The sequence below is a fragment of the Ruegeria sp. ABV3_008 genome (genome assembly GCF_056161185.1).
Window position 1 is genome coordinate 1 of sequence record NZ_JBSWYP010000015.1, and the last position, 57,671, is coordinate 57,671.

General features: G+C 55.2%; 53 protein-coding genes and 1 pseudogene (1 of these 54 running past the window's edge). 40 read left to right on the forward strand and 14 right to left on the reverse strand.

Going from position 1 to position 57,671, the window contains the following annotated elements; genetic code table 11:
* Positions 1–435 precede the first annotated feature (435 nt).
* On the reverse strand, positions 436–687 hold the full coding sequence (locus ACXAH8_RS20375) for a WGR domain-containing protein (RefSeq protein WP_475220397.1): 252 nt from the start codon (positions 685–687) through the stop codon (positions 436–438).
* A 1,124-nt stretch (positions 688–1,811) separates the two neighbouring features.
* Between ACXAH8_RS20375 and ACXAH8_RS20380 the strand changes: the two genes are divergently transcribed.
* Positions 1,812–5,294: a phospholipase D family protein gene (locus ACXAH8_RS20380; protein WP_475220398.1), complete on the forward strand. Its 3,483-nt coding sequence runs from the start codon at positions 1,812–1,814 to the stop codon at positions 5,292–5,294.
* 153 nt (positions 5,295–5,447) lie between these two features.
* Positions 5,448–6,248 (forward strand): DUF3800 domain-containing protein, encoded by an 801-nt coding sequence (locus ACXAH8_RS20385; protein WP_475220399.1) that lies wholly within the window; start codon positions 5,448–5,450, stop codon positions 6,246–6,248.
* A 253-nt stretch (positions 6,249–6,501) separates the two neighbouring features.
* Here the strand turns inward: ACXAH8_RS20385 and ACXAH8_RS20390 are convergent, their stop codons facing one another.
* From ACXAH8_RS20390 to ACXAH8_RS20405, 4 genes are all read right to left on the reverse strand, one after another.
* Positions 6,502–7,860 carry a hypothetical protein gene (locus ACXAH8_RS20390; protein WP_475220400.1) on the reverse strand — a complete coding sequence of 453 codons (1,359 nt, stop codon included), beginning with the start codon at positions 7,858–7,860 and terminating at the stop codon, positions 6,502–6,504.
* A gap of 161 nt (positions 7,861–8,021) precedes the next feature.
* Entirely contained in the window at positions 8,022–8,720 is a 699-nt protein-coding gene (locus tag ACXAH8_RS20395) for a hypothetical protein (RefSeq protein WP_475220401.1), read from the reverse strand.
* 56 nt (positions 8,721–8,776) lie between these two features.
* Positions 8,777–9,373: a hypothetical protein gene (locus ACXAH8_RS20400; RefSeq protein WP_475220402.1), complete on the reverse strand. Its 597-nt coding sequence runs from the start codon at positions 9,371–9,373 to the stop codon at positions 8,777–8,779.
* Positions 9,374–9,563: 190 nt separating this feature from the next.
* Complete coding sequence (locus ACXAH8_RS20405; RefSeq protein WP_475220403.1) at positions 9,564–10,592, reverse strand: RepB family plasmid replication initiator protein; 1,029 nt, start codon at positions 10,590–10,592, stop codon at positions 9,564–9,566.
* A gap of 610 nt (positions 10,593–11,202) precedes the next feature.
* Between ACXAH8_RS20405 and ACXAH8_RS20410 the strand changes: the two genes are divergently transcribed.
* Positions 11,203–12,405 carry an AAA family ATPase gene (locus ACXAH8_RS20410; protein WP_475220404.1) on the forward strand — a complete coding sequence of 401 codons (1,203 nt, stop codon included), beginning with the start codon at positions 11,203–11,205 and terminating at the stop codon, positions 12,403–12,405.
* Entirely contained in the window at positions 12,402–13,376 is a 975-nt protein-coding gene (locus ACXAH8_RS20415) for a ParB/RepB/Spo0J family partition protein (protein WP_475220405.1), read from the forward strand. The genes ACXAH8_RS20410 and ACXAH8_RS20415 overlap by 4 nt, the downstream gene beginning before the upstream one ends.
* Before the next feature lie 377 nt (positions 13,377–13,753).
* Here the strand turns inward: ACXAH8_RS20415 and ACXAH8_RS20420 are convergent, their stop codons facing one another.
* Positions 13,754–14,809 carry a tyrosine-type recombinase/integrase gene (locus ACXAH8_RS20420; protein ID WP_475220406.1) on the reverse strand — a complete coding sequence of 352 codons (1,056 nt, stop codon included), beginning with the start codon at positions 14,807–14,809 and terminating at the stop codon, positions 13,754–13,756.
* 234 nt (positions 14,810–15,043) lie between these two features.
* Positions 15,044–16,075 carry a LacI family DNA-binding transcriptional regulator gene (locus ACXAH8_RS20425; RefSeq protein WP_475220407.1) on the reverse strand — a complete coding sequence of 344 codons (1,032 nt, stop codon included), beginning with the start codon at positions 16,073–16,075 and terminating at the stop codon, positions 15,044–15,046.
* Positions 16,076–16,188: 113 nt separating this feature from the next.
* Here ACXAH8_RS20425 and ACXAH8_RS20430 point away from each other — a divergent pair, with 113 nt between their 5' ends.
* From ACXAH8_RS20430 to ACXAH8_RS20460, 7 genes are all read left to right on the forward strand, one after another.
* Positions 16,189–17,700, forward strand: coding sequence for a tripartite tricarboxylate transporter permease (locus tag ACXAH8_RS20430; RefSeq protein WP_152459976.1), 1,512 nt, complete (start codon positions 16,189–16,191; stop codon positions 17,698–17,700).
* Entirely contained in the window at positions 17,697–18,152 is a 456-nt protein-coding gene (locus ACXAH8_RS20435) for a tripartite tricarboxylate transporter TctB family protein (protein ID WP_152459977.1), read from the forward strand. Before ACXAH8_RS20430 ends, ACXAH8_RS20435 begins: the two co-directional genes overlap by 4 nt.
* Positions 18,153–18,195: 43 nt before the next feature.
* Positions 18,196–19,155 (forward strand): Bug family tripartite tricarboxylate transporter substrate binding protein, encoded by a 960-nt coding sequence (locus tag ACXAH8_RS20440; protein ID WP_152459978.1) that lies wholly within the window; start codon positions 18,196–18,198, stop codon positions 19,153–19,155.
* Positions 19,156–19,215: 60 nt separating this feature from the next.
* On the forward strand, positions 19,216–20,637 hold the full coding sequence (gene sauS / locus ACXAH8_RS20445) for an acylating sulfoacetaldehyde dehydrogenase (protein ID WP_475220408.1): 1,422 nt from the start codon (positions 19,216–19,218) through the stop codon (positions 20,635–20,637).
* A complete protein-coding gene (locus ACXAH8_RS20450; protein WP_152459980.1) occupies positions 20,634–22,145 on the forward strand; it encodes an AMP-binding protein in 1,512 nt (503 codons plus the stop codon). Before sauS ends, ACXAH8_RS20450 begins: the two co-directional genes overlap by 4 nt.
* Before the next feature lie 299 nt (positions 22,146–22,444).
* On the forward strand, positions 22,445–23,368 hold the full coding sequence (locus ACXAH8_RS20455) for an IS5 family transposase (protein ID WP_475220409.1): 924 nt from the start codon (positions 22,445–22,447) through the stop codon (positions 23,366–23,368).
* Complete coding sequence (locus ACXAH8_RS20460) at positions 23,313–24,245, forward strand: IS5 family transposase (RefSeq protein ID WP_475220410.1); 933 nt, start codon at positions 23,313–23,315, stop codon at positions 24,243–24,245. Before ACXAH8_RS20455 ends, ACXAH8_RS20460 begins: the two co-directional genes overlap by 56 nt.
* Positions 24,246–24,496: 251 nt before the next feature.
* Here the strand turns inward: ACXAH8_RS20460 and ACXAH8_RS20465 are convergent, their stop codons facing one another.
* Positions 24,497–25,405: a LysR family transcriptional regulator gene (locus ACXAH8_RS20465; protein WP_475190527.1), complete on the reverse strand. Its 909-nt coding sequence runs from the start codon at positions 25,403–25,405 to the stop codon at positions 24,497–24,499.
* A gap of 129 nt (positions 25,406–25,534) precedes the next feature.
* Here ACXAH8_RS20465 and ACXAH8_RS20470 point away from each other — a divergent pair, with 129 nt between their 5' ends.
* A complete protein-coding gene (locus tag ACXAH8_RS20470) occupies positions 25,535–25,759 on the forward strand; it encodes a YjiS-like domain-containing protein (protein ID WP_475190524.1) in 225 nt (74 codons plus the stop codon).
* Positions 25,749–25,973 carry a DUF1127 domain-containing protein gene (locus tag ACXAH8_RS20475; protein ID WP_475190522.1) on the forward strand — a complete coding sequence of 75 codons (225 nt, stop codon included), beginning with the start codon at positions 25,749–25,751 and terminating at the stop codon, positions 25,971–25,973. Before ACXAH8_RS20470 ends, ACXAH8_RS20475 begins: the two co-directional genes overlap by 11 nt.
* 341 nt (positions 25,974–26,314) lie before the next feature.
* Here ACXAH8_RS20475 and ACXAH8_RS20480 read toward each other — a convergent pair.
* Positions 26,315–26,597, reverse strand: a pseudogene (locus ACXAH8_RS20480) (DDE-type integrase/transposase/recombinase); the annotation flags it as partial.
* A 75-nt stretch (positions 26,598–26,672) separates the two neighbouring features.
* On the opposite strand from ACXAH8_RS20480, the gene ACXAH8_RS20485 reads away from it, so the two are divergent.
* Entirely contained in the window at positions 26,673–26,831 is a 159-nt protein-coding gene (locus ACXAH8_RS20485) for a hypothetical protein (protein ID WP_475220411.1), read from the forward strand.
* A 102-nt stretch (positions 26,832–26,933) separates the two neighbouring features.
* Here ACXAH8_RS20485 and ACXAH8_RS20490 read toward each other — a convergent pair whose 3' ends face one another.
* Positions 26,934–27,941, reverse strand: coding sequence for a LacI family DNA-binding transcriptional regulator (locus ACXAH8_RS20490; protein WP_475220412.1), 1,008 nt, complete (start codon positions 27,939–27,941; stop codon positions 26,934–26,936).
* A 167-nt stretch (positions 27,942–28,108) separates the two neighbouring features.
* Between ACXAH8_RS20490 and iolG the strand changes: the two genes are divergently transcribed.
* The 13 genes from iolG (at position 28,109) to ACXAH8_RS20555 (ending at position 41,388) form a co-directional block, all read left to right on the forward strand.
* Positions 28,109–29,131: an inositol 2-dehydrogenase gene (gene iolG, locus ACXAH8_RS20495; RefSeq protein ID WP_475220413.1), complete on the forward strand. Its 1,023-nt coding sequence runs from the start codon at positions 28,109–28,111 to the stop codon at positions 29,129–29,131.
* A gap of 104 nt (positions 29,132–29,235) precedes the next feature.
* Positions 29,236–30,156, forward strand: a complete 921-nt coding sequence (locus ACXAH8_RS20500) for a substrate-binding domain-containing protein (RefSeq protein ID WP_475220414.1) — start codon at positions 29,236–29,238, stop codon at positions 30,154–30,156.
* 71 nt (positions 30,157–30,227) lie between these two features.
* Entirely contained in the window at positions 30,228–31,337 is a 1,110-nt protein-coding gene (locus tag ACXAH8_RS20505) for an ABC transporter permease (protein ID WP_475220415.1), read from the forward strand.
* Position 31,338: 1 nt separating this feature from the next.
* Positions 31,339–32,160, forward strand: coding sequence for an ATP-binding cassette domain-containing protein (locus ACXAH8_RS20510; RefSeq protein ID WP_475190510.1), 822 nt, complete (start codon positions 31,339–31,341; stop codon positions 32,158–32,160).
* A 115-nt stretch (positions 32,161–32,275) separates the two neighbouring features.
* A complete protein-coding gene (locus tag ACXAH8_RS20515) occupies positions 32,276–34,186 on the forward strand; it encodes a bifunctional 5-dehydro-2-deoxygluconokinase/5-dehydro-2-deoxyphosphogluconate aldolase (RefSeq protein WP_475220416.1) in 1,911 nt (636 codons plus the stop codon).
* The gene (gene iolD, locus ACXAH8_RS20520; protein WP_475220417.1) at positions 34,183–36,012 is read left to right on the forward strand and encodes a 3D-(3,5/4)-trihydroxycyclohexane-1,2-dione acylhydrolase (decyclizing); all 1,830 of its coding nucleotides are present in this window, start codon (positions 34,183–34,185) and stop codon (positions 36,010–36,012) included. The genes ACXAH8_RS20515 and iolD overlap by 4 nt, the downstream gene beginning before the upstream one ends.
* Positions 36,012–36,917, forward strand: coding sequence for a myo-inosose-2 dehydratase (gene iolE, locus ACXAH8_RS20525; RefSeq protein ID WP_475220418.1), 906 nt, complete (start codon positions 36,012–36,014; stop codon positions 36,915–36,917). Before iolD ends, iolE begins: the two co-directional genes overlap by 1 nt.
* Before the next feature lie 5 nt (positions 36,918–36,922).
* Positions 36,923–37,729 carry a 5-deoxy-glucuronate isomerase gene (iolB, locus tag ACXAH8_RS20530; RefSeq protein WP_475220419.1) on the forward strand — a complete coding sequence of 269 codons (807 nt, stop codon included), beginning with the start codon at positions 36,923–36,925 and terminating at the stop codon, positions 37,727–37,729.
* A 1-nt stretch (position 37,730) separates the two neighbouring features.
* On the forward strand, positions 37,731–38,510 hold the full coding sequence (locus tag ACXAH8_RS20535; protein WP_475220420.1) for a TIM barrel protein: 780 nt from the start codon (positions 37,731–37,733) through the stop codon (positions 38,508–38,510).
* 98 nt (positions 38,511–38,608) lie between these two features.
* The gene (locus ACXAH8_RS20540) at positions 38,609–38,830 is read left to right on the forward strand and encodes an alpha amylase C-terminal domain-containing protein (RefSeq protein WP_475220421.1); all 222 of its coding nucleotides are present in this window, start codon (positions 38,609–38,611) and stop codon (positions 38,828–38,830) included.
* A 296-nt stretch (positions 38,831–39,126) separates the two neighbouring features.
* Entirely contained in the window at positions 39,127–39,723 is a 597-nt protein-coding gene (locus tag ACXAH8_RS20545; RefSeq protein ID WP_475220422.1) for a HupE/UreJ family protein, read from the forward strand.
* Positions 39,639–40,334, forward strand: coding sequence for a HupE/UreJ family protein (locus ACXAH8_RS20550; protein WP_475220423.1), 696 nt, complete (start codon positions 39,639–39,641; stop codon positions 40,332–40,334). The genes ACXAH8_RS20545 and ACXAH8_RS20550 overlap by 85 nt, the downstream gene beginning before the upstream one ends.
* A 142-nt stretch (positions 40,335–40,476) precedes the next feature.
* The gene (locus ACXAH8_RS20555) at positions 40,477–41,388 is read left to right on the forward strand and encodes a hypothetical protein (RefSeq protein ID WP_475220424.1); all 912 of its coding nucleotides are present in this window, start codon (positions 40,477–40,479) and stop codon (positions 41,386–41,388) included.
* 69 nt (positions 41,389–41,457) lie between these two features.
* On the opposite strand, the gene ACXAH8_RS20560 is transcribed toward ACXAH8_RS20555, so the two are convergent.
* A complete protein-coding gene (locus tag ACXAH8_RS20560) occupies positions 41,458–42,963 on the reverse strand; it encodes a hypothetical protein (protein ID WP_475220425.1) in 1,506 nt (501 codons plus the stop codon).
* A 132-nt stretch (positions 42,964–43,095) separates the two neighbouring features.
* Here ACXAH8_RS20560 and ACXAH8_RS20565 point away from each other — a divergent pair, with 132 nt between their 5' ends.
* The 4 genes from ACXAH8_RS20565 to ACXAH8_RS20580 all read left to right on the forward strand — a co-directional run bounded on the left by ACXAH8_RS20565 (position 43,096) and on the right by ACXAH8_RS20580 (position 47,524).
* Entirely contained in the window at positions 43,096–44,331 is a 1,236-nt protein-coding gene (locus ACXAH8_RS20565; RefSeq protein WP_475220426.1) for a carbohydrate porin, read from the forward strand.
* 67 nt (positions 44,332–44,398) lie between these two features.
* Entirely contained in the window at positions 44,399–45,664 is a 1,266-nt protein-coding gene (locus tag ACXAH8_RS20570; RefSeq protein ID WP_475220427.1) for an agmatinase family protein, read from the forward strand.
* 58 nt (positions 45,665–45,722) lie between these two features.
* Complete coding sequence (locus tag ACXAH8_RS20575) at positions 45,723–46,529, forward strand: peptidyl-prolyl cis-trans isomerase (RefSeq protein ID WP_475220428.1); 807 nt, start codon at positions 45,723–45,725, stop codon at positions 46,527–46,529.
* Between the two features lie 2 nt (positions 46,530–46,531).
* Positions 46,532–47,524, forward strand: coding sequence for a HupE/UreJ family protein (locus ACXAH8_RS20580; RefSeq protein ID WP_475220429.1), 993 nt, complete (start codon positions 46,532–46,534; stop codon positions 47,522–47,524).
* A 279-nt stretch (positions 47,525–47,803) separates the two neighbouring features.
* On the opposite strand, the gene ACXAH8_RS20585 is transcribed toward ACXAH8_RS20580, so the two are convergent.
* From ACXAH8_RS20585 to ACXAH8_RS20595, 3 genes are all read right to left on the reverse strand, one after another.
* Positions 47,804–48,757, reverse strand: a complete 954-nt coding sequence (locus ACXAH8_RS20585) for an autoinducer binding domain-containing protein (protein WP_475220430.1) — start codon at positions 48,755–48,757, stop codon at positions 47,804–47,806.
* A 207-nt stretch (positions 48,758–48,964) separates the two neighbouring features.
* Positions 48,965–50,233 carry a helix-turn-helix domain-containing protein gene (locus tag ACXAH8_RS20590; RefSeq protein ID WP_475220431.1) on the reverse strand — a complete coding sequence of 423 codons (1,269 nt, stop codon included), beginning with the start codon at positions 50,231–50,233 and terminating at the stop codon, positions 48,965–48,967.
* 368 nt (positions 50,234–50,601) lie between these two features.
* Positions 50,602–51,324, reverse strand: coding sequence for a hypothetical protein (locus ACXAH8_RS20595; protein WP_475220432.1), 723 nt, complete (start codon positions 51,322–51,324; stop codon positions 50,602–50,604).
* A 155-nt stretch (positions 51,325–51,479) separates the two neighbouring features.
* Between ACXAH8_RS20595 and ACXAH8_RS20600 the strand changes: the two genes are divergently transcribed.
* The 9 genes from ACXAH8_RS20600 to ACXAH8_RS20640 all read left to right on the forward strand — a co-directional run.
* Positions 51,480–51,836 carry a hypothetical protein gene (locus tag ACXAH8_RS20600; RefSeq protein ID WP_142638830.1) on the forward strand — a complete coding sequence of 119 codons (357 nt, stop codon included), beginning with the start codon at positions 51,480–51,482 and terminating at the stop codon, positions 51,834–51,836.
* Positions 51,837–51,884: 48 nt separating this feature from the next.
* Positions 51,885–52,298: a thermonuclease family protein gene (locus tag ACXAH8_RS20605; RefSeq protein ID WP_475220433.1), complete on the forward strand. Its 414-nt coding sequence runs from the start codon at positions 51,885–51,887 to the stop codon at positions 52,296–52,298.
* 464 nt (positions 52,299–52,762) lie between these two features.
* Positions 52,763–53,434: a lytic transglycosylase domain-containing protein gene (locus ACXAH8_RS20610; RefSeq protein WP_475220434.1), complete on the forward strand. Its 672-nt coding sequence runs from the start codon at positions 52,763–52,765 to the stop codon at positions 53,432–53,434.
* Positions 53,431–53,712, forward strand: coding sequence for a hypothetical protein (locus ACXAH8_RS20615; protein WP_475163741.1), 282 nt, complete (start codon positions 53,431–53,433; stop codon positions 53,710–53,712). Before ACXAH8_RS20610 ends, ACXAH8_RS20615 begins: the two co-directional genes overlap by 4 nt.
* 3 nt (positions 53,713–53,715) lie before the next feature.
* A complete protein-coding gene (locus ACXAH8_RS20620; protein ID WP_475220435.1) occupies positions 53,716–53,994 on the forward strand; it encodes a VirB3 family type IV secretion system protein in 279 nt (92 codons plus the stop codon).
* The gene (locus ACXAH8_RS20625) at positions 53,987–56,353 is read left to right on the forward strand and encodes a VirB4 family type IV secretion/conjugal transfer ATPase (protein ID WP_475220436.1); all 2,367 of its coding nucleotides are present in this window, start codon (positions 53,987–53,989) and stop codon (positions 56,351–56,353) included. The genes ACXAH8_RS20620 and ACXAH8_RS20625 overlap by 8 nt, the downstream gene beginning before the upstream one ends.
* Complete coding sequence (locus tag ACXAH8_RS20630) at positions 56,350–56,487, forward strand: hypothetical protein (RefSeq protein WP_170642037.1); 138 nt, start codon at positions 56,350–56,352, stop codon at positions 56,485–56,487. Before ACXAH8_RS20625 ends, ACXAH8_RS20630 begins: the two co-directional genes overlap by 4 nt.
* Entirely contained in the window at positions 56,487–57,233 is a 747-nt protein-coding gene (locus ACXAH8_RS20635; protein ID WP_475220437.1) for a type IV secretion system protein, read from the forward strand. The genes ACXAH8_RS20630 and ACXAH8_RS20635 overlap by 1 nt, the downstream gene beginning before the upstream one ends.
* Positions 57,230–57,671: the 5' portion of a hypothetical protein gene (locus ACXAH8_RS20640; protein ID WP_475220438.1), read on the forward strand. Its footprint extends 59 nt past the window's final position; the window shows 442 of its 501 coding nt (coding positions 1–442); it begins with the start codon at positions 57,230–57,232; the stop codon falls past the right edge of the window. Before ACXAH8_RS20635 ends, ACXAH8_RS20640 begins: the two co-directional genes overlap by 4 nt.

Below are 57,671 nucleotides of genomic sequence, written 5' to 3' on the forward strand. Positions count from 1 at the left end.
CCTGCCACGTGGCGAACGCGGAGAGGGGCGAGACAGGACAAATCGACAAGAGTGGTGCGGCCCGCAGCGCAGGCGCGCGAGGACACGGTCTTGTCTATTTGTCTTGTCCGAGGGGGGAGGCCGCGCCTTCCCCCTGACGTCGGGTGGCGTTTGGCTTGTCCAAATCCCGCCTGACCCACAAAAGAAGCCAAGGGATCTTTGATCCTGCGGAAGCGCAAAAGAGATCGTCACCCGAATGGGCAGATCACAACGGCATGAACCGACCATGACCCAAAGCCCCTGCCCCGGCTCGCAAGAAACGGTTCAGGGGCTACTGCGTCAGGGAGATCATGCTGGGGTGTTCTGGGTGGAAGCCGGCGTGCCGGCTGGAACCTAGAGCCCGGTCACGAGCCGACAGGCTTGGGATTTGCCAAAGAAACAGACTGTAACCCGAAGTCACTCACCGACCGGAACATACCCTCGACGGAGCTTTTGCTTTTCGAGATTATAGAGCGCTTCACTAGCCTGGGCTTCGTCATCATACGTCACCATCATGGCTTGCCCGTTTGTGCCAATACGTCCCCAGGTACGAAGGACAGACATCTCCCCAAACAGCGTCGGCTGCAGTTCAATTCCATAGAACCGCGCCATGTTAACATTCGGGTCAACATGGATGAGGTGGACAGGTGTGGTGTCTGTCAGTTCCATGATGTGATTGTCGGCGAATTCAGCGCGACTGTCCAATGACATTGCGAAATCAATTCCTAGGAAAGGATTCTGATCCTCGGTGGCAACCAGGCCCAATCTTCATATGGGATGTTCGACAAGACTTCAGGATGACACTCATGCTCCGTTTCTCTACCAGGACCAATTGATCCGCGCGGGGAACTAAGCCGGTAAAGCATTTTACTGAGGCATAAGCCTAGTCTGGATACTCATATGCACTTAAGGTTGTTCTGATTTTTGACCAAAGGGAATTGTTGTGCGTAAGTCTTTTTCTTTAATAATCTTGGTCTTGGCTGCTTGCACAGCCGACATTCAATCGCCTGAACGACTGTCATCGCGAGTTGCACAGGCATCAACCTATGAGTTGTGTTCAGCCTACTTGTTACCTCAAACCACTTCGAGAGGTAAGCTCATGATTGAAGCTGAGTTGGCAGTCCGAGGGGTAAGCCAATGCAACTTGGGGAGTTACGGTCAAGTGAGCCTTTCGACGTTCGGAACCAAGGCCTACCAACGCTCTAGCTCCCCTTCAAACTCTGTGGCTGGAACTGACTATGATTGTGGCGATTTCTCCAGTGGGGCGGCGGCACAGAAATTCTTCTTGGCTTCCGGCGGTCCCATATCTGATCCATACAACCTGGATGGAGATGGTGACGGACTTGCTTGCGAGTGGGGCACTCAAATCAGGCGGATTTCACAATACCGCCGACCTTCTGCGGCAGTCAGAACGTCAGCATCACGTTGTTACACCGGTCCAAGAGGCGGCACCTATACGATTACAGCAAGCGGAAACAAGAATTACGCTGGCTGTTAGGATCAACAATTGAGGCATCTCGCACAGGTTTCACATAACATCCAGTTCCCAGACTTATCCTGGCTTTCAAAATGCCGCCGTTTGGTCTGCATAGGAAACTGTGGGTTTCGAACTTCTAGTGCTGCTCAATTGTCGCGGCTCAAAGAAGCACACACGAATATCCTCGAAGTACAAGTTCCGCATTGCTTTGGGCCGTAAATACGAGATGGCTCAAAGCGCCAGTTTTGTCACACTATGGAAATCAAGTACTTGGCCAATTTTCTACCGGCGATAGACTGAACTTGAGGTGACTGGAATGGCGCGCGAGCAAGCAGACAGTTTCATATCGAGATTTTTGTTCCGTAGTTCCAAGGAACGCGACCAGGAAACTGTTAGAACCGGTGCTGAAACAGCGCCAGCCATCGATGACGTTGAGGAAAACGAGCTAGTCTGGGCGACAAATGGGGAACGGCCGGTCCGAAAGCTCGTTGAGCGCATTCTGAATGGCTCAGATGCTCTCGTCGTCACCGGATACCAGGACTTCCTGTCTGCGATGTCCATCATTCTCAGTGTTCGGCCGCGAATAGCAACAGAACCTCCCAAAACGATCCGGATCATATTTGGGACAAACACCGACAACCAAAGTCGGTTGAATGGAAGTGAACGTGGGTTGTCTGAACAAGCCCGCGATTACTTTCTTGAAACACGTGGGCTTTCGCTGCGTTCACTCGACGAATTACGGGCTGTTCTAGCCTACGATGCGATCAAATCCGGCGCTATTTCTCTTCGTATTTTCGACACAGAGCTTGCTCAGGAGCGCCTTGGCCGTTCCCACGCGATGTTGCACGCAAAGCTCTTCGCCAGTGACGTCGGCGTGCTCGCGGGCAGCGCCAATTTTTCGGTTGGCGGCCTAAGTCGCAATCTTGAGTACGTCGACGATCTGCAAGCGTACCCTGATCTCGCTGCAACACGCCGCAAGGCCGCAGAAGGATTCTGGACGCTTGGCACAGATTGGACGGAACAAGCGCTCGAAATTTTGCGGGCACTTCTGAGGCCTGTGAGTGCCGAAGAAGCTCTCGCTCGCACAGTTCATGAAATGACGTCCTTTGAGCCTTGGCGCGTCGGCGGCGACGGCGCGGCTGGGCGTCCGCCGCTACCGTTTCAGGCCGATCTCGTCTACGAGGCTGCTGGCACAACATACGAACACGGGTTTGCATTCGTAGAGGCTCCAACTGGTGCCGGAAAGACCGACATCGGCAAACATCTCGCCACAGTCTTGCCGACGATGCACTCCGGTGTCGTGTTTCGACACGGCGGCGAACGCCCTGATCAAACACGAAATGGCGCGCTCGGTATTATTCCAGCAAGCGTTCTTAACAACTGGGACAAAATCAAGCCCACGAACCTCTCCCTTATCAAACATAGCCAGTTATCAAGGAAGAAGGATGATGAAGCCGAGGAGCTCGGAGAGATAAACCGAGGCGCGCGCTCGGCGGCGTCCATGATCGTCGACGAAAGCCATCGACTTAATTCTCGCTATCTCGCACCATCGCGACGTTCACTCGTCTTCGAACAGAGCCCTGCGATCTGGACATCGTGTTTGTCGGCGACACTGATGGGAAACCAGGGTTTGGACGGATTGCTCGCCTTCCATGAACGACGTGCGTCGATCTACGTGCCTCCCGAAATCACGGCAACGATCAACGACAATCTCAAACGAGGACGCGAGAGAGCATCAGAGTTGAATGCACTACGCGACTTTCGGCAGAACTTTGAGGACCGTCAGCGGTCTGGCATGGATGACATGTTCCTGTCTGAAGCAGACCTCGCACAACCAATTGTGGAAGCCGAAGAACGACTTGCGGGCAAGCGGTTAGATCCTCGCGAAATTCAGGCCGACATGGCGGACGCACTGGCCCCCTATGTCGTTAGACGTCAGCGGCATTGCATTGGAGAATCCAAAAAACGCGGACTGGGAATCTTTGCATACCCTGAGATCGAGAGCATCCGGATCGACGCCAATCTCACGCCAGAGCAATCAGCCATCCTGGGCGAAATCAGAAAACTCGCCGAGAGCATTTCGACGGGCACCACGCTTGTGTCTGCCGACCCGAAACGAGCGGGCCACACAGAGGTCCGATTTCACGACAAGGCGCGGATCCACATTCGGAATTTCTTGGCGATCTTAAGGTCGTCGATCACCTTCGCTGAAGATGATTGGGAACGTAGACGAGCTGTGGACGCAGATGGACGCGGCCCCAAATCCATCGGCGAGAGCATGAGGCGCTCAGAACGTGAAAGTCGCGGAGGGAAGATCGCAACAATCACTATCCCACCAAAGAGCGGCGAACTCCCCCTCGACAAACGGACCACTACGCCAATTTGCGACCGCATCGGGGAACTGCTGCAGAGCTCGGAACTTGATGCAATCGATGAGCAGCGCGCCGAACATATGGCAGAGATGCTCAATCTGCATAGGCAGGTGATTTTCCTCTCTGAGCGGATTGGTGTGTTGGAGGTCTACGCACGCCTCCTTTCCTCTCGAAAGGGCTCCAAGCCCGACGTGATACTCGTGGCTGCCAATCACAAATTGGGTCCCGGAACCGGGATTACCGTCGCCCGAAATGGCGCTGAAGCCCAAGAATACCTGGCTCTCGATGGAAAGAAGGCGTCCGACGACCATCGCCGAGCCATGTTCATGACCTTTCAAATGGCAGAGGGCATCAACCTCCAGCGTGCACGTGCCCTCGGAATTGTCGGCGTGACCTCAGACATCAAAAGTATGCTTCAGGGACTTGGTCGGATTGACCGCATCGATAGTCCGCATTCCAAGATTACCTACACCACCTTCGATCTTCCTGGGCTTGTTCTGTCGTCTGACAAAAAAGGTCGCGATCGCATAGAATCCATCGCCCTGCTTTCAGGGGTCGGTGCTTCAGATCTCGCAGACGAGTATCTTGAGTTTTCTGCCGGCGACCTGACGGACCTGATCTTAGAGCAGCACAAGAAGCCACGGCCACTTCGCCGAAACAATCTCTACGATCTGGTCGAAGACATGCGGCGTAAGCTGCCAGACGATCTCCTTCAGTCCATGGAGCGCATCAAGCCTAAAAGTCTTTGGGGTGCTGAACTTTGTCTTCTCGCCGGCAAATCACCAATGACCATCATAGCGCTTGGTGGGCGCTCACCATCGCTGATCGAAGCGTCTTATCTGCCGCCACGACTGTTGGCCGTCCGCGAGATCAATGACCGCCAAGAAATCATCCGGGATCAGCCAAAAGTGACGAGGCTGCTGCGTGAGGCCTATGGTGTTACCGTTAAGTCTGGGAACCACCGGGCCCGGCCGACGGAAGCAGAGTTGAGTTCTGTGATCGAGGATCTCCAACCGACTCTGGAAGGCCTGGCACACTGGGATATCCGGCCCGAGCGAACGGTTTCACTCTTGGAGTCTTTGGATAGGTTTCTCGCGTCCGGCCCCTCAAAGAACCAGGGCTACAACCGGTTCGGGCACTTGACGCTGCCATCGCTAGAGAAACTCGCAGAATCCTGGGCCCAGGAACTCGACTCATTCTGGATTGAAGCCAAAAAGGATGTCAGCCAACGTAGCGCTGAGTGGCGAGAGATACCGGATTATCTGGGTATCGACGCGATCTATGACTTCTTTGCACGACAACCGTCAAAGACACTTTCATTGGTGCGTTCTCGGATGGAGGAATTATTCACCGCGGCGGAACAAGCGTCGCGAAACGCCAACACTCAGATTCTAGATCGGATAGCTGTAGTGTTTCGTTCAGATTAAAATTGGAATTTGTGGTTGCTATACAACGCGCGACGGCTCAAAGCCTTTTGCCCTTGATGCCAGTGCAACGCTCCTAGGAGGTCATTGACGAACCAGATATTTTTGACGCTATCTCTTTGCCAATCTTCTGCCGAATATTGTAACCTGCAATCAATGTCTGACTTCAGCAAATACATTATCTATGTGGATGAGAGTGGCGACGCCAATTGGAAAGCCACACCCGAGTTTCCGCTACTTTGCGTCAACTACTGTATGTTCGAGAAAGAGCATTATCTCAATGAGTTGATCCCACGCTTCAATCGTTTGAAGTTCAAGTATTGGGGCAGCGACAACATCATTCTGCACGAGCGAGATTTACGCAAATCTGACAAAATCAAGGACCCTGCCGTTAGATCAAAGTATGAGCGTTTAAAGGGTGACCGGCGCCGCGATTTTATGGACGAGCTAACGGATTTGATGAGCGATGCACAATTTCGTTGTTTCTGTGTCGTGATCGACAAGCCCAAAGTACCAGATCGTCATAAGTCTTTCGACCCTTACCACATTAGCCTGTCGAGGGGATTCAGGCAGATCGAATACTATCTGAAGATCCATGATCCTGACGAGCTGTCTAAAGAACTTCATGTCGTATTCGAGGCCCGCGGTCGGGACGATGACGCCGCCCTAAGTAAGGCTTATAAACAGGTTTCGGTTCAGGGTTCATTGTTGGGCCCGGTTGCAGCTTATGATTTTTCAAACTTCCGACTTGAGTTGATGGACAAGAAAAGTAACTCCACGGGCCTCCAGATCGCCGATCTAACTGCGCGGCCCATCGGAAATCACTATCTTCATTCGTCTGGACAAAAATCAGCAACGGACCAACGTGCTATCAGTGTCTTGCTAGAAAAGCTGCATTTTTGCAGAGGCACGAAGTGTGAAATTGGGCAATATGATGTGTTTCACGAGGGCCTTTAAAATCCAAAGGCGAGCCTTGGCTCGCCAATGAACGGACGGTTAGACCATCCCTTTACTGGTTTAAATATAGTCAAATAAGTGAACTATTCAAGAACGCGATGACGAAGTTAGCACGCATGATCCTGATTTTAGCTGATGCGATACATCCAAGAACCGTACCCGTTGCAAGTTATTGGCAAATAGCAGTTTGAGCAGAGGTTGTGGACGGTCGATTCCACTCAATGAGTTAGAGAAGCGCGCTCAATCGTTTCCCTCAGCCCTCAAAGTCCTCTGCATCCTCTGCAATGGCATCAATGGACACGTCCTCAGCAGTTGGCTTGTCCTGCTTGATCCGCGGCGCCGCCTTCTTCCATACAGACAGATTGGCGCCGACTTCGCCATAAAACAGAGGAACGACTTCCTCTAAGTCAGATATGAAGTTGGCCTGCTGAGTGAACCGTCCACCAAGGCGTTTTGATAGGAAAACGTGGAAGCCGTGTGTAACGAGGTGGTCCTTGCCTTCTTGGCAGATATCAATGTCTTCCCGTAGATCCGAGACCAAATGCTGTGTCGGCTCGCTAGCGCCGGGCCAAAGCAACCGTACATAAAGGCCTTCCATGCTATCGACCTTGATTTGTCGCAGCAGCCAATTCAGCCTGGCTTTGGTCGACTTCTTATCTTCAGGCGCTCGGATGGTCATTCCGACGTCAACGCACCGCCGCTTCAGATCAGCTGTAACTTCGATAGGAGCGGCCGTGTCCGGCACATCCAATGTGCATTGCAGCTGATGTTGCTCGCGAAGCATCAGCAGTTCATCCTTTTTCCGCTGCGCCGGATCATTGATGTGCTTACGCGACAGTTTTTCACTGACGGATGTTTCGACAAGGCGACTCAGGATGAGCGACAGATCACGGGTTTCCTGGTGCCAAGCGTCAATCACGATCTGCGCTTCGGGCGACCGCGCCGGAATTACACCGCCAGAGGACACCAGTTTATTCAGGTCACCCCATTCCTTGGGCATCCTATGGAAGCCCTGAACGCCAGCGCTCTCATGATTGAGGAAGCGCCTAAGCTCATTCAACAACAATAGTTGGTCCTTGTCCTCGACTTGCTCATTGCTGATCAGCAACTCGGCAGTCGTGACCACATGCATCCATGACCAGTGATACACAGGAATCTTGGATCTGCTCTTCCTGACTTCCTCGACAGGGTGAGCGGTTGGGGTGGTTGCGAATTGATTGGATATCGTGATGACGCAATCGACCCCGTTCTCTTTCGCGAGTGCGCGGTATCTTTCGACCTGCTCAGCATCGAGGGTGTTGTTCCCAACTTTAGTTTCAACAAGGGCCTTCCACTCGCGAGAGCCAACCTTCAGGACTATTAATCCGTCTGGCCGATCCTTGATTGTCTTGGACTGGTTCTTGAAAACCACCTCTGTGAACGCATGAACCTGTGCCCGTTTTCCACGCTTTTGACCCACTGATTGCAGCAATGCGGCTCCCAATTCTTCAATCTGAACCATGCAGGCCAACACGATGGACGTTGTGCGACCTTCCTTTGAAGTGGTTGAGAGAACAGGAAACAAACGGGCGGCTTCGCCTTGAGCCAGGTAATCTGGCAATTTCTCAGTCATTTAGGTGCCTACAACTTGAAATTGAATGTCATGTCTCAAATAGACAGTCGCATAGGCATTCCGTCAAGATTGCAGTCAATCCCGGATGTTAAGAGGCAGTCCACTGCCTCGGGCCTCTGACTGAGCATCCAACCTCTGGTCGCGCGTAGTCGTAACACCCTTTAGTTCCGAATCTTCTCCAGCAATTCATGATAGGAAAACTCGAAACCCACGACCTGACCAAACAAAAGCGAAAGCAAAATAAGGCCAGCTGAAAAGCCCGAGAAAACGGTCATGAAAAAAACCGGCATCCACACGGAGAGAACGCGCAACATTTTCTTTTGGTGTTTGGTTTCAAATGCGATGGCGGCCGCGACTTTGTCTTCCCTAGTGTCGTATTCCGCGTTCAACACCGCGCCCATTCTTTGCACCAGCCTTGCATTAACCATCGAGATGCCCAACGTCCATGCAACGAACAGCATTAGCGATGTACCCAACAAAGCGGCGATCAGGACTGTATCCCATGTTGCCAAGTTGTCTTTGGTGAAGGTCCATATTGCAAAGAAACCGGCGTATCCTAGGGTTACGATAATGTTGTTGTAGGCTGCTGCTTTGTCGAACATCTGAGATTGCATAGCCACAATCCGTTGCTCCAGACTTTCTTGTAAGCGCTCTTCAGCCGCCACCAAATATTCATGTCCATCGATCCATCTTTGGTTTTCGAGCATCCGTATCGCGAACCGTTCGTCGCTGATTTCTCGGGCGAGCTTGTGGACGCCAATGCGTTCCAGATACTGAACTAGTGCCTCTAAGTCACGGTCAACTTCCTCAATAGTCCTGCCGTCAATGTCTTTTCTTTGCTTGTATTCTTGTTCGTCCATTACTGTTTCGACCTCAATTCTTAGGCTCCATCAAATCTATCTGAAGCAGTCTTTTTCTATTGGGAAAGGTCGCCGTACAGGCAGAATACCGGCCAATGGGATACCCCCCTTCCGGGTTCATATTCAAATAGTAAAAAGGCGCTGTTGATGCTCGGGTGTTTTTTGATCTGAATATCGGCAAGCCACTCTTCAGCCTGTGTTGAGTCTAGCCAGGGTTCCGCAGTGTGGATTAGCAGTACATCGACACAAATGCTCCGCTTCGAATAAGCAACACCTTTCTTAGCTATTAGCTGCTCCAACTTAGATACGAGTCGGTCTTTCGACCATTGCATATCCAGAAACAGCTCGCCGCAATTTGGGTTCTCGTCTTGGGTAGCTCGGCGCTTGTGGTCACTTTCAACCATCTGGACCAATTCGACACCAAGTTGTAGTCCGTCGACTTTCACAAAACAGTCTGGCGGGTCCATCGAATTAGATTTTAGTTCGCGTGCCCGAATGCCGAACTCTGCTTCGACAGACCTAACCCACTCGGCGGCTGTGCTCAGTTCGACAATGGCTTTTTCTTCATCGGTTTCTGCATTGAATACACCTGCATAGCCATGCCCTTTGTTGAAGTTTTTGATCCAAGTTTCATACTGATCTTCATCACTCATTTCTGAGACCTCACACCCGAGCCATCACCATTATCTGCTAAGAATACGGCTCCGGCAGACACCAATGCGGACTGGGGAGCTTCTGTATTAAAGGTTTGATTCCGTCTCCTCGGCCTAACCGCTCTTGCTCGTTTGCATAATGATGAGCTGATGGCCAATCTCATCTGTTTGCTATCAGCTAAAAGGAATCCTAAATCGGGTTGGCTTCAGCAAATTTCCGAATGTATGCGAGAAATGCACGGTCGGGGTCTTTGGGTGGTTCCATTCTTGCTGACCAGTCACGCCATTGGCCCTCAATGTAGTAGATGTCATACCCTGGATGGCGCAGACGAGCAGTCTCGTAGGTTTCGGTTTTTAAAGCGTCACCTCGTTTTTCCAGCCAGGCCGGACGCGGCTTGATACTTGGGATAACAGGTATTTGAACTTTCTCTTCCTGTTCTTGAGCTTTCGCCTTACGTCCAACGGACGAAAACTTTAGAGCGCGTTCCGCAGCCCCCTGCCCTTCTCCGTCCTTTTTCCACCAGCGCAATTCAACGTGGGTCACACGGCGCCCGGTCTTTATTGGATCGATCTCTACCATGTAATCCGACAGCGCATTGACTTCAGCAATTGCTGGTTCGATCGCGCGTAGCTTCAGGTTGCTCCAGTTGGTTAGCTTACCCTTTGGTACACCTAGAATGCCGCGCAGATCATCGACAGAAAACTTCTCTGATGAACGCCAGCGAAGATTGCCGCGCTTTTGCACGATCTCGTACAACGTCAGCGCATATTTCGAACTCAGTGCGAACATGATCTCTCGCTGTAAACGGGCAAAAACTGTCGAATTGGTAATAATTTTGCGCAACCGCGCTGGGATCTCGTATTCAATTAGCCCATCGCTTCGCGCTGTTTCCACGTTGCCACCCAACAACTGGACCCGCTCGACCGCAGGTTCGCCATCCCATACAACTTCCACTTTCACAATGGCGGACATCAATCGCTCAATAGACTCCCCTACCCTGTCGTTCGAATTATGCGACCCACGCAGCATGGATTTCTGGATAACATGGCTGACAGGCTTGTCGATCGCATCCCAAGCGTTTTCCAAAAGCTGATTGTAGATCCGCCGATCGTTAAGCGTCAGCGGTGTTACCTCAATCACGTCTACAAGCTCACCAGGCTTGACCAGGCTTTCAGAATTTGGCCGTGCGTCCAAAGTGCGGTATGGTTTTTTTGACATGTACTGCCCAACACCTAATTATTACTTTTGTATGGCGTATGATGTAAGCATAGCCATCACTGTTGTCTCGGTCCAGCACCCAATCTGTAGTTTTTCGAATCAGTATCGAGTCTCGCGTGATTCGAAGGAGGTCTCACAAACCCCAATAAAACAAGGGTTTTTCGAATCACCTCACTCGTCCCCAAAAGTAGGATTTACGCCCGTCCCGAAATGTAAGCTTTAACCATCCGAAACGTAAGGCAAAGCACCCCAATCTGTAAGAATTTACGCCCGATATGTAAGAGCAACATATCACAAAGCATTGATTTTAAAGATATAACGATCGTATGAACAATTGAATCCAAGAATCTTGAACAAGATTGTTTTTTATATTTGGGATTTTGGGGGATTGGTACCTGACAACATCGTCAGACATCAAAATCACCCGTATTAGATGTTCTGGGTTAGAATGTTGATACTAATGACCTCCGGTTACCCTCAATTTCCGCTCCTGTGGCATTTGCCTTCGAATTTCCCTTTTTTTACGTGATCTGCCTCAAAAACCACACTTGAGCCGATTCACCATTCGGGGCATGATTCACGAAAGGCAGATTTCTACAGGACAAAACCTATGACCACCTCCCCCTTGCCCCCTGTTGGGCTGGAAGAGATTGAGCAACTATCTGATCGTGCCAGTACCGTGATGGAGCGATTGCGCGATCGAGTATTCTCCCCTGGCACGGAGAAAACGCTAAACCTAAATTTTAATGTTCGCTCCGCAGCCGAGATGGTAGGTCGATCAGAGAAGTTAATCCGTGATGCTGAAGCGGACGGCCGCTTGCCTGAGCCGGAAAAAGACCCAGTCACTGGAAGAAGGACCGGGTACTCACTGTCTGACATAAACCGGATGCGGGAAGTGTTCGGTACATTACCTCACCGTGCAACAGATGATCCAACACTGGTTTTGTCAGTTCAGTCATTCAAAGGTGGCGTAGGAAAATCGACGGTAACGACCCATCTTGCCCAATTCCTCGCACTTAAAGGCTATAGAGTTTGCGTTATCGATTGCGACAGCCAAGCTTCAACGACTTCGATCTTTGGCCTTAATCCTGACATTGACGTGGATGAGACTGAAGATACGCTTTACCCGTTCTTTCAGCATGGTGGGCCGCAGACTCTTCATTATGCTTTACGTGCTACGTATTGGCCTGGCATTGCGCTCATCCCTGCAAACCTCGGTCTCTATGACGCTGAGTATGAATTCGCAGCTCGGATGGCCAGGGATCAAGTTTTCGTGTTGGACCGTTTGCGAGATGGGATCAGCACCATAGCCGATCAATTCGACGTAATCCTTCTGGACCCGCCGCCTGCGCTGGGAATGATTTCTCTTTCAGTGCTTAGAGCAGCAAACGCGATGGTGATCCCTGCCCCGCCGAATAATATCGACTTTGGATCTACAGCCCATTTTTTGAAGATGATGGGGGCAACGTTGAATGAACTAGCTCAACATGGCGGAGCTCGTGATTATTCATTCGTGAAGATTCTGGCCACCAAGATGAACGACAACAAGTCTGCGCACGCAGCCATTAAACGAATGATGGACGCGGTGTTTCCCCAAGACATGTTGGCCAGTGTTTTGAAGGACAGTGCCGAGATTGACAACGCTACAGCGAACTTGGGCACGGTGTACGAGATTACAGGACCTGCAGCTCGCACAGAAACCCACAAACGCTGTCGGGCATATCTGGACGCGGTGGGACGCGAGGTTGAGGTTTTGATGCGCAAAACCTGGCCCAGTCACTATGCTGCATTGCGCAAGGAGGGAGTGTTATGAGCAAGAAACATGACGCAATTTTCGATGACGTACTAAGCGGTCTCGATAACGGCACTGCCCCCAAAGCCGAACGCGCTGGCGCTCGCTTTCTAAACCGCTCTAACAGGGTTGCGGAACGGATGTCGGGGGATATCGAGGAGAAGTCCCTGAGGTGGGTTGATCCGGGGGAATGCCGTATGTGGGAGCGACATAACCGAGCGTATGAACTTCTATCTGAGGACAACTGTCGAGACCTGATTGACGGGATCCGCAGTCAGGGTCGACAAGAGTTTCCAGCTATCGTGCGCAAGACAAACGATCCAAATCAGCCGTATGAAGTGATTTGCGGTGCAAGGCGGCATTTTGCAATCAACTGGCTACGCGCCAATAACTATCCACAGTTTCGCTACTTGGTTGATGTTCGAGAGCTGACCGATGAGGAAGCTTTTAGATTGGGCGATATCGAGAACCGCGACAGAGAAGATATCTCCGACTATGAGCGTGCTCGTGACTATGCAGACGCTGTGACTCGTTACTACGGTGGTAAGCAAAAGGCGATGGCCGCACGGCTAGAAGTCAGTGAGGCTTGGCTTTCACGTTATCTGCAACTGGCCAAGTTGCCGAACGAGATCGTTGAGGCATTCCCTTCGATCCGAGAGATCAAAGAACTGCACGCCCGTACGCTAAAACCGTTTCTGGGTCGGCCTGAGGATCGTGAGATATTGCTGGAAACTGCGAGGCAGATGGCAACGGATGGGGTCAGCCGTGACGGCGTTCAGGTTATGAATGTTTTTAAGGCAGCGTTGAAACCTTCCGCTTCGACAAAAACAGATCCTGTGACTCTTCAATCATCACCCGAAAAGCCCGGGATGACTTTCAAGCGCAAAGGCAAAAAGATCGTGTTAGAGTTTCCGACCGACATACGCAAAGATGATCTACAGGAGGCCTTTTCGATCTTCTTGGACAGGCACTTTGCTACAAATCAGGATTGATTTGCTACTGTGATACTGGAAATTGCCAATTGGCAATTTCCCTGCAACGTTAGTTTTTCCAAAAAAATTGCCAATTGGCAATTTTAGCAATCTCGTCACTCAGATGTCGTTTTAACCACTCGGACTGGCTTCATCTCTGCCGGCTTAGTTGAACAGTGTGCCTAAGCCATTGGAGAGGCTTTCATCCGCTACAAGTCCGATGGCTGAAGATCAAAATTCGATCTGCCTAACCTGATTATGATTCAGAATCGCGATCACGCTGTTGAAATGAAACCAACTTATACGCAATCGAACTCTTGCCTGCGAGAACTCGGATTCGGAACAATTGGTACGGAGTAGGGCGGCCTTACGGTGGTTATTGGTTCTTCGGCAAATGCTCACCCCAACATGTCAGCCGCCGGGTTATCCGCGATGTCCACATCGTCGTAATATTTCTGCGCCTGGGCCATGGAGCGGTGCAGCGACAGGCGCATCGCGGCCTGGATCGGGGCGCCGTCCAGCGCGGCTTGCGTCAGAAAGCCGGACCGCAGCCCGTGGGGGGAGGCAAAATCCTCAGGCAATCCCGCCAGTGTCAGCCGATGCTTGACGATCTGGTAGATCGCGTCCGGGGACAGGCGGCGTTTCAGCACACGATCCGCTTTTGAGACTGGTCTGAACAGTGGCCCGTTCTTAATCTGTCCAACTTCGATCCAATGAACCAGCCCTTGGGCTGCGCGGCCTTTCAACACCAGCCGCGGCGTTTCACCTTTGGTTGTCGTCTTGGTCTCCAGCAGTGAAATCCAAACCAGGCTTTTCTCGTCGAACTCCTTCAGCGAGACGTCTTCAAACATCAACCCGGTGATCTCCGAGCGCCGTCTACCACCAGAAGCCCAACCCAGCATCAAGATGGCGCGATCACGGCAATCCCGCCGGGACCCCCGACAGGTGGCCAGCAGTTGTTCGAGGATGTCGCGGGTGATCGGGTGGGCGGATTTCGGGGCAGGGGGTCGAGCGGCGGCGCGGCGGGCTTTGGACCGAGCCTGTTTGACCTGCGGCGTGCCAAACGGGCTGGCCAGGTTCTTCATCCGATGAAAGGCCAGCCAGGAGGCGATGCGCCGATCCAGCGTTGATGGGGCAGGGCAGGCGAGGGACTTGCGCAGCCCCTGAGCAATTAGCGCTTCCGCGGTTTCACGCGCCACATCCGTTTCTGGTGCGTCATTGAGATCGCGCGCGTGATCGAGAATGAAGGCCAGCGCAGTGGTCTCGGATTCCGGCCAGTCCAGCGTCGCTGTGAACCGCGCGGATTTCCATGCGGTGACATAAATCAAATCCCGTTCATAGGCACGCAACGTGTTTTCCGGTGTGCCGCGTACATAGAGATCGGTGAGCGCGTCCTGATCTTCTGCGGAGAGGGCAGGGGAGGCGGCCGGGAGATATGGTGCAGGGGACTTCATGAGGCCCATCTTGCACCAAATTGGGGTGCAAATCAAACATACCTGATAAGCAATACTTATCGAGTGTAAAAAAGATTCGATGGCACAGCAAAAGTAACGAGCAAAAAGGCCAGTTTTTGCGCGTCACAAAATTAGAATGAAGACTTTGACGACATCCTCAGAACTCTGAAGACGACCCTGAACTTCAACGGCGGCTCCTAGTTTGGGATATGTTTCAGGTCAAAAGCGGATGCCTTAGCACGTCGGCACCGGACCTGTTGTTCCTCTGACGATGCACTCCAATTCGCAGCAGAGTCTGAAGTGTTCTGAATCGTCTGACGTAATGTATTTGGTGAATCTTTCGCCGGCGAGTTGTCCAATGGTTTCTGCCGGAATGCGAATTGTGGTGAGCCCTGGCTCAACATCCGCGGACCCCTTGAAATCTCCAATACCGATGATTGACAGGTCATTAGGAACCTTCAAGCCGAGGTTTTGGGCCGCAAACAAAGCGCCCTGTGCGATGACGTCGTTTCCGCAAAGTAAAGCGGTAGGGCGAGTACGTTCAGTCAGAAGAGATGTGGCCGCCTGCTTAGCCTGAGATATGCTGTATGGGGCTTCAGAATCACGTTCATTCGGAATGGAAATACCCTTTTCATAAAGCGCGTCACGTACGGCAGAAAGACGATTATGCGCCCGGTCATTGTCTGTGGTTTTGGGAAAGATCAGCCCAATGTCACGGTGCTCCAATGCAAGCAGGTGTTCTGCCGCAAGGCGCCCGGCCAAGCGATTGTCGGCTCCGACACACGGCAGCGGGCTGTCATTTGAGTAGTTCCATATAGCGAGCGCCGGTGTTCTCTGCTGCTTGATCAACTGAACAGTGGCTTTGGAATGCTCCAGCCCTACCAGCGCCACCCCGTCAATCCGATGCTCCAGCAGCTTGCGGACCATCGCGTATTCTCGGTCGAGATTATAACCGTGTGATGCCAGCAAAAGGGTAAACCCGGCACTGTCAATGGAATCTGAAAAGGCCTGAATGACTTCGGCAAAAATGGCGTGATTGATTGTTGGCACCACTAGGCCGATCGTGCCTGACCGTTTTCCATGCATCGTCTGAGCCGCGCGGTTGCGGATGTAGCCCAATCGCTGAACGGCCCGGTTGATCTTTTTCCGAGTCGCAGGGTTGACCAGATTGGGGTGGTTGAAGGTGCGGGAAACGGTCGAGGGTGAAACTTTAGCGGCCTTTGCAACGGCCACGATATCCACCTTATCCTTCTGAAATTTAGCCATAAAACCCTCTCGCACAGTCGATTTTATGAAAACATTTGCAATACTATTTTCATCGCCTAACCTGATTTGTCAACAACAGTAAAAGTGTGAACCGACGGGTTGGGAGGCCCTGAATGGAATTCATTTACTACTTCGGAGATGTGTTCACGCCGCTCTCGTTCCTGTTGCTTTTGGGTGGCACGATAGGCGGGTTGATCCTTGGGGCGACGCCGGGCCTGTCACCCACGATGGCGGTTGCATTGCTGATCCCGTTCACCTTCCAGCTTGAGGCCGCGCAGGGCCTGATCCTGCTAGGCGCTGCCTATACCTCGACTGTTGCGGGCGGCGCGGTCAGCGCCATTTTGCTGAAAATCCCCGGAGCGCCTGCCAATATCGCCACGACGCTGGACGGGCACACCATGGCGAAACAGGGACAGGGTGCGCGGGCGCTGCAATTGTCCTTTCTGGCCTCGGCCGTGGGTGGCATTTTTGGCGTTTTGCTTCTGATCTTCCTGACACCGGTTCTGGCGAAATGGGCGCTGGCCTTTGGTCCGTCGCACCTGTTCTGGCTGGCCATTCTGGGTGTAACGGTGATCGGAACGCTGGATTCCGCGTCGGTTGTCAAAGGGTTGCTGTCGGGTTGCATCGGGCTGTGGCTTGCGACCATCGGCTTCGACGACATCATGGGCGCGCAGCGGTTCATTTTTCATCCCGCCTTGGGCGGAGGTATCAACATCATTGCCGCCCTGATCGGACTTTTCGCAATTCCGCAGGTTCTGACGATGTTCGCCAAAGGTCGCCACAACGCCGGAGCCGAGGTCATCGAGGTGCAGCGCCACTCGATAATGGCCGCCTTCCGGGAGCTGTTCAGCCGCACGCGGGCCCTGAGCATCGGAACCCTGACAGGTTCGATCATCGGCCTGATCCCGGGTGTCGGTGGGCAGATCGCGGGCCTTGTGGCCTATGACCAGACCAAGAAGTTCTCATCCGAAAAAGACAAGTTCGGCACCGGTCATTCCGAGGGCGTCATTGCCGCGGAATCCGCCAACAATGCCATGGTCGGCCCGTCTCTGGTGCCGCTGCTGACCCTTTCGATCCCCGGAAGCCCCACCGCTGCGGTGCTGCTGGGCGGATTGCTGATCCACGGCATCTTCCCGGGATCAGACCTGTTCGACAACCACCCGGACGTGGCATGGACCTTCATCAACTCGATGCTGATCGGGCAGGTACTGATGTGCATCTTTGGCCTTTACGTTGCCGGTCTTGCGGCCCGTGTCGCGCAGGTGCCGCAATCGGTGATGGCTGCAATCGTCCTGGCGCTGTCCGTTTTCGGAGCATACTCGGTTCAGGGTTCGATGGGTGACGTCTATGTCATGGCCTGCCTGGGGATAGGCATGTTCTTTCTGGAACGGTTCGGCTTCTCCGCGGCGCCGCTGGTTTTGGGCCTGATCCTGGGACCCATCGCCGAAGCCAACTTCATTCAGGGCGGAATGATTGCTGACGCCACCGTGGGCAAGGCCGCATACTTCCTGAGTGGCGGGTTGAACCTGTTCCTGATCGCCATTGTGCTGGCCTCGGTCGCTTATTCGGTTTGGATGGAGCTGCGTCACCGTCGCTACACCACCAAAGAGGAGGCACAGGCATGAACCGTTCGCAGCATGTATTCGGATCAGGTCTTGTCTTTGCGGTCGGCCTTTGGGTGACCTGGGTCAGCTACACCCAGCAACCGGTCGAGGCGTTCCTGTTCCCGCGTCTGATCGCAACCGTTTTTGTGGTTCTGGCCGGATGGACGTTCGGCAAGGCAGTCATGGGATTGTCCAAGGTTGGCAACGGCGTCACGCGCACGATGTTTGTCAACATGCTGCCGGGTCTTATCGTGACGCTGATCTATGTGTTCTGGGCGGCCAAGTCGCTGGGCTTTTACACCGCGACGACAATCGCCTTCTTCATCCTGCTGTCGATCTATGACCCGGCGCCGCATTCGGACGTCAAAAGCTGGATCCGGCGCGGGATCATCACGGGCGTCTTCGTGGCGGTGATGTACGGCCTCTTTTCCATGCTTCTGAACGTCTACACGCCAAGGGAAATTCTGTTCTGACCGCGCAAACAGCGGAAGAACCTAATCAGGGAGGAAACGCAAAATGAAACGATTGATAGCCGGGGCGGCTTTGGCCCTCATGAGCCTGACGGGTGCGGCGGCGGCCGAGGACTATCCCGAACGGCCGATCATGATGATGGTCAGCTACGGGGCTGGCGGCGCGACGGACTTCCAGGCGCGGATCGTGACCATGACCGCCGGAAACGAGGACGCGCTGGGAATGCCCATCGCCATCATCAACAAGCCCGGCGCGGGTGGCCGCGTGGGCTGGAACTGGTTCGCCACGCAGGCGGATGCAGACGGCTATACGCTGGCGGCCTACAATGTTCCGCATTTCATCGCCCAGTCTATCAAGGGTGGCGTGGAATATTCGACCGACAGTTTCGAACCTATCGCGAACTGGGGTGCGGATCCGGCGGTATTTGTCGTGGGCGCCGACAGCCCGTTCAACTCGATGCAGGATGTCATTGCCTATGCCAAGGAAAACCCGGGCAAGCTGACGGTATCCGGTGCCGGATTGTTTGTGGGCCACCACATCGCGGCGCTGCAAATCGACAAGGCAGCCGGAACCAAGATGGCCTATATCCCGACCAAGGGTGGCGGCGCGGCGGCCATGAAGGCCGTGATTGCCGGTGAGGTTATGGGCGGCATCAACAACCTGTCCGACGCATTCCGCGCGCAGGAAGCGGGCAATGTCAAAATTCTGGGTGTCGCCGATCTTGAACGCAACGCGTTCCTGCCGGATGTTCCAACGATGATGGAACAGGGGCTGGACGTGGACAACTCGTCGGTCAATTTCCGGGGTGTGATGGTGCCAAAAGGAACACCGCCCGAAGTGATTGAAAAGCTGGCCGCGACAGTACCTGAGATGTTTGCCAATTCGCGTGTCGCCAAGAAGATGGAGGCCGGCGGGTCGCCCATGCACATCATGACCCGTGACGAGGTGATAGAGATGTGGGGCCAGCGTCAACAAACACTGAACGAACTGCTGGCCGGTCTCTGACCCGGACATTCTAAAACGGGGCGGAACAGGTCCGCCCCGGTCAATCTATCGAGGACCAAGATGAACGCTCAGGACGGGATTGCCCCCGAAATTGCCGAAGTGGACCGGATCGTCGAACGGGCGCGTGCCGCTCAGTCTGCTTTCGAAGCCAGTGGTAGTCAGGCGCTATATGACAAAGCGGCACTTGCAGCGGGATGGGCCATCATGGAACCGGAACGCAACCGGGCCCTTGCCGAACTGGCCGTGGAAACCACCGGCCTGGGTAACGTGCCCGACAAGATCACCAAGAACCACCGCAAGACGCTCGGGTTGCTGCGCGATATAGCCGACGCCAATACGCACGGGATTATCAGCGATGATCCGGCAACAGGTATCACCGAGATCGCGCGCGCCATCGGCGTGATTGGTGCGGTTGTGCCGTCGACCAACCCTGCCGCGACGCCGGCCAACAACATCATCAACGCACTCAAGGGCGGCAATGCCATCGTGGTGGCGCCGTCCCCCAAAGGTGTTGCGTCCTGCGAAATGCTGCTTGACTACATTCATGCCGAATTCGACAAGCTTGGGCTTAATCGCGATCTGGTGCAGATGCTGCCTGCGCCCGGGTCAAAGGCCAAGACACAACGGTTGATGGAGGCTGTTGACCGGGTGATCTGCACCGGCAGCCAAAACAATGTTCATCGCGCACAATCCTGCGGTACGCCGGCGGTGGCCGTTGGGGCTGGCAATGTCACGGTGATTGTCGACGAGACTGCCGATCTGCAGGCCGCAGCGGCCAAGATCACGGCCTCGAAGTGTTTCGACAACGCGACCTCCTGCTCGTCCGAAAATGCCGTCGTTGTGGTGGACGCGGTCTATGACGATTTTGTCACTGCGATGACTGCCGAGGGCGGCGCGCTGGTTCCGGCCTCTGACGAAGCAGGGATCGTTTTGCGGCTTTGGCCGGACGGGCACCTCAACCGGTCAGCCATCGCTCAGGACGCCGACAAGATGCTTGAGGCGCTGGGGGTGGCCGGGAAAGTCCCCGAAGGCACCAAGTTTCTGGCGGTTGAAACCGACGGGATTGGCCCCGATCACCCCCTGTCCGGGGAGAAGCTAAGCCGGGTTCTGGCCCTGTACCGTGCCTCGGACTATGCCGCCGCTAAAGCCACCGCAGCGCGCGTTCTGGCCCATCAGGGGGCCGGGCATTCGGTCGGCATTCACACCAGCGACGACGCGCGCGCGGTCGAGCTTGGTCGCGAGCTGCCGACCTGCAGGGTCATAGTCAATCAGGCGCATACATTTGCCACCGGTGGCAGCTTTAACAATGGCATGCCCTTTTCGCTTTCTATGGGATGCGGCAGCTGGGGCGGAAACTCAATCGATACCAACCTGCATTGGCGGCACTTTGTCCAAACCACCAAAATCGTGCGTGAAATAGCCCCCCGCGAACCCGCGCTAGAGGATGTTTTCGGTGCGTATTGGCAGGAGGCCGGGCAATGATGGAACCGCCAAAAGGCACAGTCCGCGACTGGCTGGACCAGAGGGCCGATCAGGGCGGAACCGGGTTTGTGTTCCCCGATGGCGCGCCGAATCTAAGCTGGGCGGAACTGCGCAACTCGTCCCGAAACGTGGCAAGCATGTTGACCCAGCTAGGCGTGCAAAAAGGTGAAAGCGTCGCCCTAGTGTATCCCAACTGCCGCGAGGCGCTGATTGCTTTGTTCGGCGTTCTGTGTGGTGGGTTCCGGGCAACCATGATCAATCTTGTTGCGGGCGACAGTGCCGTGGCCTACGCACTTGAACACAGCGGCGCGCGCTTTGCCTTTGTGCACCCGGATCAAAACGCGTTGTTTGACCGAACCGCCGACCCTTCAGCAACCACGGCTTTGCAAGTCACCGACGCCGGTGACGCCACTGCCGAGCTTTATGACCTGATGCCTGACGATCACGCCCTGCTCATGTACACGTCAGGCACGACCGGCCGTCCCAAAGGTGTCGTTCACACCCATTCCAGCCTGTTGGCTGGCGGCTGGACCACCGCCGTCGCGCACGAGCTGTCAGACGTGGACCGTGGCTTTTGCGTTTTGCCGATCTACCACATCAACGGGCTTTGCGTGACTGTGATGGGAACGCTCGTCTCGGGCGGATCGCTGGCCATGTGCGAACGGTTTTCGGCCAGCCGGTTCTGGGACAACGTCCGGAAAACGCAGGCGACGTGGTTTTCGGTGGTCCCGACCATCATCTCTCATCTGCTGCATTCCGACACCAACCCGGATGCCCAGACGCGACAGCAGTTGCGGTTCGGGCGGTCCGCGTCCTCCGCGCTGGCCCCTGATGTGCAACGCGCATTTGAAGAGCGGTTCGAGGTTCCCATTGTCGAAACGATGGGGCTTACGGAAACCGCAGCGCAGATCCTGTCGAACCCCCTTCCGCCGGGCGTGCGTAAGATCGGCTCACCAGGTGTTGCGTTTGGAAATGACGCCGCGATTCTGGACCTAAACCAGCAACCGGTTCCACATGGGACCGAGGGTGAACTGGTCATACGCGGACCTAATGTCATGCTTGAATACCTCAAGAACCCGGATGCGACTGCAGGAACGTTTACAGCCGACGGCTGGCTGCGTACGGGTGACCTCGCGCGTATGGATGAGGATGGGTATGTCTATGTCACCGGTCGCCTGAAAGAACTGATCATCAAAGGCGGGGAAAACATCGCCCCGCGTGAGATCGACGAGGCACTGTACTCCCATCCCGATGTTGTCGAAGCTGCAGCTTTTGCGCGCCCCTGTCGCAGCTATGGTGAAACTGTCGAGGCCGCCGTCAAAATCCGGGACGGATCCGAGCTGACGTCGCTGACCCTATTGCAGATTTGTGAAACCAAGCTGGGCCGTTTCAAATCTCCCGACGAAGTTCATATCTTGCCGGATCTTCCCAAAGGTCCATCGGGGAAAATCCAAAGGAACAGAATACTCGAGATCGTTAGCGAGAAGTTCGAAAAGGCCAAGCCTTAGACGCTCTTGACCGTTTTTGTTATCAAAGTTCTTCGTGTGCTTTAATCAAAAAAGCAAGCCGACGACGGTCAATCCGTGTTTCAACGCTGGGCAGATAAGTGAAACACCGGAGAAATAGTGCCGCTCAGCGCCCTGCCGAAGGTCGAATGGTTACGTGATGCCACGTGACTTGTTGACGGGTGTATCTTGATGGTGAATGGGCCGATCTCATCTTCGCGTTCATGAACGTCAGACATCTTGTTGCACGGATCCGAAATTTTGGTCAGTAAGCAGGCACTCTTTCCGGAAGGTTGCCCTGAATGCCGCACAAGTACAATGCCACGCGCCGAGACAGGTTCCCGAAGGCGAAGTATCGGGTGACCAACTGGTCGGAATACAATGAGGCGCTGCGGTGTCGTGGGGATGTGACGATCTGGTTTGAAGAGGGTGCTGCCGGGAAATGGAGGGCACCGAAGCGCAAGGCCCGCGGTGGTCGGGCGAGATATTCCGACTTTGCGATCGAAGTTTGCCTGACCCTTGGGCTGATCTTTCACCAACCTCTGCGGCAGACGCAGGGCTTCGCCCGCTCGCTCCTCAAGTTGATGGATCTGGATCTGCCGGTGCCGGATTTCTCGACGCTGTCGCGCAGGGGAACTGGCATTTCTGTGGAAGACACCAGGCAGCAATCAAACGGGCCGCTTACCCTGATCGTGGACAGCACGGGGTTGAAAATCCATCGCGGCTCGGGCTGGCAAGAAGCCAAGCACGGGGCGGGAAAGACCCGCAAATCCTGGCGCAAGCTGCATGTGGGATTTGATCCGGATAGCGGTGAGATTGTCGCCTCAACGCTGACCACCGAGCATGTTGGCGATGAGACCGCGTTGCCGGATCTGATCAACGGGATCGAAACCCCCGTCGCCCGATTTCTTGCTGACGGTGCCTATGACGGCCTCGGTGTTTCTGAGTGTCTGGCCAAGTCCTTCGGGCTGGATGTCGAGATCATCATCCCACCGCCCACAAACGCCGTTCCGGGCCTGAGCGACCAGCGCGATGCTCATATCGAGCACATCGCCACCCACGGGCGAATGGCCTGGCAATCCCAGAGCGGTTACAACGTCCGCGCGGCTTTGTTGCGCAAAGGCTGGGTGAGGGATTCATCTCGTGAATCCAGCGTGGTAGCTGGTCTGCATGAGCAGACCTATCCCGCCGAGCTACAAGACCAAGAACTGGCCAGCCTACAATGAAGCCCTCAAGCAGCGTGGCTCCCTGACGATCTGGTTTGATCCGGACATGGTCTGGGTGCCGCCGCCGACCGGTAAGCAAGGCCGGCAGCCGCAGTATAGCGACGCTGCGATCCAGACATGCCTGACGATGAAGGTCCTCTTCGGCATGGCCCTCAGGCAGACCACGGGCTTCGTGGAGAGCCTGCTGCGCCTGGTCGGCCTCGACTGGTCGGTGCCGGATTTCAGCACGCTGAGCAGGCGTCAGAAGACCCTCGCGGTTTCCATCCCCTATCGCGGCTCGCAAGGTCCCCTGAACCTTCTGATCGACAGCACCGGCATCAAGGCGGAGGGCGAAGGCGAATGGCATGCCCGCAAGCATGGCGGCGCGAAACGCCGTCTCTGGCGCAAGATCCACATCGGCGTCGACGAACAGACGCTGGAGATCCGCGCCATCGAAATCACCGGTAGCAACATCGGCGATGCGCCCATGCTGCCTGAACTACTCAGCCAGATCCCGGTCGATGTCGAGATCGCCTCGGTCACCGCAGACGGGGCGTATGACACGCGCAAATGCCACAACGCCATCGCAGACCGGGGTGCCCACGCCGTCATCCCGCCGCGCAAGAACGCAAAACCGTGGAAGCCATCGACAGCAGGCGCTATCGCCCGCAACGAGGCGCTGCGCGCCTCGAAATACCTTGGCCGTGCCATCTGGCGAAAATGGAGCGGATACCACCGCCGCAGTCGCGCCGAAACGAAGATGCACTGCGTGAAGCTGTTGGGGCAGAGCCTCATGGCGCGCGACTTCGGGCGTCAGGTCGCCGAACTCCAGATCCGCGCAGCCGTCCTGAACGGCTACACCGCGCTCGGCATACCGGTCACAGAGCCCACAGGATAAGTGCGTCCGGGGAAAGGGGAAGTCCGGGCTTCAGGCTCTTTGCGCAACAAAGCCCTTTTGTATGTTCATATCGAACGCCATAGCTGTGCTCAGCAATTTCAGCTCGAGGCATCCACCGAATGTCAAAACCGTTGGTTTCAAAGAATTTTCTCGTTGGTGTGAAGCTTTCTTTGTGTGCTGGTAAACCAAATTCTTGTGTCTCCGAACCCCTTGCTATTTCTTGAACTTTAGCAAGCGATTTTTTTCGAGGCTTAGCTTTGAGCTCTAACCGAGCGGCCACCAAACTCTTGAACAAGAAATTCGATAAAGGCGCGCGTTTTTGGCGCCAAGTTTCTTCGGTCCGCAAACATGGCGACAATCTCAGTGCTTGGAGGAGCGTATTCTTCGAGGACATGCACCAATTCACCGGATTTGAACTTCTCTTCCGCCAAGTAAGAGGGAAGCCTTGCGATCCCCATTCCGGCCAAGGTCGCTTTAAAAATGACGTCTGTACTGTTCCCCTGAAAACGACCTTGCACCTCAAAGTCCTGCGTGTCGCTCGGGTTCTGATTCCGCCAATAATTGCGCCCATCACCTTGGGAAACCCTAAGACAGTTATGGCTCGAAAGATCAGAGAAGCTTTCAGGGGCTCCGTGGCGAGCCAAATATGAAGGGGCCGCGCATAAGACCCGATGGCTGCTCATTATCCTGCGGGAAATGGTGTCCGGATCTTTAGCTTGCTCGGCAAAGCAAACGACTGCGTCATAACCCTCGGTCTGCAAATCAATATTCCGGTCCGTAATGTCTAGCGCCACTTGTACATCAGGAAACTGGTCCAAGAACTTTGGCAACGCTGGGATCAATTGTGATTTTCCAAACGCCACAGTAGATGCGACTTTCAAATTTCCTCTAGGATTTCCGTCCAGTTGTGAAATCAGGTCTTGGGCCTCTTTGAACTTGGCGGCCATCGCTTTGCAGCGGTCATAAAACTCTTGCCCTTCTTGCGTTGGAATAACACCGGTTCTCACGCGGTTGAGTAAACGATGCTTTACGTGGTTCTCGAGAAGGCTGATCTGTTTGCTCACCGCCGATGGCGTCTGCCCTAACGATCGCGCGGCAGCCGAAATGCTTCCGTGGTCAACCACGGTCGCAAACATCAACATTTGTGAAGCGATATCCATCGACACCTACCAACTATGCCACTTTGGCAAGGGGGCTGTTCCAAAACCGTGATTGTGAGCGCTATCAAAATCTCCTAATTCTGCAATGCAGCAGATACGCTGCGATGCAGCAATGGCTGAGGTGTAACAATGGCACATTTACCCGCAATAGCTCGTCCAATAGCCGTTCTGGAGGCTGGCCGCACATTGTTTGAGCAAGCAAACAATAGGGTGCAAAGCTTCTTGGCGTACCAAAAGGTTTATCGGAGCACCTACTATGAGCTTTCCGTCCTCACGGATCGCGACCTTTCGGATATCGGTGTCCCCCGTAGCAATATCAAAATGCTTGCTAAGGAGGCTGCAAATGGCAAATAGCTTGCACCCGTCCCCTATTTGGCAATCCAAGAACAACTTGTTGGCTTTGATTTGGGCCAGGCTTACATCGCATCTAAAATCCTCTTTGAAGACCTATCAATACGCTCGGATGATGTCGGCACTTTCCCAGCTCAGCGATTCCCAGCTTTGTGAAATCGGCATTTCTAGAACTGAAATACCCAAATACGCGGAAAAGCTGATGCAAAGCGAATGAGTTAATTCGTTCGGAGGCTCGTATCAATTGGTACAATAGGAGAACTTAGCATGAAACAACAACTGGATTACTGGCTCTCGCTCCTCCCAGAGTAGGTCAGTACTAGCGGCGGCGAAAAATCAACAGGGAGCGCCAACGCACTGGGTCAGCATTTTCAACTCCTCCCGAGAATGCTGACCCAGATGGAACTTGGAAGACTTGGTCCTCGAGCAGTAACAATTGAAGGCACTTAACCCCATGCCTAGCGCTGAAAGCATCCAGGCTCTTTTCCATAAAAAGATATTTAGCCTTGACGGTTATCAGGCGTTTTGCCGCCAAGTGCTTATTTATGGCGCCGGGATCTTCTCGACGGCTCTATAGAGATAAATCCATTTGCCGCGAACACGAATGTATGTCGTCCATGCGCCAAGAGCTCAGCGTTGGGCGTTTTTTCGATTGCGCTCGCTCAGCAACTATTGGTGAATATTTCACGACCCACCTGGTGAGAGTTGCGTGGTCCACATTCACGCCGCGTACGGCCATGATCTCTTCCAAATCACGAAACGACACTGTAAATCGCAAATAGAAATACACGGCGTACAAAACCGCATCCTTTGGAAAATGACAGCCCTTCAATGAGATCATGCTGAAACCTGTTACAGAACTATACGCTAAGAACTAACGTCGGAACCTGTGGGCTCGTAAATCCAGACAAAAAGTTTGCGACACATCCTTCCGGACAGTTACGAGCGCGCTGAGGCCGTTGTCGGTGAGCTGCACCAAGTTTCATACAGCAAGATTGCCGCCGTGGTGCAAGAGATTGCCCATACCCCAGAACAGGCCATTCACATCCATGAAGATGACGGTCACAGCTTGTAAGGGTTATTCAGCGGCACGAGCTGCCGATACTACGGCGATCAATCTCGAGCGCCGGACTGCGCGCCTGGCAAGCACCTTTGAGACCCTTGATCAAAGAGCAGCCTATGCGCTCTTTCGGATAATCAAGTTTCCGAGAAACGCGTTTAACTTCTTGGTGCGTTTCTTGCCCTCAAGGACATCCACCAACGCATCTGCCATTTCCGTCAGAGGCTGGCGATACGTTGTCAATTCATAGTGCGGGCTCGAGGCTTGAGGAGCGTTGTCAAAACCAGTAACAGCGATGTCCTCTGGCACGCGCAGACCGAGCTCAAAGCGGATCGCATCAATCGCTCCCATAGCCAGCGCATCGTTTTCGCAGACCAGAACATCCGGTAGCTCTGACTTTGGTGTATCCCGGAACCACTCAGACACAAGATCGTATGCCATTTTGGGATCATACCGCTCGACTGACGCAAATTTGGGACGTGAGCCGGTGGTCTTTTCCCATTGCGAAAGGAATGTTTCCTTCCGTTGAAGATGTGCCGATTGAGATTGCGGGCCTGCGATGAACAACGGATTGCGATAGCCCGCCAAGAAGACATGCTGCGTAATCGCGGTCATGGCGGCACGATCATCGCAGCAGATCGAGATCGTCTCGTCATTGCTGGACATCCGGGCAAAGACGATCAGTTTCTTGACCCTCTTGGCCCCGAGCGCAGTTTCAAGGCTTTGGTCATTGAAACTGACCCCAATGAGAACGGCCGCATCGACCCGCCTTTGGCTTGCATTGAGCAGAGCGGCCGAGGCGTCTTCTTCGTCGTTCGTGTTGACGAGCAGGGTGTCGTAGCCGTTCCTTCGTAATATGCGTGTTAGGCGTTCCATCATGATCAGCTTGTGCGGGTTGGCAAAGTCATCGACCAGAAGTGCCACCAGATTGGTTCGGTCAGTGGCCAGGCTTGCTGCCAGAAGATCCGGGACATAGCCGAGTTCCTCGGCTGCCGTCATGACTTTTTCGCGTGATCTGGCGGAGATTGACGCGTCCTTCTTAAAGGCGCGATTCACTGTCCAGCGGGACACGCCAGCAAGCGCTGCCACGTCATCTGCCGTTATGGAGCCGCCCTGATCGTTCATCTTTTTCGCCGACCTCCCTGTTTTCGAAACTCTTGGAATCACAAGCGATCCGTGTCCGGTGCTCAGCGTAAGAATAGCAGAGGTTTGCACCCGCGTGCAGAAATTTCTTGCACGCGGGTGCAAAATCATTGATGCTCCCTCTTAAACGAGAATCGGGAGGTCTCAGGATGCGGGTTGGATTGCTCGGCGCAGGGCGCATCGGAAATGTTCACGCACAGGCGATTTCTTCGCATCCGGAGAGCGAACTCGTCGCAGTTTCGGATGCATTTGATAAAAGCGCCCAGGCTCTCGCGAAGAGCCATGGCTGCGAGGTTCGATCCTCGGATGAGATCATCGCAGACAGCTCCATTGATGCCGTCCTTATCGCGACGTCGACCGATACACATTCCGACCTGATCGAGGCAGCCGCCGCGGCTGGCAAGGCGGTCTTGTGCGAAAAGCCTGTGGACCTAAGCCTCCAACGCGCGTCAGCCTGTCTTGGCAATGTCGGTGACAAGGCGTCACACATCATGATCGGTTTCAACCGCCGCTTCGATCCGAGCTTCGGCGCGCTCAAGGCCGCCATCGACGCCGGTGAGATCGGCAAGCCAGAGTTGCTGTCGATCACGTCTTTTGACCCCGCTCCGCCACCGGTCGAGTACATCAAGGTCTCAGGAGGTTTGTTCCGGGACATGATGATTCATGACTTTGATATGGCGAACTTCATCATGGGCGATACGCCGGTGTCCGTAAGTGCAATCGGGACATCGATCGTCGATCCCTCCATCGGCGCGGCAGGTGACGTCGACACCGCTGCGGTAACGCTGACTTATGCAGACGGTCGCATCGCAGTGATCAAGAACTCCCGGCGCGCGGTCTATGGATATGACCAGCGGGTCGAGGTGTTGGGCTCTGAAGGTCTGCTTCAGGCACAGAATGTGCTCGAGAACACACTGGTGAAATCCACGACGGCCGGCGTGAACAGCGCTAAACCGACATACTTTTTCCTCGAACGGTACATGCCCGCCTACAAGGCCGAATGGGCCGCTTTCGTTGAAGCCGTTCAGGGCAAGTCGGAGATGCCGGTCAACCTGCACGACGGCGTCGCAGCACTGGCCATGGCTGAGGCTGCAACCCAGTCGGCGAAGACCGGACAGCCGGTCGCGATGGCAGACATTCTTGAGATTTCGGGTCGCGGGGAGGCGGCCTGACAAGAGGCACTCGTCCTCTCTGGGCGATGCGAAATGCGCGACGGAGTCGCGTGAAAGAGCCGCCGGGTGACCGGCGTGAAAGACAAACCAGGGGAGGATCCCAAATGAAAACTTTTATAAAAGGCGCCATCGCCGCAACTGCGATCGCCGTGACAGCACCAGCTGTGGCACAAGACATCTCGGTTGTTGTCCACGGTCAGGCAAACGATGCTTTCTGGTCCGTCGTCAAAGCGGGCGTCGATCAGGCTGCCGCCGATACCGGCGCAAACGTGTCTTACAACTCGCCCGAAACCTTCGACATGGTTCTGATGTCGCAGTTGATCGACGCTGCTGTGAACGAAGAGCCCGATGGCTTGATCATCTCGTTCCCCGACCCCGATGCGCTCGGGCCGTCGGTTGAACGTGCGATTGCGGCTGGCATCCCCGTCATCACCATCAACGCCGGTGGTGCGCAGGGCAAAGAGCTGGGCACGGCGATGCATGTCGGCCAGGACGAATATGACGCAGGTGTCGCCGCTGGTGCAGCGCTTGCCGAAATGGGAGGCACGAACGCGCTTTGCGTGAACCAGGAAGTCGGCAACATCTCTCTCGACCAGCGCTGTGCTGGCTTTGAGGAAGGTTTCGGCGGCACCGTGACGGTTCTGCCGACTACCAACGATCCGGCGGAAATCGAATCCAAGGTTGCCGCTGCTCTGGCATCCGACGAAAGCGTCGACACCGTGATGGCACTGGGCGCATCCACGGCTGGTGAGCCTTCCGTTGCTGCAGCGAAAGCTTCGGGCCGCGACGTGAATGTCGCCACGTTCGACCTTTCGGCTGGCTTCCTGCAGTCGATCGTTGACGGCGATGCCGCCTTCGCTCTGGACCAGCAGCAGTACCTGCAGGGCTACATGGGCGTCTCTATCATGGCGTTGCAGGCCAAGTACGGCCTGATGCCGGGTGGCGACGTGGCTTCCGGCCCGAACCTGATCACCGCCGACAAGGCCGCGCAAGTGATCGAGCTGTCAGCTCAAGGCATCCGCTAAGCCTTTAGCAAAGAACAAAAGTGAGTGGCGCAGGCTTGCGCCACTCACAAGCCAAAGGGGGAGGAAATCCAATGAGCGACACGACACCGAATTCAATGGCAGACGAGAGGATCAAGGCGGAGCCTTTGCTCTCGCGCCTGATGAAACGGCCTGAGCTTGGCGCCATCGCGGGTGTTGTGCTGGTGGCTATCTTCTTCGTGATTACCGCCGATAGCGCGATGTTCACGACCTCTGGCATTATTAACTTTCTGACACCCGCCGCACAGCTTGGCATCCTCGCCATCGGCGCCGCGATGCTGATGATCGGCGGCGAGTTCGACCTTTCTATCGGATCGATGGTTGCCTTCGCCGGGCTGTTCTTTGGGGTCTGCGTGATGGTTTGGGGCTTGCCCCTGGTTGTCGCCATTCCTCTGACTTTCCTGTTCTCGGCCTTTGTAGGCGCGATCAACGGGGTCATCGTGATCCGGTCTGGCTTGCCGTCCTTCATCGTGACCCTTGCGTTTCTTTTCATCCTGCGCGGTCTGTCGCTCGTCGGCTTGAAGTGGGCGTCCGGTGGCTCCACCCAGTTGCGCGGCGTACGCGATGCGGCCGAGAACGATTGGCTCGCGCCTGTTTTTTCCGGGGATGCCTTCCCGGGGCTCTTTGCCTGGCTGGCCGAACGCGGTCTGGTCGAGACTTTCAAGAATGGCGCTCCCAAGGTTGCTGGTATTCCAGTTGAGATTTTGTGGTTCATCGTTCTTGCGCTGGTCGCAACTTATATCCTGCTGCGCACGCCCGCCGGCAACTGGATCTTCGCGGCGGGTGGTGACAGCACCGCAGCCTCGAATTCCGGCGTGCCGGTCAACCGGGTCAAGATCTCGCTCTTCATGGTCACGGCTTGCTGCGCCGCGCTTGTCGCCATCATCACCGTGATCGACGCAGGCTCGACCGACGCGCGTCGCGGTTTCCAGAAGGAATTCGAGGCGATCATCGCCGCGGTGATCGGCGGCTGCCTTCTGACCGGCGGCTACGGATCTGCCATTGGGGCCTTTTTCGGCTCGATCATCTTCGGCATGGTGGTGATCGGCCTCACGTACACCGACTTTGACCAGGATTGGTTCCAGGTCTTCCTGGGCGGCATGCTCCTGATCGCGGTTCTTTTCAACAATGCCATTCGCAAACGCGTCACGGGGGAGCGTTGATATGACCGAAGACAGCAAATTCCACCACGGCGACGTGAATGACAACGTGGCACCAATCGTCCAGATGAAGGACATTGAGAAGCACTTCGGCAACATCATCGCGCTTGCCGGTGTCAGCTTCGACATTCGTCCGGGTGAGTGCCATTGCCTCTTGGGTGACAACGGCGCTGGTAAGTCGACTTTCATCAAGACGATGTCAGGTGTGCACCAGCCCACGCACGGAGAAATCCTGTTCGAAGGCAAGCCCATGAGTTTTGCCACCCCGCGAGACTCCATGGAGGCAGGCATTGCGACGGTGTTCCAGGATCTTGCCATGATCCCGCTCATGTCTGTTTCGCGCAACTTCTTCATGGGACGCGAACCGACGAAGGGGCGCGGTCTGGCCAAGCGGTTCGATGTGGACAAGGCCAATGAGATCACCATGAACGAGATGCGCAAGATGGGGATCAATCTGCGCGGCCCGGATCAGGCGGTTGGCACGTTGTCCGGGGGCGAACGGCAGACGGTTGCCATTGCCCGTGCGGTGTATTTCGGGGCCAAAGTTTTGATCCTTGATGAACCAACTTCTGCGCTAGGTGTGCGGCAAACATCGAACGTTCTGGCGACAATCGACAAAGTGCGCTCGCAGGGTGTGGGTGTGGTCTTCATCAGTCACAACGTACGTCATGCGCTCGCAGTAGGTGACCGCTTCACCGTACTCAACCGTGGCAAAACCCTCGGAACGGCGAAGCGTGGCGAAATCAGTCCTGAAGAGTTGCAGGATCTCATGGCAGGCGGCCAGGAACTGGCGCAACTCGAAGGATCGCTTGAGGGTACAATCTGATCTGTATCTCCCAATACCATTCATGCTCCTCCCCGTCGAAGTGAATGGTGATGGGGCTGACTGAAGGAATTTGGTCAGCCCCATATCTTGAAATCTAATCTTATGGATGCATCTCATGTCTGACCTCGATCTCATCACCATTGGCCGCTCGTCCGTTGACCTCTACGGCGCGCAGATCGGCGGGCGTCTGGAAGATATGGGGTCGTTCGACAAGTATATCGGCGGTTCTCCGACCAACATCGCCTGCGGGACAGCGCGCCTCGGGCTGAAATCCGCGGTCATCACGGGCGTCGGCGACGAGCATATGGGCCGGTTCATTCGCGAGCAGCTTGAACGCGAGGGTGTGAACACTGAGGGCGTCAAGACCGACCCTGAGCGGCTGACAGCCCTCGTTCTATTGGGCATCCGGGATCAGGAGCAATTCCCGCTGATCTTCTATCGCGAGAATTGCGCGGATATGGGGCTGACGGAGGCTGATATCGATCCCGACTTCATCAAGCGCGCCCGCGCCGTCGTAGCGACCGGGACGCACCTGAGCCATCCGCAGGTGGAAGCGGCAACGATCAAAGCGCTGGAGATTGCGCGCGCGAACGGACAGCAGACCGCGCTCGACATTGATTATCGGCCCAACCTCTGGGGCGTGGCCGGGCATGGCGACGGTGAGAGCCGGTTCGTTGAAAGCGCTGCGGTCACGGCCAAACTGCGATCGACTTTGCATCTGTTTGGTCTGATCGTCGGCACAGAGGAAGAATTCCACATCGCCGGCGGGTCAACCGACACCATCGCAGCGCTTCGCGCGGTGCGCGCGGTATCCAGCGCGACGCTGGTCTGCAAACGCGGTGCGGCAGGGGCGGTGGCCTTTGCTGCAGATATTCCTGACAGCCTTGATGACGGAGAGACAGGGCCGGGTTTTCCCATCGAGGTATTCAATGTTCTGGGGGCTGGCGACGGCTTCATGTCCGGTCTGCTGAAAGGCTGGCTCGATGGCGAGGACTGGCCAACCGCTCTCAAATACGCCAACGCCTGCGGGGCTTTTGCCGTCAGCCGCCACGGCTGCACGCCCGCCTATCCAAGCTGGGAGGAACTGCAGTTCTTCTTTGACCGCGGCATCAAGCGGCCTGATCTGCGAAACGACGCCGAACTGGAGCAGGTCCACTGGGCGACGAACCGGGCGGGCGACTGGTCCTCGGTGAAGACCTTTGCCTTCGACCACCGGCTGCAACTGGAAGAGATGGACGGCTACACCAAAGAGAAGGGCGCGGCTTTCAAGGAACTCTGCCTTGAGGCGGCGCTGAAAGTCCAAGCAGGGCGCGCTGGCTATGGCATCCTCTGCGACAACCGGATCGGGCGCTCTGCGCTGCACAAGGCCACGGGGACCGGGCTTTGGATCGGGCGGCCGACCGAGCTGCCGGGCTCGCGGCCCATCGAATTTGAGCCGGACCTGGGCGAGGACCTGGGCCGTTTGCGCGAATGGGCGCGGGATAACGTGGTCAAATTGCTCGTTTTCTGCCATCCGGATGACGACAATAAGACCGCAAAGATGCAAATCGCGCGTGTAAAGCGGCTTTTCACGGCAGCTCGGCGCAATGGTCTGGAATTCCTGCTTGAAATTATCCCGTCGAAGGTCGGTCCAGTTGATGATCAGACCTCGGCGACGCTGATACAGGCTTTCTACGACGCGGGCGTCTTCCCCGACTGGTGGAAACTGGAGCCCTTCAAATCCGAGGTGGCCTGGGTCAATGCTGTTGCCGCGATCGAGCGCAACGATCCCCGGACGCGTGGGATCGTTGTTCTGGGTCTCGACGCGCCTGAGGCCGAACTGGCGGAAAGTTTTGCGCTGGCCGCCAAGCAGCCGTTGGTCAAGGGTTTCGCCGTGGGACGGACGATTTTCGGAAACGCTGCGCGCAACTGGCTGGCAGGGCATATCACGGATGGCGAAGCCGTGACCGAGATGGCCGAGAACTATCAGCGCCTTTGCGAGATTTGGGACAAGGCTCGGACCCAAGCCATGGAGAACGCCGCATGAGCAAGACAATTCGTTTGACCGCCGCGCAGGCCATGGTGCGCTATGTCGCGGCCCAATTGACCGAGGACGGCGAGCCGTTCATCGCGGGCTGCTGGGCCATCTTCGGCCACGGCAATGTCGCTGGTATTGGCGAGGCACTTTATGCTAGCCGCAAGGCTTTGCCGACCTATCGCGGCCACAACGAACAGACGATGGCCCATGCTGCCATTGCCTATTCAAAGCAATTGCGTCGAAAGCGGGCGATGATGGTGACATCCTCGATCGGTCCCGGCGCGACCAATATGGTAACGGCGGCGGGGCTGGCGCATGTGAACCGCTTGCCCGTGCTGTTGGTGCCGGGCGACGTGTTCGCGAACCGGGTCCCGGACCCTGTGTTGCAACAGGTCGAGGATTTCGGCGACGGGACCGTATCGGTGAATGACGCGTTCAGGCCCGTCAGCCGCTACTTCGATCGCATCATGCGACCGGAACAACTTCTGACCGCCCTCCCACGCGCCTTCCGCACCATGACGGACCCGGCGGACTGCGGCCCGGTTACGCTGGCCTTCTGTCAGGATGTGCAGGCCGAGGCCTTCGACTATCCCGAAAGCTTCTTTGCCCCGCAGGTCTGGCACCAACGGCGGCTTCGTCCGGATGAAGGCGAACTTGCCCGGGTTGCAGAAGTTCTAAAGAACGCCAAATGGCCCGTTGTCGTGGCGGGCGGCGGAGTACACTACGCCGAGGCAACAGATGCGCTCCGGGCCTTTGCCGAGACCCACAACATCCCGATTGCGGAAACACAGGCCGGAAAGTCAGCCCTCCCGTGGGATCACCCGCTGAACCTTGGGCCCATTGGTGTGACCGGGGGAGAACCCGCCAATGACGTCTGCGCCGAGGCGGATGTGGTCTTGGGAGTCGGCACACGGTTTCAGGATTTCACCACCGGGTCCTGGGGTCTGTTCGCCAATCCGTTGCGCAAAATCATTAGTCTGAATGTCGCGGCCTACGATGCGACCAAACATGGCGCGATGCCGCTGCAGGCGGATGCCCGGGTCGGTTTGGAGGAACTGAGTGCGGCAATAGAAGGGTTTCGCTGTGCAGTTCCCTCAGGAAGCCTCAAGTCCGGTTGGTTCGCTAAGGTGGATCCCCTGACGGACGCGCCGAAGGGCAACGCGCTTCCGACCGACATGCAGGTGATCGGCGCGGTGCAGCGGGCCGCCAATGCCAATACCGTCGCCATGTGCGCTGCAGGCACCATGCCGGGCGAATTGCACAAACTGTGGAAAGCGGGTCGCCCCGGGTCCTACCACATGGAATACGGGTTCTCCTGCATGGGGTACGAGATCGCTGGAGCCTTGGGCATCAAGATGGCTGAGCCCGAGCGCGACGTGATCTGCTTTACCGGTGACGGCACCTACATGATGGCCAATTCCGAGATGGCGACGGCGGCAATGATGGGCATCAGCTTCACCGTCGTGGTCACCGACAACCGCGGCTATGGCTGTATCAACCGGCTGCAAATGGGCACCGGCGGGGAAGAGTTTAACAATCTACTGGACCACGCAATCGGCGGCGAAAACTCCAACATCGACTTCGCCAAACACGCTGAAGCCATGGGAGCGACCTCCGTCAAGGTTACCTCGATTGCCGAATTGGAAGAGTCGCTAGCCAAGCGGGACAGCATAACCGGCCCCTATGTGGTCGTCATCGACACCGATCCCTATCCGTCCACTGAACTCGGCGGCACATGGTGGGACGTCAGTGTTCCGGAAGTCTCCGAGCGAGCCGAGGTGAATGCGGCTCACCAAAATTACATCAAAAACAAGCAAACCCAGCGAGCAGATTGATGAGTGTGAAGATCGGTATATCCCTGATCGCCTGGCAGAACGACGATCTGCCGGAACTTACGAAAGACTACACCACCGAAGGTGCGATGGAGGATGCCGCGAAGATCGGATACTCTGGCGTCGAACGAGGCCGCCGTATGCCAGCCGACACGGAGGGCCTCCGTGCCTATCTGGACAGATATGGCGTAGCGCTTTGTGGAGGGTGGTGTTCTGGTGATCTGATGCGCATCTCGCTCGCCGATGAAAAGGAGGCGATTCACCAGCAAGTCGAACAATTCGCTGCGCTTAATGCGCCCTGTATCGTCTATGCCGAGTGTTCGAACACCATTCAGGGCAATATCGACCAACCCGTGAGCCAGCGCCCCAAACTGACGCGGGATGAGGTTATGGCCTATGGCGCGAAGTTGTCTGAGCTGGCGAAATGGTCAAAAGATCAGGGTGTTGCTCTTAGCTATCACCACCACATGGGTGCGATGGTTCAGGATGCCGAAGACATTGATTGGCTCATGGAAGGCTCGTCCGAGGACCTGACGCTGCTCTTCGACACCGGGCATTTGCACTTTGCGGGGGCCGACCCCGTCGCCGTCCTCGAAAAATGGGGTCATCGCGTCCACCACGTCCACTTCAAGGATGTGCGCCAGCCGGTGCTGGACTGGGTGGGCGCTGAGGACAAAAGCTTCCTCGATGGCGTTGCAGCCGGAGTCTACTCGGTGCCTGGCGACCCGGAAGGCTGCATCGACTTTCAGGCCGTGACCGACAAGCTGAAGGCTATGGACTATGACGGCTGGATCGTCGTCGAGGCCGAACAGGACCCGGCCAAGGCACCGCCGTTCGAATACTCGAAGCTTGGTTATGACCACATCACCCAAATCTGCGGCCGCTCCGGCCTCGACATCGAGAAGTAAAGCCCATGCCCGACCTCCTCAGAAAACCCTTTGGCACCCGCGGCAAGGTCCATCAGATCACCCCGGAAAGCGCGGGCTGGCGTTATGTCGGCTTCTCGCTCTACCGGCTCAAGGCAGGCGACACCACCGCAGAAGCAACGAGAGACCAGGAGGTCATCCTCGTGATGGTCGAGGGCAAGGCCGCGATCACCGGGGCAGGTCAGGACTGGGGCGTGCTGGGCGACCGGATGAATGTCTTCGAGAAAACGCCGCCCCATTGCCTCTATCTGCCGAACGGTACCAAGTGGGAGGCCAAGGCCGAAACCGATTGTGTCATCGCTGTTTGTTCCGCACCGGGGCAGGGCGGGCATGAGGCGCGCCGGATCGGCCCCGATGGCATCATGCTCACCGAACGCGGCAAGGGCACCAACACGCGCCACATCAACAACATCGCGATGGAAAACGAAGACTATTGCGACAGCTTGCTGGTCACGGAGGTCTTCACCCCAGCAGGCCACTGGTCGTCCTATCCCAGCCACCGCCACGATGAAGATGATTTCCCGCGCATCACCTATCTGGAAGAGACCTACTATCACCGCCTGAACCCGGCTTCAGGCTTTGGCATCCAACGCGTCTACACCGACGATGGAGGCCTCGATGAAACGATGGCGGTATCCGATGGCGACGTCGTCCTGGTCCCCCGCGGCCACCACCCCTGCGGCGCGCCCTACGGCTTCGAGATGTACTACCTCAACGTCATGGCCGGCCCGCAGCGCAAATGGCGCTTCGTGCCTGCTTCAGAGGTCGAATGGATCATGGAACGGGACGCCTAAGATGACTGCACCTTTTCAACTCGCTGCCTGTGCAGAGATGCTCTGGCAAGACAAACCGATCGCATGGCGCGCGGCAAAGCTACACGAAATGGGCTTTGGTGTCGGTCTGTGGAACTGGCCCGAATGGGATATAGACGCGCTCGAGAAAACCGGCGCGAACTTCACCATCATGAACGGATATCTTGAGGGGCGCCTGGCGGACGACGAGGGCGCGGACATGCTGCTGAAATCTGCGTGGGAGACGGCGCAGGTCGGCAAGAGGTTGGGCGTCGACCGTCTGAACCTACACGGCACTGGGCTTGGCGATGGTGGCATCCCGATCCCACACCACGGTACGTTTACGCCCGGGATGGAGCTTCGCGCCCGCGATACGCTCAACCGCATCTGTGACATGGCCGAGGAAGAGGGCGCGACGTTCACGCTGGAAAACCTGAACCCGCTGGACCATCCGGGATGCCCGTTTGGATCAACCGAGGCCGTGCTGTCCCTCGTTTCCGCCGTCAACCGCCCTCAGCTGCGGATCAACCTGGACCTCTACCATACCCAGATCGGTGAAGGTGATTTGATCCGCTGGTGTGAAGCTTGCCTGCCATGGGTTGGGGAGGTTCAAGTGGCAGACAATCCAGGTCGCTGCGAGCCGGGAACGGGCGAAATCAACTATGCGGCGGTTGCGCATGCCCTTGCTGATTTAGGCTATTCCGGCCCTGTCGGCATGGAGGCGTTTGCAAAAGGCGACGAGGAAGCCGCGCTGGAAGCCTTCCGGGACGCATTCACGCTTTAGGTTTCGGATGTCGGCAGAAACATCCCGCAGTCTTCACTGAGTATCTGCTCCAAAAAGTCCAAGACAGTTCGAACGCGCCGGGCAACGGATTGGTTTTCGTGCCAGACGAGCCCGTAGCTGCGCGTGACGGATACAGGTTGGGTGTTCCGAATTCAGGTGAATGGGAGGTTGTTCTGAACAGCAATGCCGAAGAGTTCGGTGGATCAGGTTACGGTTCTGAAACCTATTCGAGCGAACCGGTCGCATGGAGCAATCAGAAGAACTCTATATCCATGCATCTGCCGGGAAACACCACGCTGTTTCTTAAACAAAAGGGATGAATGTCCCTTTGATGTGTTCGCCTACTCAGATTTAGTCGGCGAACGCAGCAAACCGTTTGTGAGAGTTTTTCCGGCGTAAATTGCAATTATGTCAAATAATGAGGGATGTATCCGTTCCGCTCCCGACACTGCCCGGTTCGAACACCCATAGCCTCAACTGAACCAACCGTTCGTGCGTCGATCAAGGGGGAGTTTTCCTACTGAATGTGCCCACATTTGCTGCTCATCTCAAGTTGAGTTATTCGAATGTGTAACCTATGGTCATCGGAATCTAATTTCAAAAAGGGGCGGTCGTTTTGCCAATCCGTATCACAAACTGCCTAATCGCAATTTCATTCGCCTATTTCACTACAACGTTTGCTGCATACGCCCACTCCGGCGACGGATATGGCGGTGGGTTCGTTGCAGGCTTTACTCATCCGATCCTTGGTTGGGATCACGTCGCGGCCATGGTTGCAGTGGGCCTTTGGGGCGCGTTTCTGGGTGCACCGGCAATCTGGATTTTGCCGGTTGTGTTCCCGCTTGTCATGGCTTTAGGGGCCGTTGCAGGCATAATCGGTATTCCCATCCCTGCAATCGAAACGGGCATCGCACTGTCTGCTGTCGTGTTGGGAGTAATGATTGTATTTGCTATTAGACCGCCGATCTGGATATGTGCTGTCGTCGTTGGCTCCTTTGCAATCTTCCATGGTTATGCACATGGCACTGAACTTCCGGCCACGGTGAATGCATTTGCATATGCAGTCGGTTTCGTCATCTCGACCGGGCTACTTCACCTGGTTGGTATCGCATTCGGATTACTTGTTCGATGGCCGGCCGGCAGAGTTGCTGTCCGCGGCGCTGGGGGGCTAATTGCCTTCGCAGGGATCGCATTTCTTACTGGTGTTGCATAAGGGTGGACGTGTGTAAGCGACTTGTCTACCTTCCTTTGGTGTTCGTAGCTGAGCCCGCGCGGGCGCATAGTGCCATGCCTGGCATTGAAGGATTCTATGTCGGACTGATCCACCCCTTTTCCACACCTCCGCAGGCCCTTCTCATGCTTGGCCTCGGTTTGGTTGCTGGCGGTTTCCAACCTAAAATGGCGCAATGTCTCCTATTCACTTTTCTTTTGGCCAGCCTTGCCGGTTTGCTCATCGCCTTTGGATTTGAAGAACTCGACGCAACAATGTTTGCGGCCGCTTTTGTTGCGTGTTCCGTTGCCGCGCTTTTTCCTGGAATGTGGAGTCCCTTCACCATTGCCCTGATCGGTGTTGGGGCGTTTTTGATCGGTGATGCATCCGTTCCTGACGACGGGCCCATGCGAGACAGGCTGTTCACGATGTCCGGTTCAATGGTCGGCGCGAATGTTGGCTTGTTGTACCTTTTGGGTGCTTTCGTCTTTGTCAGGGAACGCTTCAGAAAACCGTGGGTCGGAGTCGCCTTCCGCGTTGCGGCGGCGTGGCTTGGGGCTGTTTCGCTTTTAATGCTAGCTCTTGGGTTTTCCGATATTGGTCCTTCGACGTAGCCGCAACAATTGCTTTCTCGCCTACACTGTATAGCCAGTCTGTCACTCCGCTATAAACTTGATCCCAGAAGTGTTTCCAACACCCGCGTAGGCAATCGGTGTTGAAGAGCACGTGTGAACGTTGTGAGAAACTTAGTCTACAGTGCTTGAAATTACGCGCCGTTTGGAGTCCTTCTGTTTCCAGAAAATGTTGAACATGGAGCCAGCATTGGAATTCGATAGAACCGCCGCGTTGTACAACCAGATCAGCTTGCCGTTACTTTCGATTGAAGTTGCCATGTTGGTTCTCATAGTAGTTTTGCCCACAGCTGCAATCTGCGGTTACTTTGCAGGCGCCTTGCGAAGAAAGGCTTTAGTCGATGCCGGTAAACCTGTCGATCAGGTCGTAGGAGAAACTACGCTTGGAGCAATTTTGGCGCTTCTTGGGTTGTTGCTTGCCTTCAGTTTCGGCAATGCGTTGACTCTCTCTCAAATGAGGAAGTCTGCCGTCGTCAATGAGTCAGCAGCAATTGGCACGGCCTTCCTGCGCGCTGATTTCTTGCCCGAACCGGGTCGTTTGGAGTTGCAAAGTGCTCTACTTGAATATGCCGAAACAAGGATTCTGCCCGGCGATGGAAGCATAGATACTCTAGAGGCCGCCCAGAACTTCATTGCTCGAACGCTTGATGCCCAGGCAAAACTATGGCCCATTACTTTGCGCGCGACGGATGACCCGGTGCCCGCACCTATCAAGGTTTTTGTAGGTGGCGCAATAAACGATACGATTGATGCACATCTTTACCGCGTGGAAACACTGTCCACTCCTGTATCCGATGTTTCCCAAACGATGATGTTGGCTGCGGCGCTGGTTGCTCTTTTCCTGCTTGGAAACAGGGCTGGCATTGTGGGTCGAAAATTAACCTGGCGGACCTTTGTCTTTTCCGGCGTCTTGCTTGTAGTGATGGCCACCATAATGGATACACAGCGCAGTAGTGAAGGTCTTGTTCGAATTGATGACACGGCTCTCAGGGCAACAATCTTTGATATGCAAAAAACGCTGTTAGAAGGTACGTGACGCATCAGGTCCTGATCCGGCTTGACGTGTCCGTCGCACCAAGTATAGCCGCGGATTGGGGCTCAAGGACTATCGGAGTTGATTGAGTTCAAGCAGTAGTCTTTCATGAATGTCGCTGTCAGGTATCATCGTGACAACTGCACGACCGGCAAAATCTCCAACTTCGGGTAGATCGGCTTTGAGGCGACCATAAACCTCTTGTGCGAGTGTCTTTTGTCCCAACTCAGCGGCGATAGCGCACTGAAAGATGGGTAACCAGAAACTGTCGGCGGGTTCAGGCTCGGAGATCAAGCGCCGTAACTCATCCTTGTCGTTACTTTTCATCGCCTGAACGATATTGGCGGCACGCAGTATGAAACTGTCTCCTTCCGTCATACGCTGTGATTTCCCGGATAGCATCTGAAGCGGAGTATTCGGGCTCAGTGAGCACAGAAAATTCAAGTCATCTGCCGGAGAGCCAAACACCTGTGCCCCCGCAAGGATCGAAAGATCTGTTGTGTCAGCCAGGTCAGCTCCCACCGCATTACTGATGTAGGCGAGTGAAAGCCAAGCATAGGGCTGCATTGGATCGCGTTCAAAGACCCGGGTTGCGGATTCAACCAAACCCTCGTGCAAGATGATATTTTCATCGGTCGCAAAACCGTAACTTGCCCGACGCGCATCAATGTGTAGGGCGTCAATCAGAGGGGATGAAAAGCTTGAATTGCGAGCGTCGCTGAATGCAGAAAGGCTTGATGGCAAGAGCCTGCGATTTTGTGTTGTCATAAACCGAAAAAACGTCATGGCAAGCGCAAGTCGACTGGTCGGTTGCTGTTTTGCGAGTATGTAAGGGATCTCACTTTGCAGCGGATCAGTAAGTGAAGCAACAATGTCCTGGGCGGACACTGCCAAACTGTTTTCAGTCATTTCCGAAAACAATCGCTTCGCCAATATCGCTCCATCGCGCGCATTTATCACCAGAAGTCTTACGCTGTTGCCGGTGATCCGAATATGAGCATGTAGCGGCAGGCCCGTTTCCCGACACATCGCAAGTGCGCGCTCTGGCGAAGATTCCGGCAACCGGTCCGCCTTTAGTGCGCCATCATGAACCAGAGCGGATTGCGAAAATTGCAAGATTAACTCTTTTTCGAGCTTGTGTCCCCAAGCGGGCACCTCTTTGTTGCGGTCTTCTGTTAGCGTCCATGCCAAGGCAGGCGTAGTGTTTTTTGCAGCAATCTCAGAGCCCAATATCGGGTCATTTCGCCGTATATCGATGCGATAACATCCTTTGGGAATAACCAAACGCATTGCCCGGAAGGCGCCGTATGTCTCATAGAAACCGGACAGAGCTTTCCGAAGCCGGCTGACCGCTATACGGGCGTGGGCGTCAGCGTCAGGTTGAAAATCGGTCCCAAGGCCAAGGACATTTTCCGCAATCGCTTCCTGTGTGCACTCAACGTCGCCATCCCGGCCCAAAAACGTGAGCAGCCTGAGATTCATGGGGCTGAGCGTCGATTGCGGATGCGACAAAACAAAGTTTAGCTCGCGTTCCAGCGCTTGTCGGGTTTGTTGATCAAATTTACGACCGTCACTCATGAATACGCCTTAAGATTGTTTATGGATAAAATTATTCTCCCTATCATCCATAATAATGGTAACCTTGGGTAACTTATACCGATCCAGCGACAACTCTACAAATGTCGCAACGCAACGCTGGATCAATCATACATGTTGGCACCAACAAAAACTCAGCGTGTTTTCTCACCAAAAGGGCTGTTCTGGGCTGGTGCGACATTGGTTTTATCTGCCAATCCCGGAGTGACCGAGGAACAACCGCCTTTCGAATACGGTGAGATTTCGGGTGTTTTTGAACCCTATGGTGAGCGTGACGGCTACTGGTCTTTTGGCGGGCTTGATGAAGCGTACCAGAGTTACTCGGATTGGAAAGACCGGCTGTCAGAAAAACACGGGCTGTCGTTTCTGATCGAAGACCGGCTGATTATGCAATGGGCCGACGGCAGCGATGTCTACGACAACGAGCTCAATGTGATCGCGAGGCAAGAGCTGTTTCGCAGCGGCCCCGGAGATTTGTCCTTCAATATCTGGGGTCAATTTGCCAACTCTATTGGCGGAACGACGGCAGGCGAATTTCAAGGCGAACTGGGTATCTTGTCTCCGCTGAATGGAGGTAACTCCGGGCCCGATACTTCAAATCAAATTCTGCAGATGTTCGCCTTTGAGTATATAAACCCTGACGAAACTTGGAGGATCCAGGCCGGCAAACTGGCTTTGCGGACGTTGATCAACCTGAACCGTTACGCCAACGGCGACAGCGAAATGTTTTTCTCGCCGATGCTCGGGAACAATCCCGTTGTCCCCTACACTGCACTTCTGGGGCTTGGGGTATACGGCCAATATCGGACCGACGCCTGGTCAATTGCCGGTCTGGTCCGTGCACCTGATACTGATCTCGGCCTGTCGACGGATGCGTGGCAGGACGGGAACCGCGGGTATGCGGTTGAATTTGCGCTGACCCCGACGATCCCGAACCTTGGGGATGGTGTATATCGCCTAACTTGGTCGCTCGACGAAGAAAACGACGCCCTTCCAAGGATGGAGACATGGTCGTTGAGTGCTGATCAGGACATTGGTGATCGAATAGGCGCCTTTTTTCGCTATGCGTGGGCTGACCAGACGTTCCGTGATTTTGATCGCCGCCTGGCGGTCGGGTTTCAGGTCAAGAAACCGTTTGGGTTTACCTACGACCGGATTGGCGTCGGCGGATGGTGGGGCAATCCTACGGACGATACGTTGAATGACGAACGCGGGCTTGAGTTTTTCTACAAAGCGCAGGTTAGCCCCTTTCTTGAAATCACGCCTGATCTGCAAGTTGTCTTTGACCCTGCTCTCAGCGACGCGAATACCGATGTGATCATCGGTTTGCGACTTCGACTTGTCCTTTAATACAGCGCACGAGCACTGCGTGCGTTGCGCGACATCGGTAGACAAAAAAAGGAGCACTGAAATAGTTATGACCCGTTTTGCCCTCATCATCGCACTCATGGCCGGGGTTATGCCGCAGATCTCCTCAGCTCAGGGGACGCCTGACTGCGACTATCCTGATGGCCTGAAAGATGTCATCCCCGAATGCACCGGAGACCCGGTAATCAGCCTTGATCCCAACAGTCCGACCTATGACATCTGGCGCCAAAAACGATCTGATCTTTCAGAGGGGCGAGACCCCGGTCCGATCAATGTCCAACGCTATGAAGGCGGCTTCGCATGGAGCGGGATTCCAACATTCTTCCACGCACCTGTCGCTTTAACCCCCGAAGACCTTGCTGCCGGTGAGGTCGATGTAGCGATCATGGGGGCCGAGATCGGAAGCGATCAGCGCGCCCGCACGTGGGGACCTGCTGCATTGCGGGACCCGCGCAGTTCTGACGTCTGGCTGACATGGGGGTCGTTTGCTGTTCCGCATATGGGAACTTTGATCCAACCGTTCGATCATGTTTCTGTCGTAGATTACGGCGACGCAGCGCATGAGGCCTTTGCAATTGAGCGTACGGCCTATGTCGTCCGCGACCTTGTCCGTGAGATTGCCAGCGTTCAGCATGAAGATGGGCGCAGGACGATCCCGTTCATCGTTGGCGGCAGTCATGCGCTGGAATACCCCAACGTTGCGGGTTTGACGGATGTCTATGGTGTAGGCAATGTTGCCGTTGTGCATATCGACGCCCATACTGATACTGCAGAGCCTCTGTTTGGCCATTTTTTGACTCATGGCAGCCCGGTCTACAAGTTAGTAGAGGAAGGGCTTGTTCCAGGTAAAAACTACATCCAGGTCGCCGTCCGTGGCTGGTATCCGGGTCGCGCAGGCTTTGAATGGATGCGCAAGCACGGCATGCAGTATCACACGATGTTCGAGATCGAAGACCGCGGGTGGGAAGTTGTGCTGGATGAAATTATCGCCGAGGCCCAGTCGGTTGCCGACTATGTTCATGTCTCCTTCGACATTGATGCTCTGGATCCAAGCTTTGCACCAGGGACGTTCACGCCGGAACCGGGTGGCCTTACCATGTTGCAAGCCATGCCAATGGTGCGGCGGCTTTGCCATGAAACCAACCTGGTGGGTTTTGACATGGTCGAGATTAAACCGGAAAGCGATCCGACGGTCATGACCGTACAAAATGCAAATCGTCTGATGCGCGAATGCCTTGTTGGATTGGCCCTGAAACGCGCCGGTATCACCGAACCGAACTATGTCGCGCCTCTGGTGCTCGATGACGGTAAGTGATCCAACGGGACCGTTGTCGAGTGGCGAAAAGTCAACGGCATCACTCAGCAAGGGGCTGATGGCGCTGTGGCGTTGGCTAAAGGTTACTCCGCTAGCACAATTCTTGCTGGCGGGCGCTTTTATCTTTGCTCTCGACCGTTGGGTAGACGGCACCGGAGCTAAGACAATCATTCTCGATGAGGCATCAGTAGGTCAACTGATCGCCACACGCGAGGCTGAGTTGGCACGACCGCTATTACCGATGGAACGCGACCAGCTTTTGCAAGCCTATGTCGACAACGAAATCCTGTTTCGCGAAGCGCTGAATCTGGGCCTGCATGAAGGTTCAGAGGCGCGCAAAATGCTCACGCGCAAAATGCAGTACCTACTTCGGGAAGATGTACCGGAACCGACCGAACACGAACTGCGACAGTTCCATCAGACCAACACCGAACGTTATGGGCAACCTCGTTCAATCGCGCTGGATCAGATTTTCTTTGCAGATGGAGGCGCACAAAGAGCAGAGGTCGCATTGTCCAGCCTAAAAAGCGGGGCGGATCCTGAATCCCTTGGCGACAAGGTTAATTTTCTACCGCGCAGTTTCGGGCGGGCAAGCGAAAGTGAGGTTGCTGTTTTTCTGGGGTCCAAAGCCGCACGCGAAGTGTTTTCTTTGTCAGAAGATGAGTGGACTGGTCCCATCGCATCGCAACATGGACTTCATCTGGTTCGGGTTGTTCAGCGTTTTCCCGCGCAGGGCGCAAGATTTGAAGATGTCGTTCAGTATGTGCGCGAGGATTGGCACCTGGACCAGTTGCGCGCCAGTCTCCGCTTGCGACTTGATGAACTCAGAACCGGTTACGATATCGAAATCCGGGGGCAAGACTAGACATGCTGAAAGCGGTTTGCATTGGGATCGTTGTGTTTGTCTCAGCTATTATCCTGCAAACGTTCGAGGCGCAGGCCCATGAGTATGGCCTCGCAAAGGCGGCACTTATCGAGTTGGAGCCCGGCGTATATCGCCTGGAAGGCAGCATTCCGTCGGGTGTTTCGTATGTCTATCAACCTCCCATTTTGCCAGAGCGATGTTCGTTGATAGGGTCAGACGCGGACCACCGTGCCGTCGATGGCTTCCGATTTGAGTTTAAATGCGACACTCGGCCTCTTTCTGCAACCGACCAATTGCGGTTGCCCTGGGACAGATCCGGCGTCCTGTTGACGGCACAGTGGAGCGACGGCATTTCCGTTCAATCCTTTATTCCCCGTGACGGGGAAACCATTGCAATCGACATGGCGCATCTGCAGGCGGGGTCAGGAGATTGGAAGTCCGCTTTTTCTCGCTACGTTTCTCTGGGCGTTGAACACATTCTGAGCGGTGCCGACCACCTGGCGTTCGTTCTCTGCCTCTGCTTGCTTGCCAGCGGTTGGCGACTGATCAAGCTAGTGACGGCATTTACAATCGGTCACTCAGTGACGCTGGGTCTTGCATCTTTGGGGTGGATTGCGCTTCCGGCCCCTCCGGTTGAAGCCTGCATCGCACTGTCCATCGTGTTTTTAGCAAACGAAGCAATCAGCCGTCACAGCACTGGCCATAGTTACCTGATTACGGCCGGCTTCGGCCTTCTGCATGGCCTTGGATTTGCAAGCGCAATCAAAGCGATTGGAGTGGGTCGTGAAGACATTCTTCTCAGTCTGTTTGCTTTTAACATCGGCGTGGAAATCGGGCAGATACTGTTTGTAGCAGCAGCGACATCCCTGTTTTTTGCGCTCAAGCGCGTCAGCCTGCCCTTACCTCTTGTGCAGAGATATGTTGCTTTCTCGCTCGGTAGTCTTGGAATGTTTTGGACGTTAGATCGCATGGCCGGGATTATCGATTTTGCCTAAAGGGCTTGGATTACTACGGCAAAGCTTAACCCCAGTGCAAGTTGTCCCTCGATCAGTAAATACACCTGTGGTCAGGGTCAGGAATCATAACCAGTAGGCGAGATTACTGTGAACACGACAGCTGGTAGGAAGACCTTTGGACAGCGGACAAAGTGAGTTGCCACGCACCTCAATTCAATGTTTGTTTTGCAATACTTCATATATCAGCCGTATTGAGCACAGGCCCAAGAGCTACTGATGGCTGCAAAATATTGTGAAGAGGGGCTCGGCCGACCTAGTTCACAGATATCTGATCCATAGGGCTCGATCGTCTGAATCTCCAACCACTTCGCTAATTTCAGCTGGGTTAAGGCCAAATTCCGCAACCAAATCTTCGACCTGAACCGATCGGAAGCTATCGAGACTTCGTACAAGCCTCCCTTCTTCGAAGGCGATTAGCTCGTGAGATTTGCCGGACCAACGGACGATCCCGCCGCAGAGCGTCCGATGTTCGATATCGACCAGTTCTGCCACTGGGTCTGCAAAGAAATCGCTCCATTTGAGAAATCCGGTACTGACTGCACGTGCAACTGCTTGTTCGATCGTCCGGCTTTTGAGCTTGGTGGTAATCGAAGATATCAGCGCATCCACCGTTCGGGCGGAGTTGCCCGTCTGTTTGGCAATGACAGACGGTATCAACCCCGACGCAAGCATCATCAGGACATCCAACTCATCAGCAGACAGGGAATCCGAAGGGAAGTTGAAGACGGTTTCGATGACGTCCAGTGCAAGCAGATGCAGGATCTGGGCTTCGTGGCGCAGGGCAGGAAGCATTGTCGCGATCAATGCCTCCCATTCGGCGCGAGGTGCATTTGATGTGACGGTAAACACGCCGCGCTCACCAAAAGGATTGATGACCGGAATAGTCAGGCCGTTGCGGCCAACGCCGAATTTTCTGGCGGCCTCAAAGAGCGATGCATAGTCGGATTGGTTGTCAAACGCAGCCCAATCAATCGGAGCGATCATGGTAGCACCGAACCGAATGAGGGGATCGGCCAGGATCAGATCGTTTTCGACATAATGTCTGGTCCATTCTTCCGAAAACGTGGTGCAGCCGTGAACGATGTTCTGCGACTTGTCGATATGGGCATAAGACGCATTCTCAAATCCAAACCTGTGGCAAATCTCCTGAAGACGTGCCTCCCCGGTTTGCCGGAAATCCAACTCAGACCTGCCAATATCCGCAATTTTCATTGATATTCTTTCTGTTCCGCGCTGCCGTCGAGGTCGCATAGCAACCTAAAGCTGAACAAACCACTCGGGATTTCCCGTAGCCAATCACACATACGAATACAGTTCTGTTCTGGAGGCAGAGACAGAGCGGAAACCTGCCGACTGGATATGTAGAATTGACAAGCTGGCAACGCAAACCCCATCGCGTTGTGAAACGTTCTTTCCACCCTAGCGAAGTCCATGTTCCTCCTCCCGCGCTTTTCGGGCCAACAGCCCCATGAAACTGGAAATCAGGTTCAACTCTCCGCGTTCATCTGCCTGAACCATACCGCGAAGATATCCTCCCGGATTGACGACCTGTGGCAGTTTCGGATCACTCAGCCTTGCGTCTGTGATCACTCCAGCCAGGATCGCACCCATGAGCGTCAGTCGATTGATCGCCTCATGCCAGGCGGAGATGTTTGTGCCGATCTCAGACAATCGCGACCAAACACCGATCTCGATCGCACAGAGTGTTGGACTGGGGTTCTGATCGCCACCGCCCGCGATATCGATATGCATGCGCAGCTCGAGTGAAGCCAGCTCATAGAGAATACGATTGTTCACTCGAGGCAGCTTTTGAATATTGCACGCCGCCGTATCCGTTGGATGATTGCTTTCTAAGCAATGCGCAGGGCCGTCAGGCCCGGAGCCAGAACAATCTGGTTCCGAGGCTTCAGCCGAGGGCATTGAACTCTCGCCATCGGAGTTACAGGACAGAATTTTTTCTTCAATTTGGTCTTGTATATGGGACCCGAAACAAGCTTCGGGCGCACCCGAAATTTCACTGGGTTTAGCGACAAGATCTTCGATGCTTTTCCAAAGATCATGAGCGGCCTGAACATGGCATTTCAGCCGATCCAGCGACATGTATTTCAGCTTGTCAGAACGCGGCCAGGACCGAAATGCCTCCATCATGTCTTCGGCACATTCGGGAGGGCAGGGGAGAGAAACGAGCACCGCCAGGCTGTGTTTCACATATCGGTAAAGGCGCGACCGATCCCCGCGCAGAGCGTCATGTTCTTTCTTGTCTGCCTTGTTTTGTGCTTCCGCGTCGAGCATCTCGGGAATGAGGTTCAGGGCGGGTGTCAGGAAGAGGCCAAGCCCCTTGCGCTTGCACCGCGCCCCATTGGCACCAAGCCTGCGTTCAATGAGGCCAATGGCCTCCAGGGTGCGTTCGTGATTGTGGATCGTCCGATCTGTCAATCCGCGCCCGGCAATCTGCGTTTCCTGACGGGCATAGCAAAAGGGTTCCTGAGACGGATCGCGAAACGCGCTTGGAGAGATCATGTCGATGATGATTTCAAAGGTGCGAATGCACTGGGCCGATGCGCCTCTGATCTGCGCGTAGCAAACGCAGAGTTGCCGAAACCGGTCCCGATTCCAGCCGTCTGGCAGGCCGTTGTGGAAGCGCTTCGGGTCTAGGAACCGGGCGGTCGAGATCTGTCGGAAACTCATGGCTTCGACCTCGACAGGCGTGACTCCGGTAGCCCTGCAGGATGTCGCGCGGTGGTAACTTGGATCGTAAGGAATTGCTTCATGGTTTGTTTCTCGTTTGCGAAGCAAAGCGGGTCGAACTTCGGCACTGAGACAAAGAAAATCCATTCGCACAGATGCGTTTATCCTTGTCAGATTTTTGGGAGTTTCCTATAAATCAGGTGATCAAACGTGACTTAGGAAGATCCCCGCTGAGGCCCCGCCTTGCGGGGGTTTTTTGTTATTGGGGTCGGGTATTTCCTCTGGGCCAGACTGCCTTGTGGGCAAATGCAGTCGACAATTTCTGCCGCTAAGCCAGGATCATCGCATCCTGATGGTTAGCGCGCCCGTCAGTATTTGACCAACTCGTAATCGCTGATCCCAAATGTGTCGGTCCATTCCACCCCGACGCCACGAAAGTAGCTGGGAGGTTCGCAACGATTGCCAAGTGGCAGCCAGGACGGAATAGGAGCGGGGGCTGTCTCGGACCACTTAAAGCTCGCATTACCGTCATAGCTACCAACGACCAGATCAAGCGAACGCTCGCAATCTCCCTCCCGTGAGCGACGGCGGTAGCTGTAGTGTCGCACATCCCAAACCCTGATGGATCTGACAACGTCGAAATCGGGTGAGGAAAGATCGACGCTAATCGGTGTGGCTTGAAAGCTATCGCCAGGCTGGCCATGAAATGCCTGGATCTCTTCTGTTGAGATCGCAGCATCTACCAGCAATGGCTCTGTCGTATCGTCAGATGGAAGCTCTGGAATAGGGCTGGCACTGTTGCCTTTGATTGCGCCCAGCCTTTCCATGGGGCTCAAGCCTGAGAAGCTCTCTGAAGCGTTCATTGGACAGCGCCACAGTTGCAGCGGCGGTTCGACCGGGTAGGGTGTGATGCGCCGAATGAACTCCGCCTTGGCTGCGACGCAATCAGTCGAACTTGGCCAACCTCCGGCGAGGCAAAGGAATATGGCACAGTCAATTGGATAGGCACTGGCCTGCGTGGCCGGCAGTGCAGCGAGTGCAACTGCAAGGGCCTTTGCGCGAGTTCTATTTCCGGATTTTGAGTGTTTCAAGATGGTCTCTCCTGCTTGCGAATCGCCTAAGCAATATCCGGCCAATATATTTCTGACAATCCAATATCGTATATTGGCGTACTTTCTTATATTGACGTAGATTGTGTTTTAGTCCACAACTTTTGGATGTAGAAGACGGCCCATAGGGGGTCGTCATGGCGGACAACAAGAGACAATACACTGTGGTAACCATCGAGATGGTCCGGGGCCTGAAAGAAGATCAGGTTCCCTTTACATGCCGCTACGAATTTATCGGACTCGCTTCCCTTGGACGACCTAAGTACCACTGCATTTACAGCTCGCCGAACTATGTCGGAGCCTTGTGCAAGTCGAAGATCTCTCGAGCGGGCGCTGAGCCCAGAGAGTTCGATCTTTGGCCGGGTCTCTTCAAACATCATCAGGAATTTGGTGATGGGCGCATTCTCTGCGTCAAATCTGACTACACGATCGAGTCGATTACCCCAGAGGGTCTCGAAGCAGCTCAGGCCCTGGACGCGAAATCCAAAACCTGATCGTTCACGTTCGAGAACCTGCCTCATCAAAATACTGGGGCAGGGCACATGAAACGGCTCTTGCTTCTCAGCGCTGTGCTCGCGTCTTTGTTCATTGCTGCGGTTTGGATTGAACCATCAAAACAAACAAAGACCCTGAGCGCATCCGAGGTGATTGCCGTTGATGGTGACACCATCGACCACGGTGATGACCGCTACCGCCTCATCGGTTTCGACACACCTGAGACTTACCGGCCGCAATGCGTAGCTGAAAAGGCTCTGGGACTGCAAGCGAAAGCAAGGCTGAAAGAGCTCATCCAGACGGCGGGCCAGATAGAGTTGATCATCCAACCGGAGCTAGACGTGCATGACCGCTTCCTGGCGGTTGGGCGTGTGGCTGGGCAGGACGTCGGGACCATCCTGATTTCCGAAGGTCACGCGCGACCATACAGCGGTGGTAAACGCCGGTCCTGGTGCAGCTGAAGGAAAGGATCAAACAACGACTTGATGACCAAAAAACGAAACTATTGAGCAATGAGCGGTCCTGTCGATTGCGCCAACAACCGACAGGACAAGAAACGCCCTAAATCCATCCGGGCATTCCTTCAACATCAAGAGAGAACTGTACTATGGTAAAAACAGTAGTCCTAGATGCCAGTCCTAAATTGGACAGCACCGCACCAGAGTCAATGGGTGCAACCCTTGACAATCTGTCTGCACCTCCGACCGCTTAGCGCTGTCTGGCGATCGAGGCGCGCGGGACATCCCGACATTACAGCCAAACTTTCTGGCTGAGAGACCCAAGCTGAACAACGGCTTGGTGAGGAGCTTGTGACGGGCGTTGCGCTGTGTCGGAGCCCTGAATCCTATGTCTCCGCAGCGCCCGCGCTTATGCCTCGTAATGACTATTATGTAAACTTTACTGACCTATTTGTGAGAGCGAACTCGTGAGCAGCTTTTCCAAAATCTTCACTGAAAACGGACGCCAGCTCAACGCCATTTGGTCTTTGTTGGCGCTCGTCGGAACCGACGTCACCGCCCAGGTCATCGAATACGAGCCTGATGGCAGCGTGTTTCTGAACGGTGCGCGAGCGGAAATCTATGATGGCGTCGTTCGCCCAATCCGGATGCGTGAGTACACGCTTGATGAAAAACCGGAAGCGCCGAAGGCCAAGCCACAGGAAAAGATTGAGATTGCGGGAAAAGCACCGCGGCCTCGCAAAGCCTCTGGTGGTTGGTCGCAGGACCGGATCGTCAAAGAAATTCACGCAGCGGCGGATCGGCATGACATTCCGGCTGAGCTGTTCATGGCGCTGGTCTGGCAGGAAAGCCGGTATCGGGCTGATGCCCTGTCGCCCAAGGGTGCCTACGGCTTCGCGCAGCTCATGCCGGGAACGGCAAAAGACCTGGGCGTGAACCCAAGAAACCCTGCAGAAAATCTCGACGGTGGCGCACGCTATTTGGCGGCGCAGTACCGCGCGTTCGGAACCTGGAAGCTGGCGCTTGCCGCCTACAACGCCGGGCCTCACCGCGTCGTCGAATACGGCGGCGTCCCCCCCTTCACCGAAACCCGCAACTACGTGCGGACAATCCTAAGCAAAGTGAGCACTTCCTCATGAACAGAACCCACTTCATCCAACAGACCGCGTTCTTCGCGCTGGCTCTGATTGTCGTTAGTGCTGCACCGGCCTCCGCTGGCTGGCTGCAAGATGCCATTGGCGATTTCATCAACGAAACACTGGCCGACTCGAAGGTTGTTGGCGTGAGCCTGGCCGCTGTTGGCTTCATCTGGGGTTGTCTGGCTTACGTGTTCGGCTGGGGTTCTCTGAAGGGACCAGTGGTCGCAATCGTTGTCGGTGCCGTTATCGGCCTCGCTGATACGTTCATCGGAGCCTGATTGATGCCGCGCCGAAACACGGTCTTTCGCGGCCTGAACCGCCCCGCGGAATGGGGCGGCCTGCCCGTAATCTATCTGCTGGTGATCCTTGGGATGACCATGCTCTCGTTCTTCATGTCCGGGATGGCGCCAGCAGTCATTGCGGGTTTTGTTTTCTATACCGGGCTGCGCCTCTTTTACGAATGGGAACCGGCTTTCTTCCGCGTCCTGTCCGTAACCCTTTCCAAAACTCCGCGCACCAAAAACCGCCAACACCACGGGGGAGATTACTATAGTGCCTAAGCCTGCTGCCCGAGGCATGTGGACCCTTGCCCGCTCGTTGATCGAGCCGAGCTGGCGCAAGGATGAAATGAGCCTCTTTCAGATGTTGCCTTATGGCTATGTCGTGAACGATGAGGTTATTTCCACACGCAACGGTGGCCTTATCGCCGCTGCAGAAATCACCGGAATCAACGCAAACACGCTGGACGAAAACGAGTTCGAGTTCCTGGCCGAACGGTTTGAGCGTGTGTTGCGCACAACACCCAATGAGGTGGCATTTTATGTTCATCGACTGACCGTCCCGGCTGAGACTGGTCATGTCATCACAGATCCAACCGGCTTTGCCGGTGCAGTGGCTCAGGCTATGCGCTCAGCGTCCGTCGATGCCGAGCTGAAAGAGCGCAAAATCATCATCAGCGCCATTCTGCAAAAGCGCCAGGATGAACGCGCAAAACAGATCTTCGGCATGTCGTCCGGAACGATCGACGAGGAACGCCGTGAAATGATGGAACAGCTCGACGGTGTGTTCACAACACTGGCGGGCACGCTGGGCGAGGCCCGTGTGCGCCGGCTGAAGCTCAGCGAGGGGCGTTGGCTCGGCTATTATGGAATGCTATTGAACGGTCGGTATCAGCCGATCATTCACACGAACATAGCAGAACCCATCGCCTTCAACATGCCGCAAGAGGATGTGCTGTTTCAGGGCAAGATCGGCAAACTGGTTACGGGCGACGATCAGGAACGCTCCATCCGTGTCTATTCCCTGAAGAATTACCCGATGGCTTCGTTCCCCGGCATTTTCGACGGGCTGGACCTGCCGGTTGATGTTGTGATTTCGCAATCCTTCCTGCCGATCAGCCGCGCCCAGGCGCAGGAATTGGAACGTCGCAAGTCAGGACAGATGCGCTCGGCTGGCGACAAAGCGACGTCGTTGCAAGAGGATTTGTCCATTCTGGCCGATGGGATTGCTTCGGGCACGATGTCTCTTGGTAAGCACCACCTGTCGATCTGCGTGTTCGGGGCTGAGGAAGATCTGAAAACAGCCGAAAAGCATATCATCGGTGAAATTCAGATTTCAGGCGGCACGGTCAAACGCGAAGCGATGTCGGCGCGGGCGGTGTATTTCGCACAGCATCCCGGCAATTTCGCATTCCGCGCCCGTGAAGAACTGATCACAGATCAGAACTTTGCAGACATGGTAGCGTTTCACATGCGGCCAAAGGGTCTGCCTGAGAACAAGCTGCCTTGGCCTGGACCTCTGGCGACGTTCCCGACCACACATGGCGACAGCTACGATGTTTCGCTGCACTTGCCCAAGACAAGCTCGGATGCGGAAAACCTGCCATCCGGCCATACTATCGTTCTGGGACCAAACGGATCGGGTAAGACCGTGATTGCAATGCTGCTGGCAACAATGGCGGTTGCACAGGGCGCGCGGATCATCGCTTTTGACAAAGACCGGGCGATGGAAGCCCCCATGCGGGCACTCGGCGCACAGTACACTCGCGTTCGCGTTGGCGAACCCACCGGCATGAACCCTTTCCAAACGGAAACGGATGAGGCTGGGCAAAGCTGGCTCGCCAATTGGGTCACAGCCTTGATGAGCTATGACGAAAAGCTGACCGCCGGACAGAGAGATGAGATCACGCAAGCCTGCCAAGCCAACGCCACCCTGCCCCCACAGCTCCAGAACTTCGATTCACTGGTAGATCGGTTCAGAGCCTTTGACGACAACAAGAACCTGTTCAAGCGGGCTAGCGAATGGGCAGGTGACGGGCGGTTGTCGTGGATGTTCGGTGAAGGTGGCACAGATCCGTTTGCCTCTGGCGACCGGCATCTTGTGTTCGACATTTCCGAGGTTCTGGATGACGAGTTGGTCCGGCTGGCGTGGATCAGCTACGTCATGCGCCAGATCGAGCGCCGGTGTGCCTCTAAGGTGCCGACTGTCTTCGTCATTGATGAAGCCTGGGTGATCGCTGGCAATCCTTACGGCGCGGAAATCCTCAAGAACGCCTACACCACGTATCGGAAGCTGAACGTCATGATGATGATGATGACGCAGATCCCCGATCACATCCTGTCGTCAGCGGCCAGTAAGTCGATCCTGGAAAACACCAGCACGCAGCTCTTGTTCCCGTCCCGATCCGGCAATGAAGCGGATTACCGGGCAATCGGTTTGAACGATGCAGAGCTGGGTGCATTGCGGGCGCATTTTGGCGACCGCGTGATGCTCATGAAAAAGGGTGATGAGAGTGTCTGGCTCGATGTCGATGTCGGCGCACTCGGCCCTCTGCTTCGTGTTCTGAGCGGATCAGACGGCAAGTCGTTCCCTGATCCGGAATGGCGTCAAAACCCCAACTTCTGGAAGGAAATCACATGAAATCTCGCCTTATCCTCGCCCTCGTTGTTCTGGCCGCTGTTGCCGCCTGCACCAACACCTATTCGGGCTATCGCAGCAAATGCGCCTGCGACTTTGAGCGCATGACCCCCCCTGAAAACATGGAGCTTGTCTAATGAACGTCCTGAAAACCCTTCGCACTACCGTAGCCGTCACCATTCTGACCGCCCTGCCCATCATGGCGTCGGCCCAGGGTGTTCCGACCATCGACGCCACAGCCATTACACAAGACGCCGCCAACTCCGCCAAGGAAGTTGCTGAAATGGTTCGCCAGTATGAGCAACTGTTGCAGCAGTATGAAAAACTCGAACAGCAGCGCGCCATGCTGGAAAACTCCTTCAAAGCCATTACTGGCTTGACTGACCTGGACGAGTTCAACAGCCGCAGCTTTTTGAAACTGGCGACTGCCGCCGACACGCTCGGCTATGCGCTTGATGCGGCAGAAGGTGGTATCTCCGGCCTGCCCGATGTCGCTGCACAGGCAATGGAACGCCGCTCCATCAATCTCGGTTTGGGCGACGGCATCCTGTCTGAGTTTAACGGCTCGGACGTACCAGCTCGTCGCATCCTCTCAGAACGTGGTGGTGCTGGCCTGATGGCGTCTGCTCTGGGTGAGAACGGCTACGATATGGCCGGTCAACTTGCAGAAGATGCGGAAGAACTGCGCAGTGAAATCGGCCAACAGGAAGATCTGAAGGAAGCCATCGACTACAATACGGCGGTTTTGATGAAACTCCTGCAAGTTGAAATTGAAATCTTGCGTGCAACCTCGGCTAATGCTGTAGCGACTGGCACGGATCTGGCTGCAAACGCAGCGGATCTAAAGACGCTTAGCAATTACGCAAGAGGAGAAACCCAATGAAATACCGCACCACTTTCACCCTGACCATTGTAGCCGCCGCCGTTTTAGCGGGGGCTGCGTCGGCTCAAGTAAAACTGCGTCCCACGCCAAATGTTGATTGGCCCTTTGGCGAGTATCGGGTGTGTTTCGGAAATACAGGCGTCAACAACGTCGCCAAACAGTTTGTCAATGAAGATCAAGCGCGTATGGCCGATGCGGGCCAACCAGCAGACAAACAATATCTGGTGAACAATTGGTCAGTCGCAATCCTCAATGAACAGATAATCGCTGCACATGAGTACACGGCAGAACAATGCCGGTTGCGAAAAGCCGGTGAAGAGTTTGATACGGAATGCCCACTCGGAAATATGAGCCGTACCGCCGCAATGAATGTTGTTGGTGCAGATAACCCCGAATTCTGGGGTCAACCTTCATCGCAAAATGCTGACCTAAAGAAGG

Bases quoted from the DNA above. Each gene is read 5' to 3' on its own strand.
- ACXAH8_RS20375 (WP_475220397.1), bottom strand. From the start codon at position 687: ATGGAACTGACAGACACCACACCTGTCCACCTCATCCATGTTGACCCG.
- ACXAH8_RS20380 (WP_475220398.1), top strand. From the start codon at position 1,812: ATGGCGCGCGAGCAAGCAGACAGTTTCATATCGAGATTTTTGTTCCGT.
- ACXAH8_RS20385 (WP_475220399.1), top strand. From the start codon at position 5,448: ATGTCTGACTTCAGCAAATACATTATCTATGTGGATGAGAGTGGCGAC.
- ACXAH8_RS20390 (WP_475220400.1), bottom strand. From the start codon at position 7,860: ATGACTGAGAAATTGCCAGATTACCTGGCTCAAGGCGAAGCCGCCCGT.
- ACXAH8_RS20395 (WP_475220401.1), bottom strand. From the start codon at position 8,720: ATGGACGAACAAGAATACAAGCAAAGAAAAGACATTGACGGCAGGACT.
- ACXAH8_RS20400 (WP_475220402.1), bottom strand. From the start codon at position 9,373: ATGAGTGATGAAGATCAGTATGAAACTTGGATCAAAAACTTCAACAAA.
- ACXAH8_RS20405 (WP_475220403.1), bottom strand. From the start codon at position 10,592: ATGTCAAAAAAACCATACCGCACTTTGGACGCACGGCCAAATTCTGAA.
- ACXAH8_RS20410 (WP_475220404.1), top strand. From the start codon at position 11,203: ATGACCACCTCCCCCTTGCCCCCTGTTGGGCTGGAAGAGATTGAGCAA.
- ACXAH8_RS20415 (WP_475220405.1), top strand. From the start codon at position 12,402: ATGAGCAAGAAACATGACGCAATTTTCGATGACGTACTAAGCGGTCTC.
- ACXAH8_RS20420 (WP_475220406.1), bottom strand. From the start codon at position 14,809: ATGAAGTCCCCTGCACCATATCTCCCGGCCGCCTCCCCTGCCCTCTCC.
- ACXAH8_RS20425 (WP_475220407.1), bottom strand. From the start codon at position 16,075: ATGGCTAAATTTCAGAAGGATAAGGTGGATATCGTGGCCGTTGCAAAG.
- ACXAH8_RS20430 (WP_152459976.1), top strand. From the start codon at position 16,189: ATGGAATTCATTTACTACTTCGGAGATGTGTTCACGCCGCTCTCGTTC.
- ACXAH8_RS20435 (WP_152459977.1), top strand. From the start codon at position 17,697: ATGAACCGTTCGCAGCATGTATTCGGATCAGGTCTTGTCTTTGCGGTC.
- ACXAH8_RS20440 (WP_152459978.1), top strand. From the start codon at position 18,196: ATGAAACGATTGATAGCCGGGGCGGCTTTGGCCCTCATGAGCCTGACG.
- sauS (WP_475220408.1), top strand. From the start codon at position 19,216: ATGAACGCTCAGGACGGGATTGCCCCCGAAATTGCCGAAGTGGACCGG.
- ACXAH8_RS20450 (WP_152459980.1), top strand. From the start codon at position 20,634: ATGATGGAACCGCCAAAAGGCACAGTCCGCGACTGGCTGGACCAGAGG.
- ACXAH8_RS20455 (WP_475220409.1), top strand. From the start codon at position 22,445: ATGCCGCACAAGTACAATGCCACGCGCCGAGACAGGTTCCCGAAGGCG.
- ACXAH8_RS20460 (WP_475220410.1), top strand. From the start codon at position 23,313: ATGAGCAGACCTATCCCGCCGAGCTACAAGACCAAGAACTGGCCAGCC.
- ACXAH8_RS20465 (WP_475190527.1), bottom strand. From the start codon at position 25,405: ATGGATATCGCTTCACAAATGTTGATGTTTGCGACCGTGGTTGACCAC.
- ACXAH8_RS20470 (WP_475190524.1), top strand. From the start codon at position 25,535: ATGGCACATTTACCCGCAATAGCTCGTCCAATAGCCGTTCTGGAGGCT.
- ACXAH8_RS20475 (WP_475190522.1), top strand. From the start codon at position 25,749: ATGGCAAATAGCTTGCACCCGTCCCCTATTTGGCAATCCAAGAACAAC.
- ACXAH8_RS20490 (WP_475220412.1), bottom strand. From the start codon at position 27,941: ATGAACGATCAGGGCGGCTCCATAACGGCAGATGACGTGGCAGCGCTT.
- iolG (WP_475220413.1), top strand. From the start codon at position 28,109: ATGCGGGTTGGATTGCTCGGCGCAGGGCGCATCGGAAATGTTCACGCA.
- ACXAH8_RS20500 (WP_475220414.1), top strand. From the start codon at position 29,236: ATGAAAACTTTTATAAAAGGCGCCATCGCCGCAACTGCGATCGCCGTG.
- ACXAH8_RS20505 (WP_475220415.1), top strand. From the start codon at position 30,228: ATGAGCGACACGACACCGAATTCAATGGCAGACGAGAGGATCAAGGCG.
- ACXAH8_RS20510 (WP_475190510.1), top strand. From the start codon at position 31,339: ATGACCGAAGACAGCAAATTCCACCACGGCGACGTGAATGACAACGTG.
- ACXAH8_RS20515 (WP_475220416.1), top strand. From the start codon at position 32,276: ATGTCTGACCTCGATCTCATCACCATTGGCCGCTCGTCCGTTGACCTC.
- iolD (WP_475220417.1), top strand. From the start codon at position 34,183: ATGAGCAAGACAATTCGTTTGACCGCCGCGCAGGCCATGGTGCGCTAT.
- iolE (WP_475220418.1), top strand. From the start codon at position 36,012: ATGAGTGTGAAGATCGGTATATCCCTGATCGCCTGGCAGAACGACGAT.
- iolB (WP_475220419.1), top strand. From the start codon at position 36,923: ATGCCCGACCTCCTCAGAAAACCCTTTGGCACCCGCGGCAAGGTCCAT.
- ACXAH8_RS20535 (WP_475220420.1), top strand. From the start codon at position 37,731: ATGACTGCACCTTTTCAACTCGCTGCCTGTGCAGAGATGCTCTGGCAA.
- ACXAH8_RS20550 (WP_475220423.1), top strand. From the start codon at position 39,639: ATGGCCGGCCGGCAGAGTTGCTGTCCGCGGCGCTGGGGGGCTAATTGC.
- ACXAH8_RS20560 (WP_475220425.1), bottom strand. From the start codon at position 42,963: ATGAGTGACGGTCGTAAATTTGATCAACAAACCCGACAAGCGCTGGAA.
- ACXAH8_RS20565 (WP_475220426.1), top strand. From the start codon at position 43,096: ATGTTGGCACCAACAAAAACTCAGCGTGTTTTCTCACCAAAAGGGCTG.
- ACXAH8_RS20570 (WP_475220427.1), top strand. From the start codon at position 44,399: ATGACCCGTTTTGCCCTCATCATCGCACTCATGGCCGGGGTTATGCCG.
- ACXAH8_RS20575 (WP_475220428.1), top strand. From the start codon at position 45,723: ATGGCGCTGTGGCGTTGGCTAAAGGTTACTCCGCTAGCACAATTCTTG.
- ACXAH8_RS20580 (WP_475220429.1), top strand. From the start codon at position 46,532: ATGCTGAAAGCGGTTTGCATTGGGATCGTTGTGTTTGTCTCAGCTATT.
- ACXAH8_RS20585 (WP_475220430.1), bottom strand. From the start codon at position 48,757: ATGAAAATTGCGGATATTGGCAGGTCTGAGTTGGATTTCCGGCAAACC.
- ACXAH8_RS20590 (WP_475220431.1), bottom strand. From the start codon at position 50,233: ATGAGTTTCCGACAGATCTCGACCGCCCGGTTCCTAGACCCGAAGCGC.
- ACXAH8_RS20600 (WP_142638830.1), top strand. From the start codon at position 51,480: ATGGCGGACAACAAGAGACAATACACTGTGGTAACCATCGAGATGGTC.
- ACXAH8_RS20605 (WP_475220433.1), top strand. From the start codon at position 51,885: ATGAAACGGCTCTTGCTTCTCAGCGCTGTGCTCGCGTCTTTGTTCATT.
- ACXAH8_RS20615 (WP_475163741.1), top strand. From the start codon at position 53,431: ATGAACAGAACCCACTTCATCCAACAGACCGCGTTCTTCGCGCTGGCT.
- ACXAH8_RS20620 (WP_475220435.1), top strand. From the start codon at position 53,716: ATGCCGCGCCGAAACACGGTCTTTCGCGGCCTGAACCGCCCCGCGGAA.
- ACXAH8_RS20630 (WP_170642037.1), top strand. From the start codon at position 56,350: ATGAAATCTCGCCTTATCCTCGCCCTCGTTGTTCTGGCCGCTGTTGCC.
- ACXAH8_RS20635 (WP_475220437.1), top strand. From the start codon at position 56,487: ATGAACGTCCTGAAAACCCTTCGCACTACCGTAGCCGTCACCATTCTG.